Annotated in this window: 47 protein-coding genes (1 of these 47 cut by a window edge); 24 read left to right on the top strand and 23 right to left on the bottom strand. The window is 71.8% G+C overall.

The genetic code is table 11. The features are described 5' to 3' along the window. Positions 1 to 88: 88 nt before the first annotated feature. Both mctP and AC07FN_RS07315 read right to left on the bottom strand, forming a co-directional pair. On the bottom strand, positions 89 to 1762 hold the full coding sequence (gene mctP, locus AC07FN_RS07320) for a monocarboxylate uptake permease MctP (RefSeq protein ID WP_478394816.1): 1674 nt from the start codon (positions 1760 to 1762) through the stop codon (positions 89 to 91). Then, positions 1759 to 2046: a DUF3311 domain-containing protein gene (locus AC07FN_RS07315; protein ID WP_478394815.1), complete on the bottom strand. Its 288-nt coding sequence runs from the start codon at positions 2044 to 2046 to the stop codon at positions 1759 to 1761. The genes mctP and AC07FN_RS07315 overlap by 4 nt, the downstream gene beginning before the upstream one ends. Before the next feature lie 253 nt (positions 2047 to 2299). On the opposite strand from AC07FN_RS07315, the gene AC07FN_RS07310 reads away from it, so the two are divergent. From AC07FN_RS07310 to AC07FN_RS07300, 3 genes are read left to right on the top strand one after another with little or no spacing between them, the layout of a single operon-like run. Beyond that, positions 2300 to 3805, top strand: coding sequence for a sodium:solute symporter family protein (locus AC07FN_RS07310; RefSeq protein ID WP_478394814.1), 1506 nt, complete (start codon positions 2300 to 2302; stop codon positions 3803 to 3805). After that, entirely contained in the window at positions 3802 to 4425 is a 624-nt protein-coding gene (locus AC07FN_RS07305; RefSeq protein WP_478394813.1) for an RNA polymerase sigma factor, read from the top strand. The genes AC07FN_RS07310 and AC07FN_RS07305 overlap by 4 nt, the downstream gene beginning before the upstream one ends. Further along, complete coding sequence (locus tag AC07FN_RS07300) at positions 4425 to 4709, top strand: hypothetical protein (RefSeq protein WP_452614142.1); 285 nt, start codon at positions 4425 to 4427, stop codon at positions 4707 to 4709. Before AC07FN_RS07305 ends, AC07FN_RS07300 begins: the two co-directional genes overlap by 1 nt. Positions 4710 to 4770: 61 nt before the next feature. On the opposite strand, the gene AC07FN_RS07295 is transcribed toward AC07FN_RS07300, so the two are convergent. Both AC07FN_RS07295 and AC07FN_RS07290 read right to left on the bottom strand, forming a co-directional pair. Beyond that, positions 4771 to 5295: a RidA family protein gene (locus tag AC07FN_RS07295; protein ID WP_478394812.1), complete on the bottom strand. Its 525-nt coding sequence runs from the start codon at positions 5293 to 5295 to the stop codon at positions 4771 to 4773. Between the two features lie 87 nt (positions 5296 to 5382). Further along, positions 5383 to 6798 carry an aminotransferase class V-fold PLP-dependent enzyme gene (locus tag AC07FN_RS07290; protein ID WP_478394811.1) on the bottom strand — a complete coding sequence of 472 codons (1416 nt, stop codon included), beginning with the start codon at positions 6796 to 6798 and terminating at the stop codon, positions 5383 to 5385. Between the two features lie 309 nt (positions 6799 to 7107). Here AC07FN_RS07290 and AC07FN_RS07285 point away from each other — a divergent pair, with 309 nt between their 5' ends. From AC07FN_RS07285 to AC07FN_RS07220, 14 genes are all read left to right on the top strand, one after another. Next, positions 7108 to 7593, top strand: coding sequence for an NUDIX domain-containing protein (locus AC07FN_RS07285; RefSeq protein ID WP_478394810.1), 486 nt, complete (start codon positions 7108 to 7110; stop codon positions 7591 to 7593). Between the two features lie 211 nt (positions 7594 to 7804). Next, positions 7805 to 8626: a CoA transferase subunit A gene (locus AC07FN_RS07280; protein ID WP_478389996.1), complete on the top strand. Its 822-nt coding sequence runs from the start codon at positions 7805 to 7807 to the stop codon at positions 8624 to 8626. After that, the gene (locus AC07FN_RS07275) at positions 8623 to 9393 is read left to right on the top strand and encodes a CoA-transferase subunit beta (RefSeq protein WP_478394809.1); all 771 of its coding nucleotides are present in this window, start codon (positions 8623 to 8625) and stop codon (positions 9391 to 9393) included. Before AC07FN_RS07280 ends, AC07FN_RS07275 begins: the two co-directional genes overlap by 4 nt. A 69-nt stretch (positions 9394 to 9462) precedes the next feature. After that, the gene (pcaH, locus tag AC07FN_RS07270; protein WP_478394808.1) at positions 9463 to 10215 is read left to right on the top strand and encodes a protocatechuate 3,4-dioxygenase subunit beta; all 753 of its coding nucleotides are present in this window, start codon (positions 9463 to 9465) and stop codon (positions 10213 to 10215) included. After that, positions 10215 to 10787 (top strand): protocatechuate 3,4-dioxygenase subunit alpha, encoded by a 573-nt coding sequence (pcaG, locus tag AC07FN_RS07265; RefSeq protein ID WP_478394807.1) that lies wholly within the window; start codon positions 10215 to 10217, stop codon positions 10785 to 10787. The genes pcaH and pcaG overlap by 1 nt, the downstream gene beginning before the upstream one ends. Further along, positions 10759 to 12117, top strand: a complete 1359-nt coding sequence (gene pcaB / locus AC07FN_RS07260) for a 3-carboxy-cis,cis-muconate cycloisomerase (protein ID WP_478394806.1) — start codon at positions 10759 to 10761, stop codon at positions 12115 to 12117. Before pcaG ends, pcaB begins: the two co-directional genes overlap by 29 nt. Beyond that, complete coding sequence (gene pcaD / locus AC07FN_RS07255; RefSeq protein ID WP_478394805.1) at positions 12114 to 12875, top strand: 3-oxoadipate enol-lactonase; 762 nt, start codon at positions 12114 to 12116, stop codon at positions 12873 to 12875. The genes pcaB and pcaD overlap by 4 nt, the downstream gene beginning before the upstream one ends. Then, positions 12875 to 13270: a 4-carboxymuconolactone decarboxylase gene (gene pcaC / locus AC07FN_RS07250; protein ID WP_478394804.1), complete on the top strand. Its 396-nt coding sequence runs from the start codon at positions 12875 to 12877 to the stop codon at positions 13268 to 13270. Before pcaD ends, pcaC begins: the two co-directional genes overlap by 1 nt. A gap of 15 nt (positions 13271 to 13285) precedes the next feature. Beyond that, complete coding sequence (locus tag AC07FN_RS07245; protein ID WP_478394803.1) at positions 13286 to 14086, top strand: IclR family transcriptional regulator; 801 nt, start codon at positions 13286 to 13288, stop codon at positions 14084 to 14086. Between the two features lie 144 nt (positions 14087 to 14230). Continuing rightward, on the top strand, positions 14231 to 14965 hold the full coding sequence (locus tag AC07FN_RS07240) for a (Fe-S)-binding protein (RefSeq protein ID WP_478394802.1): 735 nt from the start codon (positions 14231 to 14233) through the stop codon (positions 14963 to 14965). 17 nt (positions 14966 to 14982) lie between these two features. Continuing rightward, complete coding sequence (locus AC07FN_RS07235; RefSeq protein ID WP_478394826.1) at positions 14983 to 16410, top strand: LutB/LldF family L-lactate oxidation iron-sulfur protein; 1428 nt, start codon at positions 14983 to 14985, stop codon at positions 16408 to 16410. Then, entirely contained in the window at positions 16407 to 17048 is a 642-nt protein-coding gene (locus AC07FN_RS07230; protein ID WP_478394801.1) for a LutC/YkgG family protein, read from the top strand. The genes AC07FN_RS07235 and AC07FN_RS07230 overlap by 4 nt, the downstream gene beginning before the upstream one ends. 81 nt (positions 17049 to 17129) lie before the next feature. Beyond that, on the top strand, positions 17130 to 18308 hold the full coding sequence (locus tag AC07FN_RS07225) for an acyl-CoA dehydrogenase family protein (protein ID WP_478394800.1): 1179 nt from the start codon (positions 17130 to 17132) through the stop codon (positions 18306 to 18308). Positions 18309 to 18434: 126 nt separating this feature from the next. Continuing rightward, positions 18435 to 18647 (top strand): hypothetical protein, encoded by a 213-nt coding sequence (locus tag AC07FN_RS07220; protein ID WP_452614130.1) that lies wholly within the window; start codon positions 18435 to 18437, stop codon positions 18645 to 18647. Positions 18648 to 18700: 53 nt separating this feature from the next. Here the strand turns inward: AC07FN_RS07220 and AC07FN_RS07215 are convergent, their stop codons facing one another. After that, positions 18701 to 19678, bottom strand: coding sequence for an Lrp/AsnC family transcriptional regulator (locus AC07FN_RS07215; protein ID WP_478394799.1), 978 nt, complete (start codon positions 19676 to 19678; stop codon positions 18701 to 18703). Positions 19679 to 19899: 221 nt separating this feature from the next. Here AC07FN_RS07215 and AC07FN_RS07210 point away from each other — a divergent pair, with 221 nt between their 5' ends. Continuing rightward, on the top strand, positions 19900 to 21438 hold the full coding sequence (locus AC07FN_RS07210; protein WP_478394798.1) for an AbgT family transporter: 1539 nt from the start codon (positions 19900 to 19902) through the stop codon (positions 21436 to 21438). Between the two features lie 42 nt (positions 21439 to 21480). Further along, a complete protein-coding gene (locus tag AC07FN_RS07205) occupies positions 21481 to 22692 on the top strand; it encodes a metal-dependent hydrolase family protein (RefSeq protein ID WP_478394797.1) in 1212 nt (403 codons plus the stop codon). Positions 22693 to 22700: 8 nt separating this feature from the next. On the opposite strand, the gene AC07FN_RS07200 is transcribed toward AC07FN_RS07205, so the two are convergent. From AC07FN_RS07200 to AC07FN_RS07190, 3 genes are read right to left on the bottom strand one after another with little or no spacing between them, the layout of a single operon-like run. Beyond that, the gene (locus AC07FN_RS07200) at positions 22701 to 23264 is read right to left on the bottom strand and encodes a GNAT family N-acetyltransferase (protein ID WP_478394796.1); all 564 of its coding nucleotides are present in this window, start codon (positions 23262 to 23264) and stop codon (positions 22701 to 22703) included. Continuing rightward, positions 23254 to 24732 (bottom strand): APC family permease, encoded by a 1479-nt coding sequence (locus AC07FN_RS07195; protein WP_478394795.1) that lies wholly within the window; start codon positions 24730 to 24732, stop codon positions 23254 to 23256. The genes AC07FN_RS07200 and AC07FN_RS07195 overlap by 11 nt, the downstream gene beginning before the upstream one ends. 19 nt (positions 24733 to 24751) lie before the next feature. After that, a complete protein-coding gene (locus AC07FN_RS07190; protein WP_478394794.1) occupies positions 24752 to 25450 on the bottom strand; it encodes a GPP34 family phosphoprotein in 699 nt (232 codons plus the stop codon). Between the two features lie 270 nt (positions 25451 to 25720). On the opposite strand from AC07FN_RS07190, the gene AC07FN_RS07185 reads away from it, so the two are divergent. Beyond that, positions 25721 to 27598: an ABC transporter ATP-binding protein gene (locus AC07FN_RS07185; protein ID WP_478394793.1), complete on the top strand. Its 1878-nt coding sequence runs from the start codon at positions 25721 to 25723 to the stop codon at positions 27596 to 27598. A gap of 6 nt (positions 27599 to 27604) precedes the next feature. On the opposite strand, the gene AC07FN_RS07180 is transcribed toward AC07FN_RS07185, so the two are convergent. Together AC07FN_RS07180 and AC07FN_RS07175 are read right to left on the bottom strand one after the other, a co-directional pair. Beyond that, a complete protein-coding gene (locus AC07FN_RS07180; RefSeq protein ID WP_452614125.1) occupies positions 27605 to 28096 on the bottom strand; it encodes a MarR family winged helix-turn-helix transcriptional regulator in 492 nt (163 codons plus the stop codon). A gap of 91 nt (positions 28097 to 28187) precedes the next feature. Beyond that, on the bottom strand, positions 28188 to 29177 hold the full coding sequence (locus AC07FN_RS07175; RefSeq protein ID WP_478394792.1) for a PHP domain-containing protein: 990 nt from the start codon (positions 29175 to 29177) through the stop codon (positions 28188 to 28190). Positions 29178 to 29302: 125 nt separating this feature from the next. Here AC07FN_RS07175 and AC07FN_RS07170 point away from each other — a divergent pair, with 125 nt between their 5' ends. Continuing rightward, complete coding sequence (locus AC07FN_RS07170; RefSeq protein ID WP_452614123.1) at positions 29303 to 30370, top strand: tartrate dehydrogenase; 1068 nt, start codon at positions 29303 to 29305, stop codon at positions 30368 to 30370. 65 nt (positions 30371 to 30435) lie between these two features. On the opposite strand, the gene AC07FN_RS07165 is transcribed toward AC07FN_RS07170, so the two are convergent. The 10 genes from AC07FN_RS07165 to AC07FN_RS07120 all read right to left on the bottom strand — a co-directional run bounded on the left by AC07FN_RS07165 (position 30436) and on the right by AC07FN_RS07120 (position 41703). Further along, positions 30436 to 31782, bottom strand: coding sequence for an amidase (locus AC07FN_RS07165; RefSeq protein WP_478394791.1), 1347 nt, complete (start codon positions 31780 to 31782; stop codon positions 30436 to 30438). An 84-nt stretch (positions 31783 to 31866) separates the two neighbouring features. After that, positions 31867 to 33480, bottom strand: a complete 1614-nt coding sequence (gene cydC / locus AC07FN_RS07160) for a thiol reductant ABC exporter subunit CydC (protein ID WP_478394825.1) — start codon at positions 33478 to 33480, stop codon at positions 31867 to 31869. Between the two features lie 5 nt (positions 33481 to 33485). Next, on the bottom strand, positions 33486 to 35087 hold the full coding sequence (gene cydD, locus AC07FN_RS07155) for a thiol reductant ABC exporter subunit CydD (protein ID WP_478394790.1): 1602 nt from the start codon (positions 35085 to 35087) through the stop codon (positions 33486 to 33488). Continuing rightward, the gene (locus AC07FN_RS07150; protein ID WP_478394789.1) at positions 35084 to 35860 is read right to left on the bottom strand and encodes a cytochrome d ubiquinol oxidase subunit II; all 777 of its coding nucleotides are present in this window, start codon (positions 35858 to 35860) and stop codon (positions 35084 to 35086) included. Before AC07FN_RS07150 ends, cydD begins: the two co-directional genes overlap by 4 nt. Before the next feature lie 10 nt (positions 35861 to 35870). Further along, a complete protein-coding gene (locus AC07FN_RS07145) occupies positions 35871 to 37142 on the bottom strand; it encodes a cytochrome ubiquinol oxidase subunit I (protein ID WP_478394788.1) in 1272 nt (423 codons plus the stop codon). Between the two features lie 109 nt (positions 37143 to 37251). Next, positions 37252 to 37917, bottom strand: a complete 666-nt coding sequence (locus tag AC07FN_RS07140) for a response regulator (protein ID WP_478394787.1) — start codon at positions 37915 to 37917, stop codon at positions 37252 to 37254. After that, positions 37914 to 39074: a sensor histidine kinase gene (locus tag AC07FN_RS07135; protein ID WP_478394786.1), complete on the bottom strand. Its 1161-nt coding sequence runs from the start codon at positions 39072 to 39074 to the stop codon at positions 37914 to 37916. Before AC07FN_RS07135 ends, AC07FN_RS07140 begins: the two co-directional genes overlap by 4 nt. Continuing rightward, positions 39071 to 39838, bottom strand: coding sequence for an ABC transporter permease (locus AC07FN_RS07130; RefSeq protein WP_478394785.1), 768 nt, complete (start codon positions 39836 to 39838; stop codon positions 39071 to 39073). Before AC07FN_RS07130 ends, AC07FN_RS07135 begins: the two co-directional genes overlap by 4 nt. A gap of 9 nt (positions 39839 to 39847) precedes the next feature. Then, positions 39848 to 40822 (bottom strand): S1C family serine protease, encoded by a 975-nt coding sequence (locus AC07FN_RS07125; RefSeq protein ID WP_478394784.1) that lies wholly within the window; start codon positions 40820 to 40822, stop codon positions 39848 to 39850. Between the two features lie 65 nt (positions 40823 to 40887). Then, positions 40888 to 41703 (bottom strand): TerC family protein, encoded by an 816-nt coding sequence (locus tag AC07FN_RS07120; RefSeq protein ID WP_478394783.1) that lies wholly within the window; start codon positions 41701 to 41703, stop codon positions 40888 to 40890. A 293-nt stretch (positions 41704 to 41996) separates the two neighbouring features. Between AC07FN_RS07120 and AC07FN_RS07115 the strand changes: the two genes are divergently transcribed. Together AC07FN_RS07115 and AC07FN_RS07110 are read left to right on the top strand one after the other, a co-directional pair. Next, the gene (locus AC07FN_RS07115) at positions 41997 to 42683 is read left to right on the top strand and encodes a GntR family transcriptional regulator (RefSeq protein WP_478394782.1); all 687 of its coding nucleotides are present in this window, start codon (positions 41997 to 41999) and stop codon (positions 42681 to 42683) included. A gap of 6 nt (positions 42684 to 42689) precedes the next feature. Beyond that, positions 42690 to 43598, top strand: coding sequence for an aminoglycoside phosphotransferase family protein (locus AC07FN_RS07110; protein ID WP_478394781.1), 909 nt, complete (start codon positions 42690 to 42692; stop codon positions 43596 to 43598). A 16-nt stretch (positions 43599 to 43614) separates the two neighbouring features. On the opposite strand, the gene AC07FN_RS07105 is transcribed toward AC07FN_RS07110, so the two are convergent. Both AC07FN_RS07105 and AC07FN_RS07100 read right to left on the bottom strand, forming a co-directional pair. After that, positions 43615 to 44448, bottom strand: coding sequence for a class I SAM-dependent methyltransferase (locus tag AC07FN_RS07105; protein ID WP_478394780.1), 834 nt, complete (start codon positions 44446 to 44448; stop codon positions 43615 to 43617). Beyond that, complete coding sequence (locus AC07FN_RS07100; protein WP_478394779.1) at positions 44445 to 45350, bottom strand: NAD(P)/FAD-dependent oxidoreductase; 906 nt, start codon at positions 45348 to 45350, stop codon at positions 44445 to 44447. Before AC07FN_RS07100 ends, AC07FN_RS07105 begins: the two co-directional genes overlap by 4 nt. A gap of 65 nt (positions 45351 to 45415) precedes the next feature. Between AC07FN_RS07100 and AC07FN_RS07095 the strand changes: the two genes are divergently transcribed. Then, positions 45416 to 45982 (top strand): helix-turn-helix domain-containing protein, encoded by a 567-nt coding sequence (locus tag AC07FN_RS07095; protein ID WP_478394778.1) that lies wholly within the window; start codon positions 45416 to 45418, stop codon positions 45980 to 45982. A 9-nt stretch (positions 45983 to 45991) separates the two neighbouring features. Here the strand turns inward: AC07FN_RS07095 and AC07FN_RS07090 are convergent, their stop codons facing one another. Next, positions 45992 to 46780, bottom strand: partial view of a 2Fe-2S iron-sulfur cluster-binding protein gene (locus AC07FN_RS07090; RefSeq protein ID WP_478394777.1) — the 3' portion only. It continues 153 nt past the right edge of the window; 789 of the gene's 942 nt are visible here — the last part of the coding sequence; its start codon lies beyond the right edge, outside the window — the gene reads right to left on this strand; it ends in the stop codon at positions 45992 to 45994.

Raw genomic sequence — 46780 nt, 5'->3', positions numbered from 1 at the left:
CTCCAAAGCGTCTTACTGTGCTGGACCGGCGTTTGCCCCACATGCCAAAGAAAACTCCCCAAACGAAGACAAACTTAACGAAGTACTACTAGCTGTTGCGCAACGAGGTCGGCTCCCCTCCTTCCGCGGCGGGGGCTCGTAGCGCTGTCGGTGATTTCCGGGCGCGCGGGTCCCCCGCATCCGCGAAGTAGTCGGCGGGAACCGTCTCGTCCCGCCCGCCGGGCGCCTTGACCGCACGGAACACGAGGGTCAGCACGACGGCGACGACGGCGTTGATGACGAAGGCGGTGAGGGCGATGTAGCCCAGCTCGCCGAGGCCTTCGATCGACGCGACGGACCCACCGAAATGCGGCGTGGTCGGCGTCGACACGTTGTACGCCTTGATGGTGCCGTAGGCCATGCCCACGGCCCAGCCGATGAGCAGCGCCCACCGGTGGAACCAGCGGGTGTAGAGGCTGAACACGACGGCCGGGAAGGTCTGGAGGATCCAGATCCCGCCCAGGAGCTGGAAGTTGATCGCGTTCTGCTTGTCGAGCAGCAGTACGAAGACCAACGCGAACGCCTTGACCAGCAGCGAGGCGATCTTGGACACGCGCGCCTCCTGCTCGGCGGTAACGTTCGGCCGGAACCACTCCCGGTAGATGTTGCGGGTGAACGTGTTCGCCGCCGCGATCGACATGATCGCCGCAGGCACCAGCGCTCCGATGGCCACCGCCGCGAACGCGACACCCGCGAACCAGGCCGGGAAGGCGTCCTCGAACAACTGCGGGATGACCAGTTGGGCGTTGGGTTTGCCGTCGAGCCCGACCGGTTTGGTCCCGGCGGCGATGGCCACCCAGCCGAGCAGCGCGAGCAAGCCAAGGACGAAGGAGTACGCGGGCAGGATCGCCGCGTTGCGCCGGATCGTGTTGCGGCTGTTCGCGGACAGCGTCGCCGTGATCGAATGCGGATACATGAACAGCGCCATCGCCGACCCCAGCGCGAGCGTCGCGTACGGCCAGAACTGCGCTGCGCCCGGGATGAAAACGCCAGCAGGCTTGCCGGTCGCCGCAGTTGGAGCGGCCATCTTCGCCTCTGCGGAACCGAAGATGTGCTCCCAGCCGCCGAACCTGGCCGGCAGGTAGATCACCGCGACGATGATGACGACGTAGATCAGGACGTCCTTCACGAACGCGATCACCGCCGGGGCCCGCAGACCCGACGTGTAGGTGTACAGCGCGAGGATGAGGAACGCCGCGAACAGCGGGGCGTCCTTGGCCAACCAGTTCCCGGACCCGCCGACACCGACGACTTCGAGCACGGCCTGGATGCCCACCAGTTGCAGCGCGATGTAGGGCATCGTGGCGATGAAGCCCGTCGCGGCGATAGCGAGCGAAAGTGCTCGCGAACCGTGCCGGCCGCGGACGAAGTCCGCCGGCGTGACGTAGCCGTGCCGATGGCTCACCGACCAGAGCCGTGCCATGAAGACGAAGATGATCGGGTACAGCACGATCGTGTAAGGCACGGCGAAGAAGCCGCTCACCGCACCCGCGCCGTACATCGCCGCCGGCACCGCGATGAACGTGTACGCCGTGTAGAGGTCGCCGCCCAGCAGAAACCACGTCACCCAGGTGCCGAAAGACCGCCCGCCCAGCCCCCACTCGTCGAGACTGTCCATGCTCGCCGGACGCCGCCACCGCGACGCCCAGAAACCCAGCACCGCCACCACTGCGAACAACAGGACCAGCACCGCGAGTGCGATCCCGTTCAGACCCGGGTTCAACGCTCCACCTCCCCCTCGCCGGCCCCGGCACCGTCCTCAGAGATCGGACGGTGCGGGCGCGCCTTCAGCACGAGGCGGTGCGCCGCGTACGTCATCGCCGAGCAGAGGAAGACCCACAGGAACTGGTACCAGATGAAGAACGGGAACCCGCCGATCGCCGGTTCCTTCCGCGCGTAACTGCCGACCCAGAGCAGCCCCACCAACGGGAGCAACAGAAGAACTCCGGCCAGCACGAGAAGTTTGCGGTTCGCCGGCGGCGCGCCGGTCCTAGTGGTCTGGTCCACATTGACCTCCAGTCCTGGGAATTCGCTTCCGGACGATCTCGTCGATTGGCGCACAAGCGGAATCGGCCCACTGGTGGCGCCATCACACCCACCTCGGGTGGTTGCCCAGACCCCTTCCATGCCGGTGATCGCTGTGGTGGACTGTCGCCTGCTTCGTTCCGCGCTCTTTGGTTGCTCGCCCTTCAGTTGCGCAGTGCGCCGATTCGGTTTACCGGCCAGATCGCCTGCGACCACTGTCGATCAAGGAGGCCAGATGAACGGAACCACCACGGTCGTCGCCGTCGGCGTCGTGACAGCCGCCTCGACCTTGGCCATGCTGCGCCCCCGCACCGGCCCGCCAGCTTCGACCGCCACGGGGACAGATCTGGAGCAGTGGGCGCTCGCGGGACGCTCGCACGGGCCGCTGATGCTGTGGTGCGTTCTCGGCGGGACGATCTACACGGCTTACACGTTCCTCGCCGTGCCCGGGGTGGTCTTCAGCTCGGGGGGTATAGGCCTCTATGCGTTGGTGTACACGACGATCGTGTACCCGCTCGTGCTCGTCGTGCTGCCGCGGCTGGCGGAAACCGCTCGCCGGCACGGCTACGTCAGCGCCGTGGATTTCATCCGCGGTACCTACCGCTCCCCCGGCCTGGCGCTTGCGGTGGCTCTGACCGGGATCCTCGCGACGATGCCGTACATCGCCTTGCAGCTGATCGGGATCCAGGCGGTTCTCGCGGTCGTCGGCATCGATCCGGGTGGCCTCGTCGGCGATCTCGCCCTGACCGTCGTGTTCGCGGTGCTCGCCGCCTCGACGTACCGCCACGGGATCAGCGCGCCGAGCGCCGTGGCCGTCCTCAAAGCCGCCCTCGTCGTCGGATCCGCGATCGTGCTGGTCCTGCTCGTGTCGGGCCGCACCGACTGGGCCGACCTGTGGCCGGCCGCGGAGTCGGCGCTGCGGTCCCGTGGCCTCGAAGCGACCCTGAACCCGGAGAACGCGATGGCCTACGGGAGCCTCGCACTCGGGTCGGCGCTTGCCCTGTTCGCCTTCCCGCACGTGCTCATGGCGGCCTTCTCCGGGCGGACCAAACGCGTTGTGGCACAGACCATTCCGGCCTTGCTGGGCTGGACCTTGGTGCTCGGGGTCTTCGCGGTGATGGGAGCGGCGGCCATCGCCATCGGCGTCGCCCCTCCACCGGGCCGCGCCGACCAGGCTGTCGCATTGCTCATCCAGCAGGTGGCGCCACCGTGGCTCGCGGGCGGTCTCCTCGGATCCCTCGTCGTCGCCGCACTCGTCCCCGCCGCGGTGATGTCGATCGGCGCGGCAACGCTCTTCGCCCGCAACGTCTACGCCGAGTACCTCAACCCGGCCGCCACGAGCGAGCAGGAGGCCTGCGTTGCCCGGTCGATGTCGTTGCTGGTCAAGGTGGGCGCGCTCGCGTTCGCCCTAGGATTCCACAACACCAACGCGATACAGCTGCACCTCCTCGGCGCCGTCTGGGTGCTCCAGACGTTGCCCGCGCTGCTGCTCGGCCTGCTACCGGCCGCACCTGGCCGCACGGCGCTGCTCGCCGGGTGGCTCACGGGCATGCTCGGCGGAACGGCGATGGTGACCTGGGGTCATTTCGCACCGACGGTCACCGTCCACTTCGGAGACCTGCACCTGACGTTGTTCGCCGGTTTGCTTGCTCTCGCGGCCAATCTCGCGGTCATCGGCGCCGTTCAGGCGGCGACCCGGTTGCTCGCCAAGGTGCCCGAGCAGAGAAGGGCGCTGATGTGACCGCCCGCAAGAGCGTTTCCGCCGACCTGCCCGACTCCGTCCCCGAGCCGGCGGTCGCGCCGCCCGCGCGTGACCCCGGCGTACCCGAAGCGCGCAACACCGGTCTGAACGACCTCGAGCGCGAGGCCGCGATGGCCGCGCTCTTCGATTCCCACCACATCCAGCTGCTCCGGCTGGCCCTGCTGCTCGGAGCCGAGCACGACGCCGAGGACCTGGTGTCCGAGGCGTTCTGCGAACTGCACCGCCGGTGGCGGCGGCTGCACTCACCCGAGTCCGCGCCAGCGTACCTGCGCTCGACCGTCTGCAATCTGGCCCGGATGCGGATCCGGCACCTGCAGGTGCGCCGCCGGCATGCCCAGTTCGAAGCCGACGGCTTCGGCGAGCGGACGATGGAATCCGCCGAGTCGTCGGTGCTCCTCCGCGAGGACCAGCGCCAGGTCATCGCCGCGCTCCAGACCCTCTCCGGGCGGCAGCGGGAGGCTCTGGTGCTGCGGTACTGGATGGGCTTGAAGGAGTCCGACATCGCCGAGTCGATGGGGATCAGCGTCGGCGCCGTCAAGTCGCACATCTTCCGCGGCATGTCGGCGCTGGCCATGCGGATCGAGGGTGGGAGGCGGTGATGCTGGAGGACGCCGAGGCCCGCGTGCGGGACTCGCTCGAGGCACTCGCGGCCCAGGCCACCTCGTCCCCGAACGCCTACGTGAAGGCGAAGCGCGAGTGGCAGCGGCGCGACCGCCGCCGGCGCCTGATCACACTGGCGGTCGCCGCGGTCCTGGTGGCGGCCGCCGATGTCGTCGGGCTCTGGGCGCTGCACGTTCACGACAGCCCGCCCCCGGCTCCGTACGCCCCAGGGCCGCCGGGCCTTTCGACCCGGGATCTGCACGACGTCGTCATCGTGCCCTGACAGTCCGATGTGGGAGGGACGACCTCGCGGTGTCCCTCCCACATCGGGCGCGGCAGCCCGGTCAGCGAACCGCGATGGCGGAGATCTCCAACTTCGCACCGCGGGACAGCTGCGCCACCTCGACGGTCGCGCGGGCCGGCGGCCGCTGCGGGAAGAACTCGGCGTAGGTGGCGTTGAAAGCGGCGAAATCATCGAGGTCGGTCAGGTAGACCGTGGTGCTGACGACGTCGCCAAGAGACATGTCCGCGGCTTCGAGAACCGCCTCCAGGTTCCGGAGGACCTGCCGGGTCTGGTCCTGGATCGTCGCTCCTTCGGGGATCTGGTTCGTCTTCGGGTCGAGGGGCAGTTGCCCGGACAGGTAGACGTGGTTGCCGACGGCGATCCCCTGCGAGTACGGGCCGATCGCCGCGGGCGCATCGGGAGAGGTGATCACCCGGTGCGCGTTCCCGCTCTCGTCGCCCGCGCTTGCGGGCATCGTCTGGGAACCGATCCCGAGGCCGATGACCCCGGCCATGGCGGCGATCACGGCCGGGCGGGCGAGCCGGCGGAACCGGTTGCGCGCTGGGGACGATTGTTGACGTTGCATCGGAACCTCTCTTCTCGCATCCGGTTGATTCCGGCGGAACAGCAGGGGTTTGGGCGCGGGGATCCCCCGCGCCCCTGGTGGATCGGGTCAGGCCATGGCGCCGGACAGCTCCCACATCGCTTCCACGACGCGTTCGACGTCGTCGTTCTGGTGGAAGAGGTGCGTGGAGATCCGCACCGGGTACGGGTGGCGCGTCATGCCGATCACCGGGAAGTCGGTGTTGCGGATGACGATTCCGTACTGCTCCTTCAGCCGGGCCACGAACGCTGCGGACTTGTCCTTGTCGTACACGTCCTGCGAGTTCCGGAAGGGGTTGAAGCAGGTGAGCGCGCACGCCAGGCGGGGATCGTCCTTCGGCGAGTACAGCGCCTGCGCGCCCCACCGCTCGGCGACGAGTTCCTTGAGATAACCGGAAAGCCCGAGCACGTAGTCCTGGATGCGCTGCCGGCCGATGCGGTCCCACACCTCGCACGCGTTGCGCACCCCGGCCATGATCGCCATGCTGCCGTTGCCGATCGACTGCAGGTACTCGGCGATGTCGTAGCTCTCCACCGGCCCGCTCGACCGCGGCGGCAGTCCCCCGGCCTCGGGGTAGCTGCTGGAAACCACCGGCCAGAACTCGGGCAACGGGTTCGGGTTGTACTGCGGCAGCACCTTGTTGCGGATGTACAGCACGCCGGTGCCGCCCGGCCCGCACTGCCACTTCGCCGCCGATCCGGCGAGGAAGTCCACGCCGAGTTCGTGGAAGTCGTACGCCATCATCCCCGGGATGTGCGCGCCGTCCACAACGGTCGCCAACCCGTGCAACTGCGCGAGCTTGGCGAGCATCGGGATCGGCAGCATGGTGCCGGTCTTGTAGGTCGGCGCGGAGAAGAGCAGCACTTTCGTCTTGGCGGTGATGGCCTTTCCGAACAGCGCCACGTAGTCCTCGGCTCGCTGATCGTTGCCGACGGGGAGTTCAACGCGCTTGAGCACCACGCCGTGCCGGTCGCGGGCGATTGCCATCGGCACGTTCCCGCCGGGATGCTCGTGGTTGGTGGTCAGGATCTCGTCTCCCGCCCGAAGGCCCAGCCCTGCGATGATCTTGGACATCCCGTCGCTGGTGTTGTGCGAGATCACCAGCTCATCGGGATCGCAGCCGTACCCGCGCGCGGCGACGGCGCGCACGTCGGCGAAGTCGCTGTACGCCGACAACGCGCCGATCGCGACCTCCCGGTGCACCCGGTCGACGGTGTCGACGACCTCGATGGGCGGCGAGCCGACGGTGCCCACGTTCATGAACAGGACCTTCTTGTCGAGCATGAACAGGCGCTCGACCTCGCGCCAGTAGTTGCCGCCCGACGGCGGTGGTAATGCCGCCGCCAGCGGAGCGGCCGGCGCGGCGCCGACCGGGGATGCCAGTGCCACCCCGGAAAGGCCGGCCAATGCGGCACCGGTTCCGGCGAAGCGGAGAAAACCTCGCCGGGAGAGATCCGGCGCGAGCTTGCTGTCTCTTCTCGACACTGCCGTGTCCCTTCTTGCCGTTCGCCCTGGTGGTTACGCCCCATCGGTTGCCGATCAGAACGTTGCGGTTTACGCCCTTCCTGCCAGGAAAGGGATTTCGCGGCTCTGATCCGGTTCAGCGGGGACCGGCCGTAAACCGGCGGCGACGTCTGGGCAACATGGCTGCGGAGGGGACTGCGGACCGTCGCGTTCCTCGAGCAAGGAGCCCGGCGCGGCATTGCAATCGACAGCGGCGCGGCGATCGGGGGATTCGGCGTCCTCCTCGGTTAGGCTGATCCTTTTCCGGCTTCGTGGAAGGGACCCGCAGCGATGCCCAAGTTCACCTGGCACACCAGCGCCGTGCCCGAGGGCCTGCCGGTGCGGCAGGTGTACGGGTTCCTCTTCGTCCCGGACGGCCGGTTGCTCATCCGCCTCGACGGCAGTAAGCACTCGCTGCCCGGCGGCCGTCCGGAGCCCGGCGAGGTCGAGTACGTCGACATCCTGCGGCGGGAGACCATGGAAGAGGTCACCGTCGGCATCGGCGAGCCGCACTACCTGGGGTACCAGTGCGTGGACGACGGCATCTCGCCGTACGCCCAGGTGCGGATGGCCGCGCTGATCACCACCGTGCACCCGCCGGAACCGGACCCCGACAGCGGCCGGACCTACCGGCGGCTGCTGGTCCACCCGGGCAAGGCCGGCGACCTCCTCTCCTGGGGCGAGACCGGCTACCTCCAGGCCACCGCCGCCGCCGAGGCAGCGGTCGGCGTCTTCGCCCTGCCCGCCGACGAACTGCCGGAGACCGGCTACCTCTGACGTGACCGCGCCTCAGGCCGCCCTGGCGGCACGCGCAGCCCCGGGACGACCGGTCGGCTGATCCCTCGTCGATGCCGGGTCCCCGCATGCCCGTGAACGGCCCCGGACCTGGCGAAACCGCATGCCCTTCCCTTGACCTGGTTCGGCGCGCTGCCGTAGTGTTCGCAGAAAGCACAGATGTTCACTATGCGCACATCGAGGAGTGATCGGGGTGGCTCGCATCCTGCAGCTCGACGAGGCCATCGCGGAGCTGGTCCACGACGGCGACACGGTGGCCCTGGAGGGCTTCACCCACCTGATCCCGGTCGCGGCCGGGCACGAGATCATCCGGCAGCGCCGCAAGGACCTGACGCTGGTCCGGATGACGCCCGACATCGTCTACGACCAGCTGATCGGGGCCGGCTGCGCGCGGAAGCTGATCTTCTCCTGGGGCGGCAACCCCGGCGTCGGCTCGCTGCACCGCTTCCGCGACGCCATCCAGAACTCCTGGCCGGTGCCGCTGGAGATCGAGGAGCACAGCCACGCCGGCATGGCCAACCGCTACGCCGCCGGCGCCTCCGGGCTGCCCTTCGCCGTGCTGCGCGGCTACGCGGGCACCGACCTGCCGGCGCAGACCGACACCATCAAGATGATCGAGTGCCCCTTCACCGGCGAGCGGCTGGCCGCCGTCCCGGCGATCAACCCGGACGTCGGCATCATCCACGCGCAGCAGGCCGACCGGGCCGGCAACGTGCAGATGTGGGGCATCACCGGGGTGCAGAAGGAGACCGTGCTGGCCTCGAAGCGCTCCCTGGTCACCGTCGAGGAGATCGTCGACGAGCTGACCCCGCGCCCCGGCGCCGTGGTGCTGCCGCAGTGGGTGGTCACCGCCGTCGCGGAGGTGCCCGGCGGCGCCGCCCCGTCCTACGCGCAGGGCTACTACGAGCGCGACAACGCCTACTACCAGCAGTGGGACCCGATCGGACGGGACCGCGAGAAGTTCGAGAACTGGCTGGAGACCGAGGTCCTCAGCACCGAGAGGAGTGCCCGATGAGCTCCGCCGAATTCACCTCCGACGAGATGATGACCGTCGGCGCCGCACGCTCCCTGCGCGACGGCGCGGCGTGCTTCGTCGGCATCGGCCTCCCCAGCGCCGCCGCGAACCTGGCGCGCCGCACGCACGCCCCGAACCTGGTGCTGATCTACGAGTCGGGCACGCTCGGCGCCAAGCCCGACCGGCTGCCGCTGTCCATCGGCGACGGCGTGCTGGCCGACACCGCCGACTCCGTGATCGGCGTGCCGGAGATCTTCAACTACTGGCTGCAGCCCGGCCGCATCGACATCGGCTTCCTCGGCGGCGCGCAGGTGGACCGCTTCGGCAACATCAACACCACCGTGATCGGCGGTGACTACGCCAACCCGAAGGTCCGGCTGCCCGGCGCCGGTGGCGCGCCCGAGATCGCCGCGTCCTGCCGCGAGGTGCTCATCGTGATGCGGATGAGCCCGCGCAGCTTCGTGGAGAAGCTCGACTTCGTCACCTCCGTCGGCTACGGCACCGGCAAGGGCGACCGGGAGGAGCTCGGCCTGCGCGGCCGCGGCCCGGTCAAGGTGATCACCGACCTGGGCGTGCTGGAGCCGGACCCGGAGACCTGCGAGCTCACCCTCACCCAGCTCAGCCCCGGCGCGACGGTCGAGCAGGCCCGGGAAGCGGTGGGCTGGCAGCTGAAGGTCGTCGACGAGCCGACCGTGCTGCAGGCGCCGACCGAGACCGAGCTGACGGTGCTGCGGGAACTCAAGGCGACGATCGGCGGCGCGAAATGACCGACGTGCACGGCCCGGGACTGGCAGTCGTCCTGCCCGCCTGACAGCTTGGACGCAAGAGGAGCTGCGATGACCACACACGAGACCCGGTCGCCGGCCGGGCTGATCCTGCCGGAGTACGGCAGGGACGACCAGTCCCATCCGGCGCTGAACACCCCCGAGTACCGCTCGTCCGCGCTGCGCTACCCGAAGCAGCCGCTGCAGTACCTGCCCCAGTACCTCACCGAGATCACCGGGCCGCTGCTCGGGCAGGACCGCTGCGGCGAGCGCGACCACGACCTGACCGTGCAGCACGACGGCGAGCCGCTGGGCGAACGCATCATCGTCGGCGGCCGCGTGCTGGACTCCGGCGGCAAGCCCGTGCCGAACACGCTGGTGGAGATCTGGCAGGCCAACTCCGCGGGCCGCTACCGGCACCAGGGCGACCGGCACCCGGCGCCGCTGGACCCGAACTTCTCCGGCACCGGCCGGTGCATGACCGACGCCGACGGCAACTACGAGTTCATCACCATCAAGCCCGGCGCCTACCCGTGGCGCAACCACGACAACGCGTGGCGCCCGGCGCACATCCACTTCTCGCTGTTCGGGCAGGCGTTCACCCAGCGGCTGATCACCCAGATGTACTTCCCCGGCGATCCGCTGTTCCACCAGGACCCGATCTTCAACTCGGTGCGCGATGAGCAGGCCCGGGAGCGGATGATCTCCCGCTTCGACCTCGACACGACCGTGCCGGAGTGGGCGCTGAGCTACAAGTTCGACATCGTGCTGCGCGGCCCGGAAGGCTCGGTGTTCGAGGACGAGGAAGAGGAGGACGACGACTGATGGCTGCCCCCAAGCCTCCGGCCACCACGCCGTCGCAGACGATCGGCCCGTTCTACGCCCTGCGCGGCGGCATCCTCTGGGACGGCGGGCAGGAGGTCGTCGCCGCCGAGCACCCGGGCGCGTTCGTGCTGCACGGGCGGCTCACCGACGGCAACGGCGATCCCATCCCGGACGGCGTGGTCGAGATCTGGCAGGCCGACGAGCGCGGCCGGTTCGACCACCCCGACGACCCGCGCCCGGAGTCCTCGTCGTGGCAGGGCTTCGGCCGGTGCCCGACCGACGCCGACGGCGGGTTCTGGTTCCGCACCGTGAAGCCGGGCCCGCTGCCCACGCCGGACGGCGGGACCGAGGCGCCGCACCTCGACGTCACCGTGCTGGCCCGCGGCATGCTCAACCGGGTGGTCACCCGCGTCTACTTCCCGGACGAGGAGCAGGCCAACGCGGCCGACCCGGTGCTGTCTACAGTGGACCCGGCGCGCCGCGGCACACTGGTCGCGGCGGCCGATGACCGCGGCTACCGCTTCGACATCCGGATCCAGGGCGATGGCGAAACAGTCTTCTTCGCGGTCTGACGACCTGTTCGGGCCGATGTTCGGCACGCCGGCGGCGGCCGAGCGGACCAGCGGTTCCGCCTGGTTGCAGGCGATGCTGCGCTTCGAGGCGGCGTTGGCTTCGGCGCAGGCCGAGGCCGGGGTCATCCCGGTCCCGGCCGCCGAGGAGATCGCCCGGCACTGCCGGGCCGAGCTGTTCGACGTCGGCTCGATCGCCGAGCGCGCGGTGTCGTCGGCGACGCCGGTGATCGCGCTGGTGCGGGACCTGACCGCGCTGGTGGGCGCCGAGGCGAAGCCCCACGTGCACCGCGGTGCGACCAGCCAGGACGTGATCGACACCGCCGCCATACTGGTGGCGCGGGACGTCCTGGACCTGATCATCGCGGATCTGCGCGCCGCGGCGGGTGAATGCGCGAGGCTCGCCGAACGGCACCGGCACACCATGATGATCGGCCGCTCGCTGTTGCAGCAGGCCTTGCCGACGACGTTCGGCTGCCGCTGCGCCGGCTGGCTCACCGCGCTCGGCGAAGCCATCGCCGCGCTCAGCCGCATCCGGGACGAACGGCTGGCCGTCCAGCTCGGCGGCGCCGCCGGCACGCTCGCCTCGCTCGGCGCCGACGGCGTCCGGGTCGTCGGGCTGCTCGCCGCCGAACTCCGGTTGGCCGAACCCGTCGTGCCCTGGCACACCGACCGGACCCGCGTCGCCGAACTGGCGGGGGCGCTGGGCACCGCGGCCGGGGTGCTCGGCAAGATCGCCCTGGATGTCGAGCTGCACGCGCAGACCGAGGTCGGCGAGCTCGCCGAGGGCAAGGCGGGCGGGTCCTCCGCCATGCCGCACAAGCAGAATCCGGTGTCGGCGGTGCTGATCACCGCCGCGACCCGGCGGGTGCCCGGCCTGGTGGCGACCCTGCTGTCGGCGATGCCGCAGGAGTACGAGCGCGCCGCCGGGGCGTGGCAGTCCGAGTGGGAGCCGCTGACCGAACTGCTGCGCCTGGTCGCCGCGGCGGCCGCGCAGGCCCGGCGGCTGCTGGCGGAACTGCGCGTGCACCCCGAGAAGATGGCCGCCAACCTCGCCCTCACCGGTGGCCTGGTGATGGCCGAAAGCGCGGCCGGGGTGCTGATGGCCGGCCTCGGCCGCACCGAGGCGCAGGACCTCGTCGCCCGGCTGTGCCGCCGCGCGGTGCAGGAGGGCACGACGCTGCGCGCGGAACTGCTGGCCGATCCGCAGGTGCGGGCGGTGCTTTCGGACGCCGAGGTCGTCGCCGCCACCGAACCGGCCGACTACCTCGGCTCCGCCCCCGCCTTCATCGACCGCGCCCTGGCCGCACACGCCGAATTGGAGAACCCGTGAACGTGAACTACGAGCTGACCGGACCCGACGGCGCGCCGGTCGTCGTGCTGTCCAACTCGCTGGGCACCGACCTGACGCTGTGGGACGAGCAGGTTCCCGCGCTGGCGCAGGAATTCCAGGTGCTGCGCTACGACCAGCGCGGCCACGGCGGCACCGCAGGCAAGCCCGGGCCGTACACGCTCAAGCAGCTCGGCGGCGACGTGCTCGCGCTGCTGGACACCCTCGGCATCCGCCGGGCCCACTTCGCCGGGGTTTCGCTGGGCGGCATGACCGGCATGTGGCTGGCCGAGCACGCGCCGGAGCGCATCGACCGGCTCGCGCTGATCTGCACCTCCGCCGACCTGGGCCCCGCGTCGATGTGGCGGGACCGTGCGGCGCTGGTGCGGGAGAAGGGCACGCAGGCGATGGTCGAGCCGTCGCTGCCGAGGTGGTTCACCCCGGCCCTGGCCGAGCGGGCGGACATCGTCGAGAAGTTCGGCGGCATGCTCGCCGCGGCCGACGACGAGGGCTACGCGGGCTGCTGCGAGGCGATCGCCGGCATGGACCTGCTGCCGAAGCTGGGCGAGATCACCGCTCCGACGCTGGTGATCGCGGGCGCCGAGGACGCGGCCACTCCCCCGGCCCACGCGGAGCAGATCGCCGCGGCCGTCGCGGGCGCCCGTCTGGAGGTGCTTTCCCCGGCGGCGCACCTCGGCAACGCCGAACAGCCCGAGGCCGTCAACCGGCTGCTGCTGGACCACTTCACGAGGAGCCTGTGATGCCCGACCGCCTCGACGACGAAACCCGGCGCGACCAGGGGATGCAGGTGCGCCGGCAGGTCCTCGGCGACGAGCACGTGGACCGCGCGAACACCAAGATCACCCCGTTCACCGAGGGCTTCCAGGACTTCATCACCCGCTACGCGTGGGGCGAGCTGTGGAGCGGCGACGGCGTCGACCGGAAGACCCGCAGCATGCTGACGCTGGCGATCCTGGCGGCGGTGGGCTGCGAGGACGAGTTCGCGATGCACGTGAAGGCCGCCCGCCGCAACGGCGTCCCGCCGGAGCACATCCGCGAGGTGCTCATGCACGTCGCGATCTACGCCGGGGTGCCCCGCGCGAACAGCGCCTTCGCGATCGCCAATACGATCCTCGGCGACGAGCAGTCCGACTGAAGCAGGAGAAACGCCATGGAACCCGTGTCCGACACGAGCGGCGGTTACGTCCAGTCGCTGGCGCGCGGGCTCCTGGTGATCCGCGCGTTCAACGAGTCCAGCCCGGAGATGACGCTGTCGGAGGTCGCCCGCGCGACCGACCTGTCGCGCGCGGCGGCCCGCCGGTTCCTGCACACCCTGGTGCACCTCGGTTACGTGTGGACCGACGGCCGGGTCTTCGCGCTCACCCCGCGCGTGCTGGAGCTGGGCTTCGCCTACCTGTCCAGCGTGTCGCTGCCGGAGATCGCCCAGCCGCACCTGGAGCGGCTGGTGGCCGAGGTGCACGAGTCGGCGTCGGTGTCGGTGCTGGACGGCCCGGACATCGTCTACGTCGCCCGCGTCCCCACCTCGCGGATCATGACGGTGTCGATCAACATCGGCACCCGGTTCCCCGCCTACGCGACCTCGATGGGCCGGGTGCTGCTCGCCGACCTCGAGCCCGCCGACCTGGACGCCTACCTGTCCGAAGTGGACCTCGAGCCGCTGGGCCCGCACACGATCACGACCCCGGCGGCGTTCGAGGAGGAGCTGGCCCGCATCCGCGAGCAGGGCTGGGCGCTGGTGGACCAGGAGCTCGAAGCGGGCCTGCGCTCGATCGCGGCGCCGATCCGGGACCGGGCGAACAAGGTGGTGGCGGCGGTGAACATCTCCTCGCACGCCTCCCGCACCAGCCCGGAAGAAGCCCGCGAGAACCTCCTGCCGCCGCTGCAGGCGACGGCGGCCCGGATCAGCGCCGACCTCGCGGTCGCCCCGCAGTCCCGCGCGGTTTCGCGCTGACCCGATCTCGACCGGGGAGCCTGCCGACCACGAACCTGCGAGGTTGTGCGACACCGCCACCTGCGCCCTCGTCTTCCTGCAGTCCGACGTCTTGTCGTGGATGCTTCCACGGTGAACGGACGCGAATCGAGTGGAGTGATAGGTATGAGGGTGGCGTTGTTCGCTACCTGCCTCGGGGACGCGGTGTTCCCGGCGGCACCCAAAGCCACGGTGGAGGTCCTGGAGCGGCTCGGCTGCGAGGTCGAGTTCCCGGCCGCGCAGACCTGCTGCGGGCAGATGCACACCAACACCGGCTACCGCAAGCAGGCGGTCTCCTCCGTGCGGACCTTCGTGGACGCCTTCGCCGACTACGACGTCGTGGTCGCCCCGTCCGGGTCGTGCGTGGCGTCCGTTCGCCACCAGCACGCGATGGTCGCCGAGGGCGACAAGCGGCTCAGCCGCGCCGTCGCACGCATCGCTCCGCAGGTCCACGAGCTGTCGGAGTTCCTCGTCGACGTGCTCGGCGTGACCGACGTCGGGGCGTACTTCCCGCACCGGGTGACCTACCACCCCACCTGCCACTCCGCCCGGCTGCTGCGGGTCGGTGACAAGCCGCTGCGGCTGCTGCGCGCGGTCCGGTCGCTGGAGCTCGCCGAGCTCCCCGCCGCCGAGCAGTGCTGCGGGTTCGGCGGCACCTTCGCGCTGAAGAACCCGGACGTGTCGGTGGCGATGGGTGCGGACAAGGCGCGCCACGTCCGCGAGACCGATGCGGAGGTGCTCTGCGCCGGGGACTCCTCGTGCCTGATGCACATCGGCGGGCTGCTGTCCCGGCAGCGCTCCGGGATCCGGGTGATGCACCTGGCCGAGATCCTGGCCTCGACGGAAGGGATCGACCGGTGACCGGCACCTACCTGGGCATGCCGGCGTTCCCGCAGGCCGCGAAGCGGGAGCTGGCCAACTCGCAGCTGCGGCACAACCTGGCGAACGCGACCTCGACGATCCGGGACAAGCGCGCCGGCGTCGTCGGCGAGCTCGACGACTGGGCGCAGCTGCGCGAGGCCGGCGCGGCCATCAAGGCGCACACGCTGTCCAACCTGGACAACTACCTGGAGCAGTTCGAGGCGGCGGTGACCGCGACGGGCGGCACCGTGCACTGGGCGCGCGACGCCGCCGAGGCCAACCGGATCGTCGTGGACCTGGTGCGGGCCACCGGCGAGCGGGAGGTGGTCAAGGTCAAGTCGATGGCCACCCAGGAGATCGAGCTCAACGAAGCCCTCGAGGCCGCCGGGATCGACGCCTGGGAGACCGACCTCGCCGAGTTGATCGTCCAACTCGGACACGACACCCCGAGCCACATCCTGGTGCCCGCGATCCACCGCAACCGCGCCGAGATCCGCGAGATCTTCCAGCGCGAGATGGGCAAGGTCGGCGCGCCCGCGCCCGCGGACCTCACCGACGAGCCCGCCCGGCTGGCCGAGGCCGCGCGGCGGCACCTGCGGGAGAAGTTCCTGCGCGCCAAGGTCGCCGTCTCCGGCGCGAACTTCGCGGTGGCCGAGACGGGCACGCTGGTGGTCGTGGAGTCCGAGGGCAACGGCCGGATGTGCCTGACCCTTCCGGAGACCCTGATCAGCGTGGTCGGCATCGAGAAGCTGGTGCCGCGCTGGCAGGACCTGGAGGTGTTCCTGCAGCTGCTGCCGCGCTCCAGCACCGGCGAGCGGATGAACCCCTACACCTCGACCTGGACCGGCGTCACCGCCGGGGACGGGCCGCAGTCGTTCCACGTGGTGCTGCTGGACAACGGCCGCACCAACGCGCTCGCCGACGAGGTCGGCCGCCAGGCGCTGCGCTGCATCCGCTGCTCGGCCTGCCTGAACGTGTGCCCGGTGTACGAGCGCACCGGCGGCCACGCCTACGGCTCGGTGTACCCGGGCCCGATCGGCGCGGTGCTGATGCCGCAGCTGCGCGGGACGGCGTCCGAAGTGGACAAGTCGCTGCCGTACGCGTCCTCGTTGTGCGGCGCCTGCTACGACGTCTGCCCGGTCGCGATCAACATCCCCGACCTGCTGGTGCACCTGCGCGCCCGGGTCGTCGAGGAGCACGGCTGGCGGTCCAAGCCGATGGACGCCCTGATGGGCCTGGCGTCCTGGGTGTTCGGCGACTCGAAGCGGCTGGCCGCGGCCGAGAAGGTGGCGGCGCTGAGCCGCCGGGTCATCGGCCGCAAGGGCACCATCGGCCGGTTGCCCCCGCCGCTGTCCCGCTGGACCGATGCGCGGGACGCGCCGGCCCCGGCCGAGGAATCCTTCCGCTCCTGGTGGGAGCGCAACCGAGGAGGCGAATCGCGATGAGTGCGGGGATTTCGGCGCGCGAGGCGATCCTGGGCCGGGTGCGCTCGGCGCTGGTGCAGACCGAGCGGGTTCCGGCGTCGAGCATTCCGCGCGACTACCGCACCGAACGCCCGGCGGCGGATCTGGTGGGCCTGTTCCGCGAGCGGGTCGCGGACTACCGGGCGACGGTGGAGCGGGTAGAGCCGGCCGGGCTGCCCGCCGCGATCGTGGCCGCCGCGCGCGCCGCAGGTGCCCGCCGAGTACTCGCCCCAACTGGGGTACCACAACAGTGGTATGACGCGCTGAGCTCGGAGTTCGGGCGAGTGGACGACGGATCGGACATCGACACGACGAGACTGGAGCGCATCGACGCCGTGATCACCACGGCCGTGGTGGGCATCGCCGAGACGGGCACCATCGTGCTCGATCACGGCCCCGGTCAGGGGCGCCGGGCGGTGACGCTGGTGCCGGACGTGCACATCTGCGTCGTCGGGGAATCGCAGGTCGTGGACGACGTCCCGGCCGCGCTGCGCCGGCTGGACCCGACCCGGCCGATGACGTTCATTAGCGGCCCGTCCGCCACCAGCGACATCGAGCTCAACCGGGTCGAGGGCGTGCACGGCCCCCGGACCCTCCACGTCCTGGTCACCCCGGGCTGAGATCGCCTCCTGGACCGGCCGCACGACCGGGTGACGGCCGGTGCACACTGATCGTCGATCAGTGTGATTTGGAGGTCGACCATGGGGACCGGTGCGCGGGCGGATCTCGTCGAGCGGGCGGCGGCGCTCCGGCCGCTGCTGGAACAGCATCGGTCCGAAGGCGAACAGGAACGGCGGCTCGCGGACGAGTCGATCGCCGCACTCGACGAGGCGGGCCTGTTCCGCGCGTGGGTGCCTCGCCGGTTCGGCGGCCTGGAAACCGACCTTCGCACCATCATGGACGCCACCGCCGAGGTCACCCGGGGCGATGCCGCCGCGGGCTGGCTGGTGCTGATCCTCGGCTGCGGTGACTGGCTGACCGGTCTCTTCCCCGACCAGGCGCAGGAAGAGGTGTTCGGCGCCGACCCGGACACCAAGGTGTGCCAGGTGCTCACGCCGAAGGCGTCCGCCGAGCGCGTCGACGGGGGCTGGCAGGTCAGCGGCAGCTGGGCGCCGGCCTCCGGCTGCCTGCACTCCGGCTGGGCCATGCTCGGCATGTCGTTGCCCGCGCACGGCGACGAGCCGGCGGATGCCGCGTTCGGGCTGGTCCCGATGAGCGACCTGCGCGTCAAGGACACCTGGTTCACCCTCGGCATGCGCGGCACCGGCAGCAACCTGCTGATCGGCGAGAACGTGTTCGTCCCCGACCACCGGCTGCTGCGCCGGGGTCCGGCGACGCGGGGCGTGTTCACGCGCCGCCGCAACGATTCCCCGCGCTACCGCACCGCCGTGGTCCCGACGCTGGCGACGTTCCTGATCGCCCCGCTGCTGGGCATGGCCGAGGAGGCGCTGGAGCACGTGCTGTCGCAGGCCGGCCGCAAGGGCATCGCGTTCACCAGCTACCAGCGGCAGCGCGATTCGACCGCGTTCCAGCTGGCCGTGGCGGAGGCGTCGACGAAGATCGACGTCGCCCGGCTGATCGCGGACCGGTCGGCGGCGGTGGTCGACGGCCACGCGCTGTCCGGGACCCACCCGGGCTATCTGGAGCGCGCCCGGCTGCGGCAGCATTCCAGCCACGCGATCCAGCAGTGCCGCGAAGCCGTCGACGGGCTCGTCTCCGCCTACGGCGCGTCGGCGCTGTCCGAATCGGACCCGCTGCACGCGATCTTGCGCGACGTCCAGACCGCCGCCCGGCACGCGCTCGCACACCCGGCAAGCAACGCGGAGCTGTTCGGCCGCGCGCTACTCGACGTCGAGCCCAACATCACCGAGATGATCTGACGGCTGCCCTCCGGCCACACGATCCAGTGACAGCAGGAACCGTGTTCCGGGCATCCTGGTCGAAGCGGTGTCGTCGCCGATGAGGCGCCGGTCACGGCATTGCTGGTCCGAAGAAGGGAGCTTCGCGTGGCAGAGATCCGGGTCCGGCTGCGCGGTGGGCCGGAGGACGGCCACGAGGTCGCCGTTTCCGCTGACGTGTCGGGCAAACCGGTACCGCGCATCACGTTCCCCGCGCGGGCCCGCAACTCCCAGGCCGTGCCGCCGCTGCTGATCTACGAGCGCGGCAGGAGGCGACCGGACGGCATCTGGGAATTCGACTACGTCGGCGCGGAGACCTGACGCGCGGCGGTCTCCGCGGGAATCGACACTCCGGTTTCCGCCGAAATCACCGACTACGCCAGCCGGACCCCCTCGCGGGGCAGCCAGTAGCGGGTCAGCACCCGGAGGACGACGGCCACCTCGACGGACTTGATGCCCTCCAGCGCGGCCAGGTCGCCGGTGAGCAGGCCCGCGAGGTCGTCCTCGTCGCGGAACGCCCCGTGGTAGATCATCGAGGCCGTTCCGGCCACTGTGGACACGAAGCGCGCCGTGGGGTGGCGGCCCAGTTCGGCGGCGATGCCGGTGATCGAGCGCAGCTCGGTGGTCAGCGAGATCACCGCCTCCAGCGGGTAGCCGAGCACCGCCGGTTCGATCTCGACGCGCGGGAGCACGAGGCCGCGCTCCAGCAGGGACTGGGCGATGCGGTAGGCGGTGGACTGGCTCAGGTCGAGGCGGCGCGCGATGTCGGCCGCGCTGGCCCGGCCGTCCTCCTGCAGCGCCCGCGCCACCCGCCGCTCGTCCTCGCCGAGCTCCGCCTGGACGTCCTGCCGGACGGCCGGGTTCTCCGCGCGCAGCCGGGTTTCCTGCTCGGGCGTGAGCCGGTCCAGCTGCCAGGTCGCCGCCGAGGCGTAGGAGCGCAGCGCGATCTCGGTGTGGCTGGCGGCGACGCCGGGAATGCCGCCGACGCGCTCGGTGATCAGGTCCGCGTTGGCGGCGCGGTCGGCCGGTTGCAGGATGCAGTAGACGTCGGATCGCCCCGAGGTGATCGCCGCGAACTGCGTTTCCGGCAGTGCCGCGACCTCGCGGGCCACCTGCCCGGCCGCGCCGGGCAGCGCGGAGATCCACAGGTGCTGCGGGTGCGCGGGCTGCACCGACCAGTTCAGCTGGCTGATCACCTTCAGCAGCCGCGCCTCGACCAGCCGGGTCAGCCGCCGGCTGACGGTGCTGGCCGCCATGTCCAGGACATCGGCCAGCAGCCGCACACCGGCGCGCGGCGCGCGTTGCAGTGCCGCGACCAGGTCGAGGTCGGCGGTGTCCAGGGGCTCGGCCATACCGGTGATCGTACGGCGCGGTGCTCCCGCTCCCGGGACGTGCGGCGGTCGCGGCACGACGACCTCCCGTCGGACGAATCATCCCCACCCAAGGAACTACGACGAATGAATACATCGATCATACGCCGAGTGTTGACTGATTGTTCCATCGACACGTAGCGTTCCGGCCATCCTCGCCGGCGGCCGATCGCGCTCCGGCCCTCGCCCCAGGAGGTCGCAGCGTGCGTGGCACCGCCCGAACACCCAGCCGGTCCACCGGCGTGCTGGTCCGCTTCCTCTCGGGGATCGAACGCGCCGGCAACGTGCTGCCGCACCCGTTCTGGCTGTTCGGCATCCTCAGCGCGGTGCTGGCGGCGCTGAGCTGGGGACTGCACGTGCTCGGCGTCACCGCGATCTCCCCCGCCGACGGCAAGACCGTCGCGGTCCGCAGCCTGCTCTCCATCGACGGCGTCCGCACCGCGGTCTCCGGCGTGGTGGAGAACTTCGTGACGTTCCCACCGCTGGGCACCGCGCTGGTCACCATGATCGGCGTCGCGGTCGCCGACAAGGCGGGCCTGCTGACCACGATGCTGCGGGCCGCGGTGATCCGGGTGCCCCGGCGCTGGGTGACCTTCGCGCTGGCGTTCACCGGCATGATCGCGCACGTCGCCTCCGACGCCGCCTACATCGTGCTGATCCCGTTGGGCGCCATCGTCTTCCGCGCGGTCGGGCGCAGCCCCGTGCTGGGCATCGTGGTCGCGCTGGTGGCCATCTCGGCGGGCACCGACGCCAGCCCGCTGATCACGCCGACCGACGTCATCCTGTCCGGGCTGACCACCGCGGCCGCCGGGACGCTGGACCCGGCGTACGTCGTCAGCCCGGTGGCGAACTACTTCTTCTCCGCTGTCTCCTCGGTGCTGCTGTCCGCCGTGATCACCCTGGTGGTCGAGGGATTCCTGGCCAGGCGGGTGGAAACCGGCGAGGACGACGCCGATGTCGAGCACGACGCCACAGCCCTCGAACTCACCCCTCAGCAGCGCCGCGGCCTGCGCAACGCGGGCATCGCCGCGCTGGTCTACGTCGCGGCGCTGGTGGTCGCGACGCTCCCGACCGGCTCGCCGCTGCGCGGGGCGGACGGTTCGCTACTGGATTCGCCGCTGCTGTCGGGCATCGCGATCGTGCTGTCGCTGCTGTTCATGATCACCGGTGCCGCCTACGGCATCGCGGTCGGCGAGATCCGCCGCAGCCGGGACGTGCCAGACCTGATGACGCAGGGCCTGCGCGACATCGCGCCGATCCTGATGCTGTTCTTCGCCGTCTCGCAGTTCCTGGCCTACTTCAAGTGGACCAAGATCGGTGAGGTCACCGCGATCCACGGCGCGGCGCTGCTGAAGTCCCTCGGCGCGCACAGCCTGCTGATCTTCGTCGGCATCCTGGCGCTGGTCAGCCTGATCAACCTGGTGGTCACCAGCGGTTCGGCGCAGTGGGCGCTGGTCGCGCCGGTGTTCGTGCCGATGCTGATGCTGCTGGACATCCCGCCGGAGACGACCCAGGCGCTGTACCGCATCGCCGACTCCTGCACGAACGTGATCACCCCGATGAGCCCGTACTTCGTGATGGCGCTCGGATTCATCCAGCGCTACCGGCGGAACGCGGGCATCGGCACCCTCGCGTCGATGACCATCCCGCTGGCGTTCTCGATGCTCGTGGTCTGGACCCTGCTGTTCTTCGCCTGGTGGGCGCTGGGGATTCCGCTCGGCCCCGGCGCCCCCGTCCGCTAGGACGCTTCCCGCTGTCTCCGATCAAATGCCGAAAGGACTCTCGTGACCTCCCTGGTACTGCGCAACGCCCGGCTGCTGGACGTCGAAACCGGTGACTACCGGGAAGCCGACCTGGTCTGCGCCGATGGGCTGATCGCCGAGTCCGGTGGCCGCGCCACCGGCCCGGCCGGTGCGGCCGAGATCGACCTGCGCGGCGGGTACGTGCTGCCCGGGCTGATCGACGCCCACGTGCACGTCGCGGGCATCACCGCCGACACCACGGCGTTGCGCGGCTGGTCGCCGAGCTACATCGCGGCCGGGGCGGTGCGCAACATGGGCGCGATGCTGGACCGCGGGTTCACCACCGTCCGCGACGTCGGCGGCGCGGACTACGGGTTCGCCGCCGCGCAGGCCGACGGGCTGATCCGCGGGCCGCGGCTGATCTTCGGCGGGAAGGCGCTGAGCCAGACCGGCGGGCACGGCGACAAGCGCACCGCCGGGGTCCGCGTCTACGACGACCACCCGTTCTGCGGCGGCTCCAGCCGCATCGCCGACGGCGTCGACGGGGTGCGGCTGGCCGCGCGGGACGAGCTGCGCCGCGGCGCGCACCACATCAAGGTGATGGCCTCCGGCGGGGTCGCCTCCCCCACCGACCACATCGACTCGACGCAGTACTCCATGGACGAGCTGTGCGCGATCGTCGACGAGGCGAACGCGGCCGGCCGCTACGTGACCGTGCACGCCTACCCGCCGGCTGCGATCAACCGCGCGCTGGAGGCCGGGGTGCGGTGCGTCGAGCACGGGAACCTGCTGGACGACGAGGGAGTCCGGCTGCTCGTCGGCAACGGCGCCTTCCTGGTTCCGACGCTGGTGACGTACTGGGCGCTGCAACGGGAAGGCATGGACCACGGCCTGCCGAAGGGCAGTTGGGAGAAGGTCGCGCAGGTGCTCGAAGGCGGGCTCGGCGCGCTGGATCGCGCGGTGCGCGGTGGCGTGAACATCGCCTTCGGCACCGACCTGCTCGGCGGCATGCAGCCCTACCAGAGCGAGGAGTTCCGCATCCGCGCCGAGGTGCAGCGGCCGCTGGACATCATCCGCTCCGCGACGACGGTGGCCGCCGACCTGGTGCGGATGCCCGGACGGATCGGCACCCTCTCCCCCGGCGCCCACGCCGACCTGATCGTCCTGGACACCGATCCGCTGGCGGACATCGCGGCCCTGACCAAGCCGCTGCGCATGGTCGTCCAGGCGGGCGAGATCGTCCACCAGCCCTGATCAGGGCGTCAGCTCGCGGGGCGCCACATCGGGTAGAGGCTGGGGCCGCCGGGGAGGACGATCGGGTCGCCGTGGTCCTGGAAGCCCAGGCGCAGGTAGAGGTTCCGGCTCCGGGCGCTGCTGGCCTCCAGGTACGACGGCATCCCCTCCGCGTCCCACCGGCGGAGGGCGCCGCGGAGCTCCCGGCCACCGACGCCGGTGCCCTGCACCGCCGGGTCGACGCCGATCAGGGCCAGGTACTCGTGGGGGTCGCGCGGGTGCCGTTCCGCGCTCAGGGCGCCGAACTCCCGGAACCGGTGCGCCCGGTCCCCGGCCAGGTCGAGCAGGCGCTGGGAGCCCGCGTCGTCGAGCATGCTCGGCGGCCCGGTGCGCGCCGCGAGCCAGACCTGCACCGCGAGGCCGTCCGCGCCGCTGATCACCCGCCCGGCCGCGCCGGCCTGCGCGAGGACCATGACGAACCACTCGCGGTACACGCGGTGCCGGTGCTCCGGGTCCGGCAGCAGCCACCGGGCGAACGCGTCGTCGGCGAAGGCCCGCAGCAGCGTGCGCACCCGGACGTCCTCAGTGGACATCAGCGGGCTCCGCGTCGGACTGGACGGTGGTGGCGCGGGCACCCATCCCGATCCGCGCGTAAGCCTCCGGTCGGAACCGCTTCAGCGCCGCGCCCCAGCCCGCGCCGAGCGCCAGCACGACCACGAAGCCCAGCGGCAGCGCCCACGCGGCCGGATCGCCGTCGGGCACGCCGAGCACGGTGCCGAACGACGTCACCGTCAGGACCAGCACCACCGCGAGCACCGCGGCAGCCAGCGCCGGCGCGATCGCGGTCCGCCACCGGCCGTGCCCGTGGTCTCGTTCGCGGATGAAGTAGCCGACGACGGCGATCGACGTCAGCAGCACCAGCGTCAGGACGCCGAGCGCGCCCACCGAGGCACCCCAGAAGAACAGGTAGGTGATCGGGTCCACCCCGGTGACCGCCACCAGCGCCACCACGACGGCCACGATCACGGTGGTGGTCAGCGAGCCCGCCGCCGGGGCCGAGGTGCGGGAACTGGTCGTCCCCCACCAGCGCAGGCCGACGCCTTCCCGGCCCAGCGCGAAGAAGTACCGGGCGCAGACGTGGTGGAACGACAGCGTCGCGGCGAACAGGCTCGTCACGTACAGCGCCGAGCCGATGGTCACCAGCACGCCCGGCAGCCGCTGCCCGGCGAGCACGAAGAGCAGTTCCGTGGAATGGGTCTCGGCCTGCGAGACGATGGCGTCCGGCCCGGTGGCGACCGTCATCGCCCAGGTCGACAGCGAGTAGAGGCCGCCGATGACGACCAGCGAGATGTAGGTCGCGTAGATCACCGTGCGCTGGTTCTTCGCCTCCTCGGCGAGCACCGTGGAGTTCTCGAACCCGATGAAACCGGTGAAGGCGATCACCAGGATCACCCCGGCCGCGCTGGTCATCAGCTGGGCCGGGTTGAGGGTGTCCAGCACGACGCCGGCGTCCGACGGCGCGGACACGAACGCCGCGTCGTAGACCAGGATGATCGCCACCTCGGCGAGCAGCAGCACGCCCAGCACCCGCCCGTTGACGTCGATGCGCAGCACTCCGAGCACCGCGATCAGTGCCAGGCCGGCGGCCGAGAGCACCCACCACGACACCTCGCCGCCGCTGATCTGCCGCACGAAGGCGGCCGCGCCGACGCCGAAACCGCCGAGCAGGCTGGCCAGGATCATCAGGTAGGAGACGAGCGCGAGGCCGCCGGCCGCGGTGCCGGCCACCCGGCCGAGTCCCTTGGCCACGTAGGCGTAGAACGCGCCAGCGTTCTCCACGTGCTGCGACATCGTGACGTAGCCGATCGCGAACAGCCCGAGGATCAGCGCGATCACCAGGTAGCCCAGCGGGATCCCGGTCACCCCGGACACCGCGAACCCGCTGACCGCACCGCCGCCGACCACCGTTTCCGGGGCCGCTGCGGCGACGGTGAAGAACACGATCGACGTCACGCCCAGCCGGGCGCGGGCCAGGGCTGCGGAGACTTTGGACGGTGGCAACGCTCGCTCCTCTGTGCTCTCAGTGCCTCGGGATGATCGCGGACTGGCCACGGGCGGCGCCCACCTCGCTGACCAGGGTCCGCAGCGGGCCCGGGATTCGCGGCTCCCAGGACTCCATCCGGTACTCGCCCTGCCTGGTGACGTGCTTGGCGAGCCGGATCTGGCGCAGCACGCCGGTTTCCCGCAGCAGCAGCGCCAGGGTGATCTCGGCGAGCCGGGCGGGTATGGTGATCATGCCGCTGCCGCTGGCCGTTTCGGCGCCGGTGAACAGCGTTTCCAGGTCCACCTCCGGGTTGCGCACGCTGTCGTCGGCGGGCCTCCAGGCGGCGGCCGACCCGCCGCGCCAGCCGCCGGACACCGGCACCTCCCGGAGCACGTCGGTGATGGTCAGCCGGGCTCGCACCTTCTCGGTGGCGGTCTGGCTCAGGTACTCCAGCCACGTCCGCACGTCGTGGCCGGTCTCCTCGCGGATCTCCCGCAGGATCGCCCAGGACAGGAAGTCCGGGCAGCGGCCCTTGCCGCTGGGCCGGACGCTGGGCGTCACCGAGACCTCTTCTTCCAGGATCAGCTCGGCCAGCAGCCCGCCGGCGCAGCCGAGCGCCACCAGCGAGCCGTCGACCCTGGGCGAAAGGCGCTGTTCCCCGGTGTGCGCGGCCAGGAAGAACCGGTCCGCCACGCGCAGCGGGATGCGCGCGGGCTCCTGCCCGGAAACCGTCAACGCCCACCCCCGACCGAAGTGCCGATCAACACGCGGTCGCTCCCGTCCTACGCAGCGGCCTACCAGTCAATCCCCCGAGTTCGGACCGTGTCCGAGCCAGCGCACAGAGTAACGTACGTGAAGCATTGTTCAAGATAGCCGTCCAGCACGGCGCCGACCGACGCGCCCGCGCGGGAATCGGCGCTCGTCCCGCGGCGTTGACTTCGACTTAACTCGAAGTTTCAGGATGGTGCTCGACCGCGTTGGACCGCTTGAAGAGGGACTGCGAACATGACGGTGACATGGGAGACGATGCGCTCCTTCGCCAGTGACGAATCCGTGACCCGGCAACGCCTCTCGCCCGGGCTGGCCCGGCGCATCTTCCGCTACGCCCTGCCCTACACCCGGGACATCATGCCCTTCCTGGCGCTGGTGGCGTTCGCCGCGGTGCTCGGCATCGTCAACCCGCTGCTGTTCAAGGCGATCATCGACGACGGGATCGTGCCGCGGAACATGGGCGTGATCGTCTGGTTGGCGGTGGCCGTCGCCGGCGTCGCGCTCCTGGAGGCCGCGACGTCGCTGCTGCAGCGCTGGTACTCCGCGCGGCTCGGAGAGGGGCTGATCTACGACCTGCGCTCGGAAGTCTTCGACCACGTGCAGCGGATGCCGGTGGCGTTCTTCGTGCGGGCGCAGACCGGGGCGCTGGTCAGCCGGCTCAACAACGACGTCATCGGCGCGCAACGAGCCCTGACCAGCACGCTGTCGTCGGTGGTGTCCAACGTGCTGAGCCTGGTGCTGGTGCTGGCCACCATGTTCACCCTGTCCTGGCAGATCACCCTGATCGCGCTGGCGATGCTGCCGCTGTTCCTGCTGCCGGTGCGGTGGATCGGGCGGCGGCTGCAGCGGGTCACCCGGGAGCAGATGAAGGTGGACGCCGAGATGAGCTCGCTGATGACCGAGCGCTTCGGCGTCGCCGGGGCGATGCTGGCCAAGCTCTACGGCCGCGCCGACGAGGAGTCCGAGCGGTTCTCGCGGCGGGCGGCGCGGGTGCGCGACATGGGCGTGGTGTCGGCGATGTACAGCCGGGTGTTCTTCGTCGCGCTGACGCTGCTGGCGTCGCTGGCCACCGCGGTGGTCTACGGGCTCGGCGGCGGGCTGGTGCTCACCGGGGCCTTCGAACTGGGCACCCTGGTGGCGCTGGCAACGCTGCTCAGCCGCCTGTACGGGCCGCTGACCGCGCTGTCCAACGTGCACGTCGACGTGATGACCGCGCTGGTCAGCTTCGACCGCGTCTTCGAGGTGCTGGACCTGCGACCGATGATCCAGGAGAAGCCGGACGCGAAGCCGCTGCCCGCCGGGGCGGCCGACGTCGAGTTCGACGCGGTGTCGTTCCGCTACCCGGCGTCCAGCGAGGTTTCGCTGGCGTCGCTGGAATCGGTGGCGCGGCAGGACAACGCGCCCGCGCACGACGTGCTGCACGACATCTCGTTCCGCGCCGCGCCGGGCCAGACGATCGCGCTGGTCGGCCACTCCGGCGCGGGCAAGACGACCATCACCAACCTGGCCGGGCGGCTCTACGACGCGGATTCCGGGGCGGTGCGCATCGGCGGCGTGGACGTCCGCGACGCGACGCTGGCCTCGCTGTACTCGACGGTCGGCGTGGTCACCCAGGACTCGCACCTGTTCCACGACTCGATCCGCGCCAACCTCACCTTCGCCCGCCCCGACGCGACCGACGAGGAGCTGACCGAGGCCCTGCGGACGGCGCAGCTCGGGCACCTCGTCGCGTCGCTGCCGGACGGGCTGGACACGGTGGTCGGCGACCGCGGCTACCGGCTCTCCGGTGGCGAGAAGCAGCGGCTGGCGATCGCCCGGCTGCTGCTGAAGGCGCCGCCGATCGTCGTGCTGGACGAGGCGACCGCGCACCTGGACTCGGAATCCGAGGCGGCGGTGCAGCAGGCGCTGAAGACCGCGCTGTCCGGGCGAACGGCGCTGGTCATCGCGCACCGGCTGGCCACGATCCGGGAAGCGGACCGGATCCTGGTGGTCTCCGGCGGGCGCATCGCGGAGCAGGGCACGCACGCCGAGTTGCTGGCCCGCGGCGGCCTGTACACCGAGCTCTACCGCACCCAGTTCGCCCAGCAGGACGACACCGACGAGGCGGCGTGAGGTTCTTCAGTCCCGCTGCGGCGGCGCGGTGGTGAGGTTCCCCTCGGGGTCCAGGTGCGCGAGCATGGCGGCGCAGAGCTCGTCGAGCTGGCGCACCTGGGCGTCGGAGAGGCCGTCGAACATCAGGTCGCGGACCTTCTCCACATGTCCGGGGGCCGAGGCGACGAGCTTCTCGTAGCCGGCTTCGGTGAGCTCCGCGACGTTGCCTCGCCCGTCGGAGCACGCGCGCTGCCGCCGCACCCAGCCCTGCTGCTCCAGGCGGGCGACCACGTGCGACACCCGGGACGGCGAGGCGTTGGACCGGGCCGCGAGCTCGCTCATCCGCAGAGCGCGGTCCGGGTGCTCGCTGAGCATCGCCAGCACCCAGTAGCCGAAGTGGGTCAGGCCGGCGTCCCGTTGCAGCTGGTTGTCCAGCGCGGCCGGGACGACGGTCATCAGGGCGGCGAACTTCCGCCAGGCGCACTGCTGGGTGTCGGTCAGCCATCGGGTTTCGGTCACCCGATCAGCATACCCGGACAATATTTGAACATTCAAATACCATATGTGATCAGCGACGGAGCGATCCGGCGACGGCCGTGGTGCGCTCAGCTCACCGCCGGGCCAGCAGGTCCTCGGCCGGGAGCGCGTTGATCACGCGGTCGGCGGGCACCTCGCACTCCTCGGCCCGTGCGCATCCGTAGGCCAGCCAGTCCAGCTGGCCCGGGGCGTGCGCGTCGGAGTCGATGCTGAACGCGCAGCCGATGTCGCGGGCGAGCCGGATCAGCTCGCGCGGCGGGTCCAGCCGGTCCGGCCGGGAGTTGATCTCGACCGCGACGCCGTTGTCCCGGCACGCCTCGAACACCGCCAGCGCGTCGAAAGTGGACTGCGGCCTCTTCTTGCCGCCGATCAGCCGCCCGGTGCAGTGGCCGAGCACGTCCACGTGCGGGTTGGCCACCGCCGCGCACATCCGCCGCGTCATGTCCGGCGCGGCCATCCGCAGGTCGGAGTGCACGCTGGCCACCACGACGTCCAGCTCGGCGAGCAGGTCCTCGTCCTGGTCCAGCGCGCCGGCCGACAGGATGTCGACCTCGATGCCGGTGAGGATGCGGAACGGCGCGAGGCGCTCGTTCAGCCCGGCGACCACCTCCAGCTGCTCGCGCAGCCGGTCGGCGGACAGGCCGCGGGCCACGGTCAGCCGGGGCGAGTGGTCGGTGAGCACCATCCACTCGTGGCCGAGCTCCCGGGCGGTGATGGCCATCTCGGCGATCGGGCTGCCGCCATCGGACCAGTCGGAATGGGTGTGGCAGTCGCCGCGCAGCGCCGCGCGCAGCCGCTGCCCGTGCTCCGGAACGTCCACTTCGGACCGCAGGCGCGCCAGGTAGTCCGGGGTCTCGCCGCGGTGCGCAGCCTCGATGACGGCGGCGGTGGTCTTGCCGATGCCCTCCAGGGCGGTCAGCCGCCCGGACGCCACCCGCTGGTCCAGGTCCGGGAGGTCGTCCACGACCGCGGCGGCGCGCCGGAACGCCCGCACCCGGTAGGTCGGCGCGCCCTCGCGCTCCAGCCAGAACGCGATTTCGCGCAATGCCCGTGTCGCATCCACGCCGTCCTTGGTAGCCGTTGCCGGGCCGGAGCGCCACCGGCGATTCGCCCCGGGGTCTTGGCCGCGGGCGGGCCGCGGCGTTAGATGGCGACCGGAACGGTTCTCCGAGAAGCGCGAGGTGCAGATTGCAGCAGTACGAAGTGGCGGTCCTGCCCGGTGACGGGATCGGCAACGAGGTCATGCCGGAAGCGTTGCGGGTGCTCGAGGTGATCGGCGCGAAGTACGGGGTGCGGTTCGACTTCCGGCACTTCGACTGGAGCTGCGAGACCTACCGCAGCACCGGCCGCATGATGCCCGCCGACGGGCTGGACCGGCTGCGCGACCACGACTCGATCCTGCTCGGCGCGGTCGGCTGGCCCGGCGTGCCCGACCACATCTCGCTGTGGGGGCTGCTGCTGCCGATCCGCCGCGAGTTCGACCAGTACGTCAACCTGCGCCCGGTGCGGCTGCTGCCGGGCGTGACGCCGCCGGTGCGCGACAAGGAGCCCGGCGACATCGACTTCTGGGTGGTCCGGGAGAACACCGAGGGCGAGTACTCCCAGCTCGGCGGGCGGCAGGGCGAGGGCACCCCGAACGAGATGGTGCTGCAGACCGCCGCGTTCACCAGGCGCGGCACCGACCGAATCATGCGCTACGCCTTCGAACTGGCCCGCAAGCTCGGCAAGCCGCACGTCACCTCGGCGACGAAGTCCAACGGCATCTACTACTCGATGCCGTACTGGGACGAGCGGTTCGCGGCCATCTCCGCCGAGTACCCGGACATCACCGTCGACCAGGACCACATCGACATCCTGTGCGCGCGGTTCGTGATGACGCCGGAGCGCTTCGACGTGGTGGTCGCCAGCAACCTCTTCGGCGACATCCTCTCCGACCTCGGGCCCGGCGTGACCGGCACGATCGGGGTCGCACCGTCGGGGAACATCAACCCGGAGCGCGACTACCCGTCGACGTTCGAGCCGGTGCACGGCTCGGCGCCGGACATCGCGGGCCGGGGCATCGCCAACCCGATCGGCCAGATCTGGTCCGCGGCGATGATGCTGGACCACCTCGGCCTGCCGGAGGCCGGGGCCGACGTGGTCCGCGCGATCGAGCAGGTCCTGACCGACGCGTCGGCGCCGCGCACCCCGGACCTCGGCGGCAAGGCCACCACCGAGGACCTCGGCAAGGCCGTCGCGACCGCCGTGCAGGGCTGACCGGCCGGCGCCGGTTTCGCGAGAGATCGACGGTCAGCCGGTCCTCGCGAAACCGCGCCTGGCGGTCATCGTGCGGCGTCGGTGATCCGGGCCGCGATGGCCAGCAAGAGGTCTTCGCGCCCGGGCCGGCAGGCCAGCTGGACGCCGACCGGGAGGTCGCCGATGGTGCCGGCCGGGACCGACACCGCCGGGATGCCCGCCACGTTCCACGTCTTGGTCAGCGACACCAGGGCGCCGCGGACCGTCGCGGCGGCGCCGTCGATGTCGATCTCGCGCTGACCGATGGCGGGCGCGACCACGCAGGTCGTCGGCAGCGCCAGCAGGTCGACGTGGGTGAGCAGGCCGTCGATCTCGGCGCGCCACCGGTCGCGGGCCGCGACCGCCCGCACGTGCTGCCAGCCGGCGGTCTTCGCGGCTTCTTCCAGCCGTTCCAGGACGTCCGGCGTGAACAGCTGCGGGTTCTGCGCCACCCGTTCGGCGTGGATCGCGTACGCCTCGCTGTACTGGATGCCCGCGAAGGCCTTGTGCAGGACGGCCGGATCGCTCAGCTCGACGTCGCGCACCTCCAGGCCGTCGAGGTCCAGGGCGGCGCGGGCGGTCCGCGCGACGACCGGATCGGTCGGGTGCAGCGTGCCCGGGTCGATCCAGCCGATGCTCGCGGTCTCCCCCGCTTCGCGGCTGACGGTGTTGCGCAGCCCGGCCAGCACCCGGTAGCCGGTCCGGCAGTCCTGCGGGGTCCTGGCCAGCACGCCGACGTGGTCCAGCGACTGCGACAGCGGGAACACGCCGTCGGTCGGGATCGCGTTGAACGCCGGTTTGAAACCCACCACCCCGCACATCGCCGCCGGGATGCGCACCGAGCCGCCGGTGTCGGTGCCCAGCGCCAGCGGCACCATCCCGGCCGCGACCGCGGCCCCGCTGCCGCCGCTGGACCCGCCCGTGACCCGGCTCGGGTCGTGCGGGTTGCGGGACGGCCCCTGGTGCGAGCTGTCACCGCTGGCCCCGAACGCGAACTCGTGCGTCGTGGTCTTGCCGACCAGCACCGCGCCGCCGTCGCGCAGCCGCTGCACGCACTCGGCGTCCGATGTGGACACGTTCGCCGCGAAGTGCGCCGATCCCATGGTCGCGGGCAGGCCGGCGACGTCGATGATGTCCTTCACCGCCACCGGGATCCCGTGCAGCGGCCCCCGGTCGACGCCTTCGGCCAGCTCGGCGTCGGCCTTCTCGGCGGCCTTCAGCGCGCCGTCGCGGTCGACGGTCACGAAGGCGTTGAGCTCGCCGTCGAGCTCTCCGATGGACGCCAAGGCGGCACGGGCCAGTTCGACCGCGGTCACCTCGCCGCCGCGCAGTGCTTCGGCGAGCCCGCCGATCGTGCGGTCGGCGAAGAAGCCCGCTGGGCGTTGCTGGGTCAACGCGGCTGCACCCCTCTTCCCGGCGTCCGGTGAACGATCATCCTGCGCCGCGGCGGCGATTCAGTCAACGTTTCAACCAAACGATCACCGGGCGCCGACGAGCAGCTCCGCCTCCCAGAGGTCGAGGTAGGGGCCGGGGACCGCCACCAGTTCGTCGTGCGGGCCGCGTTGCACGATACGGCCGCGATCCAGGACGAGCACCTCGTCGAACTCCGGCAGGCAGGCCAGCCGGTGCGTGACGACGACGGTCGTGCGGCCGGATCGCGCGCGCAGGACACCGGCGAGCAGTTCGTCGGCCAGCCGGGTCTCCAGGGATTCGCCCGGTTCGTCCAAGAGCAGCACGGGCGGGTCGGCCAGCAGCGCCCGGGCCAGCAGCAGGCGCTGCCGTTGGCCGCCCGAGATGTCCTGGCCGCTCTCGCCGACGAGCGTGTCGAACCCCGCAGGCAGGCTGCGGATCCAGCTGAGCAGTCCGGCCTGCGCCGAGGCGCGCGCCAGCTGCTCATCGGTGGCATCCGGCGCGGCCAGCCGCAGGTTCTCCCGGATGGTGGTGTCGAAGACGTGCGCGTCCTGGGTCACCGCACGGGTTTCCGGGCGCTCGACCCGCCCGGTCGACGGCTCGACCAGCCCGGTCATGACGCCGAGCGCGGTGCTCTTGCCCGCCCCGCTGGCGCCGACGATCGCGACCGTCCGGCCCGGCTCGATGACCAGGTCGATGCCGCTCAGCGCCGGAGCCGCGTAGTGCACCGACACGTCGTGGAGGGCGAGCCTTCCCGCGTTCGCCTGCGGATCCGGCTTCGGCGCGACGGTCACCAGCTCGGCGACCCGCCGCAACGCCGGACGGTGTTCGGCGTACTTGCGCGCGGCTTCGATGAGCGGCAGAACCGGCTCGAATGCCGCCAGCGCCAGGAATCCCACCACCGCGGCCGTGACCTGCTGACGGCCGTCGACCAGCGCGAGCCACGTCGCGCCCACCGCGGTCAGGCCCTGGACCGCGATCCCGGCCGCGGTCAGAAAGCCGGCCGCCCGGGCGGAAGCCCGCTCTCGGCGGGCGATCCGCGCCATGTGCTCCCCGGCTCGGGCCGTCGCCCCGGCGGTGGCGTTGAACGCGGCCAATTCCCTTGCGCCGTCGACGAGATCCGCACTGGCCACCGCGAGCAGCGCACGATCCTCCGCTGCCGCAGCCAGATTCCTGCCCGTCATCGGCAGCGCGAGCAGCGGCAACGCCACACCAGCCAGCAGCAGGCCCGCGACCAGCACCGACCCGGCCGCCGGGGCGACCGCGAGGCACACCAGCGCCGACGACGCGCCCACGACGAGCGCTATCGCCGCCGGTGACAGGCAGCGCAGCAGCAACTCCTGCACGCTGTCCACGTCGGCGATCAGGCGCGCCAGTGCGTCACCGTCGCGCATCGGCGGTCGCCCGAGCCTCGACCGGAACACCTTCGGCCGGAGCTCGGCGACCACGCGCAGCGCGGCGTCGTGCCCGGCGAGCCGCTCCAGGTAGCGGAACGTGCCGCGCGCCAGCGCGCAGGCTCGGACGCCGACGATCGCCAGGCTCAGCGCGGACAGTGCGGGCTGTTCCGCGGCGCGGGTGATCAGCCAGGCCGCCAACGCCATCAGGCCCACGGCGCTGAGTTCGGCAACCATTCCGCACGCCACCGCGGCGAGCAGCCGCGGCGCGCGGACGAGCCGCAGCATCGCGATCACGCCGCCACCTCCGCCGGGGATTCGACGACGCCGCCGCGAATCCGGATGACCCGGTCGGCCGTCGCGAGCAGGGCGGGGCGGTGCGCGACCACGATGGCCGTGCGGCCGCTGAGCACCGTCGCCGCCGATGCCGCCAAGGCCGATTCGCTGTGCAGGTCCAGCCGCGCCGTGGGCTCGTCCAGCAGCACGATCGGCGCGTCCTTCAGGTAGGCGCGGGCGACGGCGATGCGTTGCCGCTGCCCCGCCGACAGGTCCGCCCCGCGCTCGCCCAGCCGGGACCGGTAGCCCTCCGGGCGCCGTTCGACGAACTCCGCGGCGTGCGCGGCGCGGGCCGCCTCGCGCACTTGCTCCATCGATGCCTCCGGTGCGCCGAGGCGGATGTTGTCGGCCACGGTCGCGGCGAACAGGTGCGGGTGCTGCGGCACCCATGCCACCCCGCGTCGCCACCGGTCGATGTCGAGATCCCGCAGGTCGACGCCGTCGACGAGGATCCGCCCGCTCTCCGGCGCCACGAAGCCCAGCAGCAGGTGGAGCACCGTGGACTTGCCCGCGCCGCTGGGCCCGACCAGCGCGACCCGCTCCCCCGGGCGGACCACGAACGAAACCCGGTCCAGCACCGGGGTTTCCTGGCCGGGGAAGCGGACCGTCACCTCGTCGAACCTGATCTCGCCCGCCGTCGCGGGGCACCGGCCGCCCGGCGCACCCGTTGGGCGGTCGAGGATCTCGAACGCCTCCTCGACCACGGCCATCCCCTCGGCCCCGGCGTGGAACCGGGTGCCCAGCGCGCGCAGCGGGATCAGCGCCTCCGGCGTCAGCAGCAGCACCAGCAGGGCGGTTTCGAGGTGGAGGCCGCCGGCGAGCAGGCGCAGGCCGATCGGCACCGCCACCAGCGCGATCGCCAGCGAGCACACGACTTCCAGCACGAAGCCGGACAGGAACGCCACGCGCAGCGCTCCCATCGTCGCCCGTCGGTGCTCATCTGCCATCCGCCCGATCACCGCCGCCTGGTGCTCGGCCCGTCGGAAGACCCGCAGGGTCGTCAGCCCGGCCAGGACGTCCCGGAAGTGCCCGCCCAACCGCCGGAGGTGCGCCCACTGGTGACGGGTGACGTCGCGGGTGCGCAGCCCGATCACCGCGCCGAACAACGGGATCAGCGGCATGGTCACGGCGACGATCAGCGCCGAGGACCAGTCCGCGAAGCCCAGCCGCACCAGCACCAGCGGCGGCACCGACGCCGCCACCACCAACTGCGGGACCACGCCGGTGAGCAGGGGATCCACTGCGTCGAGCCCCCTGGTGACGAGCGTGGTGAACGATCCGCTCGACCGCTGCGAGCCCGCGCGGGCCAGCAAGTCGCGGCGCACCGCCGCCGTCGCGTCCGCCGCGGCGCGCTGGATCAGCGCACCACCGGCCCACGCGGCGCAGGCCCGCAGCGCGACCGCGCCCGCCAGCCACGGCAGGTAGCCGGGGTCGAGCCGGGCGATGGCGCGGGCCAGCAGATCGGCTTGCGCGATGATCAGCGCGCCTTGCGCCAGCGCCAGGCAGGCCAGGGCGATCAGGACGGATCGGGGCAGCAGGCCCAGCAGTCGCTCGTTCACAGGTACGACGGCCTTTCCACCCGGCCCCGGCACACCCACCACGAGTAGGCCTGCGCGGCGATCAGCAGCGGCGTGATCACCAGCATCGCCGGGAGCAGCAGGCCCAGCGTGCCGGGATCGGCGACGTTGTCCAGCAGCGGTAGCCGGATTCCCACCACCAGGCACAGCACCACCATCGCCGCCGACGTCAGCGCGAACGCCCGCCGCTCGTCGCCGCGCCCGAACAACGCCCTCGCCCGCTGGTGCAGCGGCCCGGACAGCCGAAGCGCGGCGAAGGCCAGCCCGTGCACCGCGAACACCGCCGCGATCGCGACCGCCGCCAGCACCGCGCTGGGCCCAGTGGCCACGGCGTGGATCTGGCCCGCCAGCAGGCCCGCGAACATCCAGCCCCAGCTGAGCGCGACCGCCCAGCTGCCGCCGGTGATCGTCGCGTCGCAGATCGCCCACCAGGCCCGGGCATCCGCCCGGCCGCGCAGCCACAGCCCCATGTCGCGCAGGATCCAGCCGCACAGCAGCAGCACCACCGCCGGGAACAGGCCGCTGAGCAGTTCTCCTTCCAGTTCGGGGAAATTGCCGACGAGGACGCCGGCGGTGGCCACCAGCCAGACCTCGTTGCCGAGGAAGAACGGGGCGATGGCGGCGATCACCAGGCGGCGTTGCGCCGCGTCCCGGCCCAGCACCGGCAGCAGCATGCCCACCCCGATGTCCGCACCGCCCAACAAGAAGTAGCCGAGGGCGAAAACGCCCAGCGCCACGACGGCCAGCAATTCCACAGCGGTCTCCTCACAGCGACGCGGTGATCGGGGTCGGGCAGGTTCCGGCCTCCGGGCGGCCCAGGGCGACCTGGTCGGGCGCGCGACCGGCCTGGCGCAGCAGCAGCACCCAGTTCACCACCAGCAGGAGTCCGAAGAGGACGGTGAAGGCCACCAGCGATGCCCGCATCGCCGCCGGTGACACGTCGGAGACCGCGTCCCGGGTGAGCAGGACGCCGTTGATCACCCACGGCTGGCGGCCCATCTCGCGGAACACCCAGCCGGCGAGCATCGCGACGTAGGGCAGCGGGATCGCCGCCACCAGCAGCAGGTGCCACGGCCGGAACCGCCGGACCACCGGCCGGAACAGGGCCAGCAGCGCGCTCGGGAACAGCAGCAGGAACATGAACCCGAACGCCGCCATCATCGCCGAACCGCCGGCGCTCACCCACGCCTCCGGCGGCACGTAGTCACCGGCACCGAAGCGGGCGACCCGCTCCGCCTGCAACCGGGCGATCTCCGCCTGCCGGCCGCCCCACACCGCGAGCTTCATCGGCTGGTAGTCACCGAGCACGTCGAACTGGATCCCGCCCGCGGTCGCGGTCGCGAACAACGCCGGAAGCGCGGTGAACACCCCGATCCGCAGCGACTTGGTGAACAGGTCCGCCTCCGGGTCGCGGCGGAACAGGCGGTAGGCGCTGATCCCGGCGACGAAGAAGCCTGCCGTGACGAGCGCTCCGCCGAGGATGTGCCAGAACGCCGCGATCGACGCCGGGTTCGTCAGCACCGCCCAGGAATCGGCCAGCCGCAGCTCGTCGCCGACCCGCTCGTAGCCCACCGGGTTCTGCAGGAATCCGTTGGAGACCATGATCCAGTAGGCCGAGGCGTACGCGGTGATCGTGACGCCCCAGATCAGCCCGAGGTGCACCCAGCGGTTCAGCCGGCCCCAGCCGAAGATCCACAGCCCGAGGAACGTCGACTCGACGAAGAACGCGACCAGCGTCTCCATCGCCAGCGACGCGCCGAAGACGTTGCCGGCCTGGTGCGTCAGCCCGCTCCAGGCCAGGCCGAACTGGAACTCCATCACCAGCCCGGTGACGATGCCGACGGCGTAGTTGATCACGTACAGCTGGCCCCAGAACCGGGTCATCCGCTGGTGCACCGGATTCCGGGACAGCGTGGCCCTGGTCTGGATGCACGCCACCAGCGTCGCCAGTCCGATGGTCAGGGCGACGAACAGGAAGTGGCCGCCTGCGGTCAGGGCGAACTGCAGGCGCGCCAGGTCGAGGGTCTCGGGATTCACGCCGACAACACTGGCCGCGAGGTGCACCCCGGGTCGTCATTCCTGAGCGGACACTTCGGCTACCACGGCGGTTGCACCCTAGGGGCGATCCCTTACGCCTGGAGTTGCGCTACTCCAGCCAGCTCGGCGTGATCAACGCGGATTCGTAGGCGAAGACCACCAGCTGCGCCCGGTCGCGCGCGGCCAGCTTGCTCATGATCCGGCTCACGTGCGTCTTCGCCGTTGCCGGGCTGAGCACCAGCCGCGCGGCGATCTCGTCGTTGGACAGGCCGCGCGCCACCAGCGTCAGCACCTCGCGCTCCCGGTCGGTGAGCGAGTTCAGCCGGGGGTGTGGCGCCGGCCGGTCGGCGCGGTCGGCGAACTCCGCGATCAGCCGCCGGGTGATGGCCGGGGCGAGCAGCGCGTCGCCGCGGGCCACCACCCGTACCGCGTGGATCAGCTCGGTCGGCTCGGTGTCCTTGACCAGGAAGCCGCTGGCCCCGGCGCGCAACGCGGCGTAGACGTAGTCGTCCAGGTCGAAGGTGGTCAGGATGATCACCTTCACCACCGCCAGCTTCGGGTCGGCGGCGATCCGGCGGGTCGCCTCCAGCCCGTCCAGGTCCGGCATCCGGATGTCCATCAGCACCACGTCGGGCCACAGCTCCGCGGCGCGGCGCACCGCCTCGGCGCCGTCGGGCGCCTCCGCCACGATCTCGATGTCGTCCTCGCTGCCCAGGATCGACCGGAATCCGGCGCGCACCAGCGTCTGGTCGTCGGCCAGCAGCACCCGGATCACGTGGCGTTCCTCCAAGGCAGGCGAGCGTGCACCCGGAAACCGCCGGCCGGGCGCCGCCCGGCCGAGAATTCCCCGCCGAGCGCCTGCACGCGTTCTTCCATCCCCCGGATCCCGTTGCCCCGGTGGGTGTTCCGGTCCGCTGCGCCGGCTCCGTCGTCGTCGATCTCCACCCGCACATCATGATCGGAATACCGGATCCGCACGCAAGCCGTGCGCGCGTCGGCGTGTCGGGTCACGTTCGTCAGCGCTTCCTGCACGATCCGGTAGCCGGCGAGGTCGACCTCCGGCGGCAGCGGCCGGACCGGCCCGGCGAGTTCGGTGCGCACCGCCAGCCCGGTGACCCCGGCCTGCTCGACCAGCGCGTCGATCCGGGCCAGGCTCGGGGCGGGCGCGGTCGGTGCCGCCTCGTCGACCTGGCGCAGCACGCCGAGCGTGGCCCGCAGGTCGCGCAGCGCGTCCTTGCTGGCCTGCTTGATGGACACCAGCGCCGGTTCCGCCTGGCCCGGATCGGCGTCGAGGCGGTGCAGCGCGGCCCCGGCCTGCACGTTGATCAGCGAGATGTGGTGGCCGAGCACGTCGTGCAGCTCCCGCGCGATCCGCAACCGCTCGTCGCTGGCGCGCCGGCGCGCTTCCTCGTCCTTCTCCCGTTCGGCGGCCAGCATCCGCTGCTCGGCCTCGCGCAGATAGGCGCGCCGGTTGTGGACCAGGCCACCGATCGCGACCGCCGCGACCAGCCACCCGGCCAGCAGGTACGCCGAAGTGTTGTCGAGGTGCCGCCGACCGGAGCCCATCTCGCCGTAGCCGACCAGGAGCATCGCCGCGACGGCGAGGACCGCCGCCACCGCGGTGCGCCCTTCAGCCGCCACCGTGAACAGCGCGACGGCGAACGCCAGCACCAGCGGCCCGTCGAAGGTGCTCAGCGGGTAGTAGAAACCGCACGCCACCAGCGTGAACAGCGCGACCGGCACCGGGAACCGGCGGCGGAGGAGCAGGGCGGCGCAGGCGGCGGCGATCAGCAGGCCGTCCAGCAGGTGGAAGTCGGCGAACGTGGTGGGGAACCGCAGCAGCCCGGAACCCACGACCATCGCCGCGACCACCAGCGCGAGCGCCGCATCGGCGGCCCGGCCGTGCAGGGGCCATCGCCGGGAGTCCGTCATACCCGGGAGAATAGGCGCGCTCCGGTGCGCGTCAGCACGCCACGGGCGACGATCTCCAGCACGACCAGGATCGCCACCGACTCCACCGCCAGCAGCGCCACCAGCACGTACAGCTGGATGATCCCGGCCTGGACGGGGCTCGCGCCGCCGAGCAGCATCCCGACGAACGCGCCCGGCAGCGTCACGGTGCCCACGGTGCGGGTCTGGTCCAGCGCGGGCACCAGGGCGCTGCCGGCCACCGGCCGAACGATCTCCAGCCGCGCCGCGCGATCCACGAGTCCCAGCGCCAGCGCGGCCTCCACCTCGCCGCGCCGCTGCTGCAGCTCGTCCAGCAGCCGCCGCCCGGCCAGCGCGGTCGCCACCAGCGCGCCGCCGATCAGCTGCCCCACCAGCGGGATCAGCACCAGCCCGGTCAGCGGGACCGCGCCGGTGACGACGAGCAACAGCACCGCCGGGGCGACGCCGGCGGCGATCGGCAGCGCCGCCCACAGCCACGTGCGGTCGCCGGTGATCCGCCGCCCGGCGGTGTGCGCGGCGATCGCGAACATCAGCACTATGAACAGCGCCGCCAGGGCGGTCCACCGGACGATGTAGGCGATCAGCAGCGATACGACGAGCAGCTGCACGGCGCCGCGCAGGCCGGCGAACAGCACGTCGCGGTATCGCGCCAGCCCGCCCAGGCCGGCGACCGCCGCGGCGGTGACCAGCAGCAACGCGATGGCCACGCCGAGCGCCGGCGTGACCGGGATGGATCCGGAGAGCACTGTCCGACTCTATGCCGCCGGGCCCGCTCCGCCCGCCTGGCTCCGGCCGTCCTGGAGCTCCACGGGTTCGGTGATCACATCGACCAGCGCGCCGTTGCGGGTGACCGTGATCTGCAGCGGCCGGCCGATGGCCTCCGCGAACATCAGCCGTTGCAGGCCCTGCGCGTCGCGCACCGGGCTGCCGCCCGCGGTCAGCACCAGGTCGCCGCGGTGCAGCCCGGCCCGGGCCGCCGGGCTCTGCCGCACCACGTCGACCACCCGCAGTCCGGTGTTCTGCCCGGTGCGCTCGGCCAGGTCGTCCGGCAGCGGCGCCGGGATGGTCACCAGGCCGAGGAAGGCTCGGCGGACCCGGCCGTCCCGGACCAGCGAGTCGACGATGCGCCGGGTGGTGGCGTTGATCGGGATCGCCAGGCCCAGGCCGACCCCGGCGACCGCGGTGCTCACGCCCACCACGAGGCCCCGCGCGTCCGCCAGCGCGCCGCCGGAGTTGCCGGGGTTGAGGGCGGCGTCGGTCTGGATCACGTCCTCGATGATCCGGGCCGCGTTCCCGCTGCGCACGGGCAGCGACCGGCCCAGCCCGCTGACCACGCCGGCGGTGACCGATCCGGCCAGCCCGAGCGGATTGCCCACGGCGACGACGAGCTGCCCGACCACCAGCCGGTCGCTGTCGCCGAGCTGGACCGGCGGCGGTGTTCCCCCGGTCGCCCGGACCACGGCCAGGTCGGAGAGCGGATCCGTGCCGACCACGGTGAACGGGGCGCTGGTGCCGTCGGCGAAGCGCGCGGTGCCGCCGCCGGCCCGGCCGATGACGTGCGCGTTGGTCAGCATGAAGCCGTCGGCGGTGAACACCACCGCCGATCCGGCGGCCTCGCCCCATTCGCCGGACGAGTGCAGGCTCGCCACGCTGGGCGTGATCGCCGCCGCGACGGCGGCCACCGTCCGCGAGTAGACGTCCAGTTCGTCGAACCGATCCTCCGAAGCCATCGCGGGCCTCCAACCGGAATCTCGTGGTTCTTCCGGAACGCCGGGCGGCCCGCGGGAATTCCGGGTCAGGGCGAGGGTGCGCGCGCCGCGGTGATCGCGCTCAGCGCGGCGACCACGGTGATCATCCCGAGCGTCAGCACCGTCACCTGCGCGTCCGGCCCGGTTCCGGTCACCCCGGCCAGCACCGACTTCACTCCGATGAACACCAGCACCACCGCGAGCCCTGCCGAGGCGTCCGGGATCCGGTCGACCAGGCCGGCGACCAGGCGGAACAGCCGGTGGAAGCCGAGCAGGGAGAACATGCCGGCGCAGAACGCCAGGTACGCCCCGCCGGTCTCCGCCGCCGACACCGAGAACAGCGCGAGAACAGCGGCCGCCAGCACCGCCGCGGCCGGTGCGGCCCCGGGCCTGCCCAGCACGGCTGGGAGCGTCGCCGCGTCATCGTGGCGGAAGACCGGCCACGCGGCCGCGAGCACGCAGGCGCCGAACAGCGCGGAGATCCAGGCGTTGGCGGAGGCGCCCGGGATGCCGAACGCGATGAGCCCGAACCGGGCCAGCGCGGAAACGGCCACGCCGAGGACCACGACTCGGTGCCGGTCCCGCGCCCCGCTGGTGATCAGCACGAACACCACCAGCGCGTCAACCGTCACCGCCAGCGAACTGCCCCACCCGGCGAAGAACGCCCCGGCGCTCCGGGCATCGTCGACGGCGAGCACCGCAGCGCCGAACAGCGCGGCGAGCAGGAGGTAGCCGCCGACGGCGAGTGCGTCGGCGCGCGGCGACGGTTCGGGCCGCGCACGCCAGCCCGAGGCCAGATCGCGGGCTATCAGCGCGAGCAGGATTCCCGCCGTCGCGAACCACAACAACGCAGGCACGTGCATGAGCGCCTCCGGCTGGGAGGATCGCTGGTCCCCCGCGGGCCGTTGTTCGGCCCAGCACCAGTGGTTCTAGTCCCGCCGCGCACGCCATGTCCAGCGGCACCAGGCCGTTCCATCCGTTCGGCCCAGCGATCCGTCCCCTGTGGACGATCACGTCCGACGGGGCTTCGCCGCGGGTTCCGGAGCGACGCATACTGTATGCTAAAGCCATCGGGCAAAACACCCGCCGCCGACCGCAAGCGCACCGATCGACCAGGACCGCCGGGCGGACCTGGCCCAGCCCCGGAGTTGACCGCATGTCGCTGACCTCGAAACTGCCGCAGGGCATCGCCGCGCGCCAGGTCGCGCGCCCGGTCCCGCTCCGGGAAACCGTCTACGAAGCCATCCTGGAACTCATCATCACCGGCGAGCTCAAGCCCGGCCAGCACCTGGTCGAGAAGGAACTCGCCGAGCTGCTCGGCGTTTCCCGGCAGCCGGTGCGCGAAGCGCTGCAATGGCTGAAGAAGGACGAATGGGTCGACCTGCGGCCGGGCTACGGCGCGTTCGTGCACAGCCCGACCCCGGAAGAGGCCGACCAGCTGCTGAGCGTCCGCACGCTGCTGGAGGCCGAGTCCGCCCGGCTGGCGGCGCTGAACTCGACCAAGGAGGGCGTGGCCGGCCTCAAGCAGGTCTACAAGCGCGGCGTCCAGGCCCTCAAGGCCGACGACGTCGACGAGGTGGTCGCGGCCAACGCCGAACTGCACCACCTGATCACCGAGATGTCCGGCAACAAGATCCTCAAGGAGATCGCGGCCCAGGTGGCCCGCCGGGTCCGCTGGTACCACACGCCGGTGGCCAAGTCCCGGGGCAAGAAGTCCTGGGACGAGCACTCGGCCCTGATCGACGCGATCAGCAAGGGCGAGGCCGACCGGGCGGCCCGGCTGATGCGCGAGCACACCGAGCACACCCGCGAGACCTACCTGGCGCAGAACTCCGAGGGCTGAGTCGGCGTGACCGCTTCGGCGAACTTGACCGCGCGGCAGGTGGCTTCGCTGGTCGCGGATGCGTTGGTGCTGCGCGGCCCGCTCGCGGTGCGCCCGATCGACGAGGGCGGGGAGCACCTGTCGTGGTCGGTGGGCGAACGGCACGTGGCGCGGTTCGCCGCGGACGCCGGATCGACGCGCCGGCAGCGCCGCGAGCTCGCGGTCCGCGACCTGCTCCGCGACCGCATCGGCGTGGCGCTGCCCCGCTCGGCGGCCGCCGGCGAATGGGCACCCGGCCTGGCGTTCACAGTGGACGAACGCCTGCCCGGAACCTCCGCGGAGGCGCAGCCGGTGTCCGTGGCGGGTGAACGGGACCTGGCGGTGATGCTGTCCGGGCTACGGGCGGTGCCCATCGCCACCGCCGCCGAGCTGGGCGTCCCGACCGCTGCCGAGCGCAATTTCCCCGAGCTGGTGCGCGAAGCGGGGGCAGCCGCCGACCGGCTCGCGGCGCAGGACCACCTGCGGGCGGATTGCGCCCCGGAGCGGCTGGCCCTGCCGGTCGGCCCGTCGCAGGCGCAGGTCCTGCTGCATGCCGATCTGAAGGGTGAGCACCTGCTCGTCGATGAATCCGGCGCGATTTCCGGCGTGCTGGACTGGACGGACGCCGAAACAGGCGATCCGGCAACGGATGTCGCCGGGCTCGTCATCTCGGTCGGCGCACCCGCCGCCGCCCGCGTCGCCGAGCGAGCGGGGTATGGCGAGGACATCATCGTCAGAGGACTCGTGCTCGCCCGCTGCGACACCGCCATCCTGCTCGACGACCGGCTCAACGGCGACGACGACAGCCCCGAGGCGCTGCTGCGCGACCAGCTCGCCCGTGCCTGGCGTCCGACTCCGCTCGACGACGGTCACCGCGCGCGCTCCGGGTCGCGGTAGCCACCCGGAGCGCACATCAGGATTGCGGCCGGCGGCCGAAGTACACCGTTTTCGCCGTCAGCAGGAACAGGTCCTGCCGCCGGTCGATGCCCGCCGGATCGGCCGGGTCCAGCAACCTGTCCAACGTGGCCACGTCCTCGGGGTCCAGGACCTCGGCGAAAGCCCCGCGCTGGCGCTCCAGCAACCGGCGCACGAACCGTCGCGGCCCGTCGGCCAGGGGCGCCGGGCGGTCGACGAGGAAGGTCTTGCTGCGCGCGTCGGTCAGGCCCGCCGCGCGCAGCATGCCGGGCCAGTCCTCCAGCACCCGCACCGATCCGGGCCGCTCGGCCCGCATCTGGGCGAACCGGTCCGCCGTGACCGCGTCCAGCCGGGTCTGCAGGCCGGGACGCCCGAAGCCGAGGTCGCGCGGCAGCCAGCGCTCCGGCAGCCCGCCCTCGACGATGGTCAGCACGCCGCCGGGCGCGAGCAGCCGGGCCAGCCGGTCCAGCGCGGCCTGCTGATCGCCGACGTGGTGCACGACCTGCCCCGACCACACCAGGTCAGCCGGTTCCAGGCCGTCCAGGCCCGCCGGGAACTCGGCCACCCGCGTGCGCACCTCGACGCCGGACCGCTCGGCCCGCCGCTCAGCGCGCGCCAGCAGTTCCGGTGTCCCATCCACGGCCGTGACCTCGGCTTTCGGGAAGGCCGCCGCCAGCAGGCAGGCCGCCACCCCTGGACCGCTGCCGATGTCCAGGATCCGTTGCGGCGCAAGGTGTTCCAGTTCCCCGATGGCCTGCCGCACGTACGGTCCGTGCGTCTCGCCCTCCTGCTCCAGCAGGTCGGCCATCGCCGCCCAGTCGATGTCCTTCACCGCGCCACCTCCAGCAGATCCGCTTCCACCAGGTCCGCGTTCACCGCGATCGCGGCCTTCCCGCCGGCCGCCGCCGCGTTCACCACCTGGGCCCGCGGGTCCACCACGTTGCCGACGGCCCACACCCCCGGCACGCTGGTCAGCCCGCCCTGATCGACCCGCACCCAGCCGTCGTCGCCGCGCTCGCAGCCCAGCCCGGTCAGCAACGCGTCGTTGGGCACGAACCGGGGCGGCACGAACAACACGGTCAGCGCCTCGACGGTCCCGTCCGCCAGCCGCACTCCGCGCAGCTCGTCGCCCGCCACCTCTAGGCCGCCGACCGCGCCGTCGACGATCCGGACGCCGCGCGCGATCAGCTTCGCGCGGCTGTCGTCGTCCAGGGTCTCGGCGAAGAACACCACGTCGTCGGACCACTGCCGCACCAGCAGGGCCTGGTGCACGGCCGCCTGCTGCCAGCCGAGCACGCCGAACCGCTGGTCCCGGACCTCCCAGGCGTGGCAGTACGGGCAGTGCAGCACGTCCTGCCCCCAGCGTTCCCGCAGGCCGGGGACCTCCGGGAGCTCGTCGCGCAGTCCGGTGGCCACGATCAACCGACGCGCCCGCACCACGCGATCGGCCAGCTCGACGCCGAACTCCCCGCCGTCGCGCCGCACCGCGCGCACCTCGCCGGCCTCGACGCGGCCGCCGTAGCTCTCGACCTCCGCTCGACCGGTGGCCAGCAGTTCCGCCGGCGGCGTGCCGTCCCGCGAGATGAATCCGTGCACCTGGTGCGCCGGCGCGTTGCGCGGTTCGCCGGAGTCGATCACGAGCACCCGGCGACGGGCCCGCGCAAGCACGAGCGCGGCGTTCAACCCGGCGGCGCCACCGCCGATGACCAGTACGTCTACCGTTTCCGACCTCATGGCACCCACCATGCGCCTGGCCCGGCGAACTTGACAAACCTTGTTGCTGTTTCTGCAATAAGGACATGGAAGACGTCCTCGCCGCCGTCGGACCGCGGCTCAAACGCATCCGCCAGGAGCGCAACTGCACCCTCGCGGCGCTGTCGGAGACGACCGGGATCTCGATCAGCGTGCTGTCCCGGCTGGAGTCCGGACAGAGAAAGCCCAGCCTGGAGCTGCTGCTGCCGATCGCCAACGCCCACCAGGTGCCGCTGGACGAGCTCGTCGGCGCCCCGCCGGTCGGCGATCCCCGGGTGCGGTTGAAGCCGATCCGGCAGCACGACATGACGGTGGTGCCGCTCACCCAGCACCCCGGCGGGCTGCAGGCCTTCAAAATGGTCATCGGCGCCGACCGCAGCGACCCCGACCCGCGGACGCACGAGGGCTACGAGTGGCTGTACGTGCTCAACGGCAAGCTGCGGCTGGTGCTCGCCGACCACGACGTCGTGCTCAAGGCCGGCGAGGCGGCCGAGTTCGACACGCGGCTGCCGCACTGGTTCGGCAGCACCGGGGAGGCGCCGGTGGAGATCCTCAGCCTGTTCGGGCCGCAGGGCGAGCGGATGCACACCCGCGCGAAGCCCCGCGACAAGTAGCGGACCCGGTCACGGCTCGCCCTTGCGCTCCCGGTTCTGCACGTGCTGCCAGCCGAACCGGCCCTTGATGCACAGGTTGCCGTGGCCGACCGAGCTGTCGTGCGGCGAGGTGACCCGGACTATCTCGTTGTCCTGCGTGTGCAGCGTGAGGTTGCAGCCGACACCGCAGTACGTGCACACCGTCGTGGTCTGCTGCTGCCGCGACTCGTCCCAGGTTCCGTCGCCGCGCATGTCGAACTCCGTCTTGAAGCTCAACGCGCCGGTCGGGCAGACCTCGATGCAGTTCCCGCAGTAGACGCAGGCGGATTCCGGCAGCGGCCGGGCGAACTCGGTGGAGATCCGCGCGTCGAAGCCGCGCCCGGCGACGGCGATGGCGAAGGTGTTCTGCCACTGCTGCCCGCAGGCGTCCACGCACTTGTAGCAGAGGATGCACTTGCCGTAGTCGCGGACGTAGAGGTCGTTGTCGACCTTCGCGTCCTGCCGCACCGTCGCGGCCGCGCTGCCGTCTGGCTCCTCGTGCTCTCCCGGCCGGCGTTCGTCGTGGTCGTCGGCGGGCGGTTCGGGCGGGCCGAACCGCTCCGGCCGCGCGCCGCACTCGGCCATCCACTCGCCGACCTGCGGCGTGGTCGACAGATCCGCCGAGGACGCCAGCAGTTCCAGCACCACCTTGCGGCTGCGCCGGGTGCGCTCGGAGTCGGTGCGCACCACCATGCCGGGCGCGACCTGCCGCGAGCACGACGGCACCAGCGTGCGCGAGCCCTCGACCTCCACCATGCAGACCCGGCAGGCGTTGCGGGG

It is taken from the genome of Saccharopolyspora sp. NPDC045941, from assembly GCF_056431445.1.
Note: the sequence above shows the minus strand (reverse complement) of the source record. Positions and strands in the feature narration are given on the sequence as shown.

Bases quoted from the DNA above. Each gene is read 5' to 3' on its own strand.
- pcaC (WP_478394804.1), top strand. From the start codon at position 12,875: ATGCCCGACCGCCTCGACGACGAAACCCGGCGCGACCAGGGGATGCAG.
- AC07FN_RS07215 (WP_478394799.1), bottom strand. From the start codon at position 19,678: ATGGCCGAGCCCCTGGACACCGCCGACCTCGACCTGGTCGCGGCACTG.
- AC07FN_RS07310 (WP_478394814.1), top strand. From the start codon at position 2,300: ATGAACGGAACCACCACGGTCGTCGCCGTCGGCGTCGTGACAGCCGCC.
- AC07FN_RS07295 (WP_478394812.1), bottom strand. From the start codon at position 5,295: ATGCAACGTCAACAATCGTCCCCAGCGCGCAACCGGTTCCGCCGGCTC.
- cydC (WP_478394825.1), bottom strand. From the start codon at position 33,480: ATGCTGCGGCTCGTCCGCGCGCCGCGGCTGCTCGCCGCGGTGGCGTGC.
- AC07FN_RS07285 (WP_478394810.1), top strand. From the start codon at position 7,108: ATGCCCAAGTTCACCTGGCACACCAGCGCCGTGCCCGAGGGCCTGCCG.
- pcaH (WP_478394808.1), top strand. From the start codon at position 9,463: ATGACCACACACGAGACCCGGTCGCCGGCCGGGCTGATCCTGCCGGAG.
- AC07FN_RS07230 (WP_478394801.1), top strand. From the start codon at position 16,407: ATGAGTGCGGGGATTTCGGCGCGCGAGGCGATCCTGGGCCGGGTGCGC.
- AC07FN_RS07115 (WP_478394782.1), top strand. From the start codon at position 41,997: ATGTCGCTGACCTCGAAACTGCCGCAGGGCATCGCCGCGCGCCAGGTC.
- AC07FN_RS07095 (WP_478394778.1), top strand. From the start codon at position 45,416: ATGGAAGACGTCCTCGCCGCCGTCGGACCGCGGCTCAAACGCATCCGC.
- AC07FN_RS07225 (WP_478394800.1), top strand. From the start codon at position 17,130: ATGGGGACCGGTGCGCGGGCGGATCTCGTCGAGCGGGCGGCGGCGCTC.
- AC07FN_RS07245 (WP_478394803.1), top strand. From the start codon at position 13,286: ATGGAACCCGTGTCCGACACGAGCGGCGGTTACGTCCAGTCGCTGGCG.
- AC07FN_RS07100 (WP_478394779.1), bottom strand. From the start codon at position 45,350: ATGAGGTCGGAAACGGTAGACGTACTGGTCATCGGCGGTGGCGCCGCC.
- AC07FN_RS07235 (WP_478394826.1), top strand. From the start codon at position 14,983: ATGCCGGCGTTCCCGCAGGCCGCGAAGCGGGAGCTGGCCAACTCGCAG.
- AC07FN_RS07200 (WP_478394796.1), bottom strand. From the start codon at position 23,264: ATGTCCACTGAGGACGTCCGGGTGCGCACGCTGCTGCGGGCCTTCGCC.
- pcaB (WP_478394806.1), top strand. From the start codon at position 10,759: ATGGCGAAACAGTCTTCTTCGCGGTCTGACGACCTGTTCGGGCCGATG.
- AC07FN_RS07185 (WP_478394793.1), top strand. From the start codon at position 25,721: ATGACGGTGACATGGGAGACGATGCGCTCCTTCGCCAGTGACGAATCC.
- AC07FN_RS07275 (WP_478394809.1), top strand. From the start codon at position 8,623: ATGAGCTCCGCCGAATTCACCTCCGACGAGATGATGACCGTCGGCGCC.
- AC07FN_RS07120 (WP_478394783.1), bottom strand. From the start codon at position 41,703: ATGCACGTGCCTGCGTTGTTGTGGTTCGCGACGGCGGGAATCCTGCTC.
- pcaG (WP_478394807.1), top strand. From the start codon at position 10,215: ATGGCTGCCCCCAAGCCTCCGGCCACCACGCCGTCGCAGACGATCGGC.
- AC07FN_RS07125 (WP_478394784.1), bottom strand. From the start codon at position 40,822: ATGGCTTCGGAGGATCGGTTCGACGAACTGGACGTCTACTCGCGGACG.
- AC07FN_RS07240 (WP_478394802.1), top strand. From the start codon at position 14,231: ATGAGGGTGGCGTTGTTCGCTACCTGCCTCGGGGACGCGGTGTTCCCG.
- AC07FN_RS07135 (WP_478394786.1), bottom strand. From the start codon at position 39,074: ATGACGGACTCCCGGCGATGGCCCCTGCACGGCCGGGCCGCCGATGCG.
- AC07FN_RS07300 (WP_452614142.1), top strand. From the start codon at position 4,425: ATGCTGGAGGACGCCGAGGCCCGCGTGCGGGACTCGCTCGAGGCACTC.